Raw genomic sequence first — 57,671 nt, 5'->3', positions numbered from 1 at the left:
CCGAAGGAAACGAAGGACACATCCGCATGAGACGTCTCCCCGCCCTGCTCGCCACGGTCCTGGCAGCGGTGCTCGCGACCCTCCTGAGCGCCCCCGCCGCCCAGGCCGCGAGCTGGCCCGTGGTGGGCAGCGGCAGCACCGGCGCCAATGTCACCACCATCCAGCACCTCCTCACCGCCCGGAACCACGCCACCGCGGCCGACGGGGTCTTCGGCAGCGGCACCGCCGACAAGGTGAAGAGCTTCCAGCGCTCCCAGAGCCTCACCGCCGACGGGATCGTCGGCCCCGACACCTGGTCCAAGCTGGTCGTCACGGTCTCCTCCGGCTCGAACGGCAGCGCGGTGAAGGCGGCGCAGGTGCAGCTCAACCGGTACGGTCACGGCCTGACCGTGGACGGCGCCTTCGGTTCGGGCACGGCCTCCGCCGTAAGGAAGTTCCAGCAGAGCAAGGGGCTGAGCGCGGACGGGATCGTGGGCCCCGACACCTGGCGGGCGCTGGTCTCCGGCTCGGGCTCCGGCGGTGGGGGCGGCGATTCCACCAAGCTGACACACGCCCAGGTCGCCTCGATGTTCAACGGCGCGGGCATCACCTGGACCTCCTCCGGCAACTGCTCGGACCGCAACGTCCGTACGTGCACGTCCTTCGAGCAGATGCGCAGGACCACCGCCGAGGGCACCGTCACGCTGAAGCGCGCCAGCGGCTGCCCGATCGTGGTCACCGGCGGCACGGAGACGGGCCACGCGCAGGGCACGTACAGCCACTGGAACGGCTACAAGATCGACTTCTCCCCGCAGACCTGCATCAGCAACTACATCACCCGCACCTTCACCCGCATCGCCGACCGGGGTGACGGCGCCGCCCAGTACAAGTCCGCCTCGGGCAACATCTACGCGCGCGAGGGCAGCCACTGGGACGCCACGTTCCACAACTGAGTCCGCCGAGGACACCGGCGACACAGAGCGACAGAGAGCCTGCCGAGGGCACTACGGCGGGTCCCGGTGGCTGCTGCCCGCGGCCCCCGGGGCCCGCCCCCGTCTCCGTGGGATCAGCCCCGCTCGCTCTCGTCGGTGACGGATTCGCGCAGGGGCTTCCCGCCGCCGGGGCCGGTGCAGAAGCTCGCCCCGTCGCGCAGTTCCGCGCACGCCTTCACCGCGGCCGGGTAGGGCGCCTCGACCATCATGGAGTACGTGTCCCCGTCATAGCTGATCGACCGCTCCTGGGCCACGCCCTGCTCGGTCATGACCCGCGCGGTGTCCCCCACCCCCGCCTCGGTGAGCCGCGCCCAGGCCGCCCGGCAGCCGGGGCTGTACCGCAACTCCAGGTACGCGTCCCCGCGTTGGGCGACGGCCGCCGTCCAGACGCCGATGTGGCAGTTCAGCCGCTGCGGGTCCTTCTCCCGGCACTCGGTCCCGATGCAGCCGGGGCCGCCCGCCGCCCGCTCCTCGCCCACCAGGGCGCCCGACGCGGCCCCGGCCCGCCCCCTCTCCCCCTGGTCCGTACCGAGCGGGATCCCCACCGCCAGGCCGACGGCCGCCCCCACGCTCGCGACACCCGCGAGGACGAGCCCCTTGCGCCACAGCCCGGCGAACGTCTTCCGGGGGCTCGGCGGCCCCCCGCCGTCAGCGGCTCCACCGGCCCCGGCGGCGAGGTCCGGCGCGGGGGCCGCCGCCGTGCCCGACGCGGCGGCGGGCACGGCTGCCGGGGGCGGGACCGGCGCGGGCGCGGCAGCCGAAGCGGCGAGGGACGTTCCGGTGGTGTGGCCGACGACCTCCGCATCGCCCGGTCCCCCTGCCTCCAGGACCGCCTCACCTCCCGCCGCGCGGCCCGGTCCGGTGGCCGCCCGCCCCCCGGACCCGGCCGCCGCGGGGCCTGCGACCGGCGCGTCCCCCGCCTGCTCACGCTCGGCACGCTCGGCCCGGTTCCTGAGTATCAACAGCTCGTCGGGGCGTACACCCACGGTCTGCGCGAAGGCCAGTACGGCGGATTCGGGCGGTATCACCTTGCCGTTGAGATACCGCTCCCAGGACGACTTGCTGTAGTTGGTGCGCTTCGCCAGCGCGGCGAGAGTCAGCCTGTTGAGTTCACGCAGCCTGCGGAGTTCCTCCGACAGTTCCGGGGCCGCCGCTTCGGCTCTTCGACGCTCCGACGTCATGCTGTGCCTTCCTGCCACGCACTCACGGTCCAAGTAAAGGCACCTTAAAGCGTGAAGGTGTCCGAGACCGTCGGCACCAACGAAACCTGGCCGAGACTGTACGACCGAAAGCCTCAGCAGCCTTTGTGGGGACGGTGGTTGCGGCGGGGGGTCCCTGGGTGCGGGTCCCACCGGGGGCCTCGCCCGCCACCGCCTCCACGCCGCAGCCGCGATCGTGTACATGCCCAACGCCGGGAAGGCGTCGATCCGCGGCAGCCGGGGGCGCACTGGATGCCGCCCCCTCACTTCACGACGCGGTCCGGGCGGGGCCGCACCCGTACGGCGGGAGCGGGAGCGCGTGCTCAGCATCACCCTGGACAGCTCCGTGACCGACCGGTAACTTCGATGGAGAATGAGCAAGCGCTTAGCCATGTCCGGTGAGCGTGCGCGAGCGACCGACACACCAGCCGACCAGGGAGGCACCCCGTGCGCCGTACGGTATTCAACGAGGACCACGAGGCGTTCCGGGAGACCATCCGCGCCTTCATCGCCGCCGAGGTCGTGCCGGTCTACGACGAGTGGTTCGCCGCCGGCCAGGCACCGCGCGACTTCTACCTCAAGCTGGGCGAGCTGGGCATCTTCGGCATCGAGGTGGACGAGGAGTACGGCGGCGCGGGCATCGACTCGCACAAGTACGAGGCCGTGATCTACGAGGAGACCGCCCGTGCGGGTGTCACCTTCGGCGGCTCCGGCGTGCACACGCTGCTCGGCCTCCCGTACATCAAGATGCTCGCCACCGACGAGCAGAAGAAGCGCTGGCTGCCGAAGTTCGCGACCGGTGAGGAGATGTGGGCCCTCGCGATGACCGAGCCGGGCACCGGCTCCGACGTCGCGGGCATGAAGACCACCGCCAAGCTCTCCGAGGACGGCACGCACTACGTCCTCAACGGCGCGAAGACCTTCATCACCGGTGGCGTGCACGCCGACCGCGTCATCGTCTGCGCCCGTACCGCCGCCCCGCGCGAGGACGACCGCCGCTTCGGCATCTCCCTCTTCGCCGTCGACACCACGTCCGAGGGGTATTCGGTCGGCCGCAAGCTCGACAAGCTGGGCCTGCGCACCTCCGACACCGCCGAGCTGGCGTTCGTCGACGTCAAGGTCCCGGTCGAGGACCTGATGGGCGAGGAGAACAAGGGCTTCGGCTACCTCGGCACCAACCTGGCCTCCGAGCGCTGGGGCATCGCCTTCGGCGCGTACGCCCAGGCCGCGGCGGCCGTCCGGTTCGCCAAGGAGTACGTGCAGGACCGCACGGTCTTCGGCAAGCCCGTCGCCTCCTTCCAGAACACCAAGTTCGAGCTGGCCGCCTGCCAGGCCGAGGTGGACGCGGCCCAGGCCGTCGCGGACCGCGCACTGGAGGCGCTGGACGCCGGTGAGCTGACGGCGGCCGAGGCCGCCTCCGCCAAGCTGTTCTGCACCGAGGTCGCGCACCGCGTGATCGACCGCTGCCTCCAGCTGCACGGCGGCTACGGCTTCATGAACGAGTACCCGATCGCCCGCCTGTACGCGGACAACCGCGTCAACCGCATCTACGGCGGCACCAGCGAGGTCATGAAGTCGATCATCGCCAAGTCGATGGGGCTGTGATCGCTTCGGAAACCGGATCGGCAAGGACGGCGTTCCCTCCATGAGCGCAGCACTCGATTCCCTGCTCGACCTGCTCGACCTGGAGCGGATCGAGCGGGACATCTTCCGGGGCACGAGCCGCAGCGCGGTCGTGCCCCGGGTGTTCGGCGGGCAGGTCGCGGCCCAGGCGCTGGTCGCCGCCGGCCGTACGGTCCCGGCCGACCCGCCCCGAGCCCTCGGCTCCGCCGGAGCAGGGGGGACCCCGTCCGCCCACTCCCTGCACGCGTACTTCCTGCGCGCGGGCGATCCGGGCGCGCCCATCGTCTACACCGTGGACCGCATCCGCGACGGGAAGTCCTTCACCACCCGCCGGGTGGTCGCCGTCCAGCACGGGCAGCCGATCTTCCACCTCTCCGCGTCCTTCCAGAGTCACGAGGAAGGGCTGGAGCACCAGGCGGAGATGCCCGCGGCCCCCGATCCGGAGACCCTGCCCACGGCCGCCGAGACGCTGCCCCGGTACGCGCACCTCTTCGCCGACCCGGGGATGGCGGACCGGCTGAGCGAGGCGCGGGCCGCCGTCGATCTGCGGTATGTGGACGAGCCGCCGTTCGGGACCGTGGGCAAGGCGCGCGAGCCCCGGTCGCAGGTGTGGTTCCGGACCAACGGCAAGCTGGCGGACGACCCGCTGCTGCATGTCTGCATGGCCACGTACGTCTCCGACATGACCCTGCTGGACTCGGTGCTCCTGGCCCACGGGCGGGGCGGCTGGGCGGTCGGGGACGTGGTCGGGGCGAGCCTGGACCACGCGATGTGGTTCCACCGGCCGTTCCGGGCGGACGAGTGGCTGCTGTACGACCAGGAGTCCCCCTCGGCCTCCGGCGGGCGGGGTCTGGGCCAGGCCCGGATCTACACCGCCGACGGGCGTCTGGCGATCACCGTCATCCAGGAGGGTGTCGTCCGCGTGCCCCGGGGATGAGCGCCGCCCGAGGTCGCCATTCGGACACACTCCGCGCCGCGAGAGCCACGAGCGCCGCGAAGGCCGACGTCCGGCACACGGCCGGGGCGGCCATGGGCGAGTGGGCCCGGGAGGAGGCGGAGCCGCGGAAGCGGTTCCCCTCGGGGCGGTGGGCGTGCCCAAGGGCCGCCCCGCCGCCGGGGCGCGGACGGCGAGGGCCTGCCGCACCTGGCAGTCCGGCCCCGGACGGTCCGTAGCCCCGGGCCCTCGGCACCGGCCCCTACGCGGCCGGCTCGGCCTCCTCCACCGGCGCCTCGTCCTCCAGCAGCCCCGCCGCGTGCAGCAGGTACTCCGTCATCGGGTCGTAGAAGCGCGGGTCGGTGACGTGGTCGTCCAGGGGGACGGTGACCTGGAGGGTGCCCTCCGACTCGCCCAGGAAGAGGGCCGGGTCGTTGCAGTCCGCGTAGCCGACCGCGTCCAGTCCGCGCTGGCCCGCGCATCCCGCCCAGCCGTGGTCCGCGACGACGAGGTCGGGCAGCGGGCGGCCCAGGTGCGCCATGGCGTCCAGGATGGCCGCCATGGGGGCCGGGGAGTGGGTGTGCCAGAGGGTCGCCCCGCGCTCCAGCATCGCGACATCCGCGAACTGGACGACCAGCCCCTCGTCCGCGATCAGTCCGGACGGGATGCGGACGATCTCGCAGCCCGCGCGGCGCAGGGCGTCCGCCGTCCGCCGGTGCACGTCCAGCAGGCCGCCGGGGTGGCCGGTGGCGAAGAGGACCCGCTCCCGGCCGTCGGCGGCCTTGCGCAGACGGGCCGCCGTCCGCTCCAGGGCGTCGACGGTCAGCTCGGGGTCGATGGTGTCCTGGCCCGTCCGGTGCGCGGGGTCGTCGTCGACCCCGCACCGCTCGGCCATCACCGCGAGCACGTCCTGTTCGTCGGTCCAGCGGTCGCCCAGCTCCAGGCCCAGCCAGTAGTGGCGGTCACCGTTGGCGAGCTTGCGGTAGTGGGAGAGGTTGTTGTCGCGAGGCGTGGCCACGTCCCCCGCGATACGCGTACGGACGAGGTGGTCGACGAGGGCGGCGCGGCTGGGTATCGGCATGCACCCATTGTGCCGCCCGGGGTGCGGTCAGTGCCCGGTGTCCCGTACGGCGGACACCTCGGCCGGGGCCCCGGCCCCTCGGTGCCCGCCCCCCTTCCCAGGCCCTTCCGGAGGCTCGTCCGGGGGTGCCCGAAAACTCTTCCGGGACTGTTCACCCGCGTGTGACCTGGCCCTTCCCCGGTCGGACGGCGGAGCGGCTCGAATGGGAACACCCAGAGGTCTGGACCAATCGAGATACGCCAATCCGCTGTCTCATTCCCGTCCGTCACCTCGATTTCGCGCAAGTGGTCTATACCTTTGGCAGTAGGGTGGGCCACCTGAAACGGGTACATACGCAGCCGTGGGGGGCTATATGACCGTGCATCACCTTCCGCAACCTCCGTCCGACGACGAGCTGTACTGGTACTTCGGACCGCAGCGCCGCTGGGTGCTGGTGAGCAGCTCGCTGGCCTTCGTCTTCACGGCCGCCACGATGTTCGCCTTCGCCCTGCGGACCCCGGCCCTCTGGGCGTTCCTCGCGGTCCTCGCCCTCAACGTCGTGGCGCTGGTGCTCTCCTCCGTCAACAGCCTCCGTCAGCGGCGGCTGACCCGGGCCTCGCACGAGGTCCTCGTCCGGGCCTGGCAGCCCGCCGAACTGCCCACCGTGGACCTGTATCTGCCGACCTGCGGCGAACCGCTGCCCGTACTCGACAACGCCTACCGCGCGGTCTCCGCCCTGGACTGGCCGGGCTCGCTGACCGTCTGGGTGCTGGACGACGGCGACCGGCCCGAGGTCGCGGAACTTGCCGCCGCGTACGGCTACACCTACGTCGTCCGCCCCGACCGGGGGCACCTGAAGAAGGCAGGCAACCTCAACCACGCTCTGAAACTGAGCAGTTCGGAGTTCATCGCGATCCTGGACGCGGACTTCGCGCCCCGCCCGGACTTCCTGCGCCACCTCGTCCCGTATCTCGCGGACCCCGCCGTCGGCATCGTGCAGAGCCCCCAGTGCTTCGACACCGACGGGACGATGGGGTGGATCCAGCGCGCCGCCGGCTCGGCCCAGGAGTGGTTCTTCCGCTGGATCCAGCCGTCCCGGGACGCCAGTGACGCCGCCATCTGCTGCGGCTCCAACGCCGTCTACCGGCGCTCCGCGATCGACCTGGCGGGCGGCTTCGCCCGGCTCGACCACAGCGAGGACCTGTACACCGGACTCGCCCTGCACGAGCGGGGGTTCCGCACCCAGTACGTCCCCGTCCTGGTCGCCAAGGGCACCTCGCCCGACGAGCTGACCTCGTACGTCAACCAGCAGTACCGGTGGGCGATGGGCAACCTGCACCTCCTCGGGACGCCGGTCCTGAAGCGGATGCGGGCCCCCTGGCGGATGCGGCTCTGCTTCTACGAGGGTGTCGTCGGCTACCTCACCACGGCCGTGAACACCTTCGCCGCCCCGCTGCCGCCGCTGGTGATGATGTTCTGGTACCCGGACCACATCCGGCCCTGGCACGTGCTGCCGCTGCTCGCCCCGCTCTGGCTCTGGCATGTGCTGCTGCCCCGGATCAGCCGCACCCGCTGGCGGGTCGAGGTGATCCGGGCCAACGTCCTGACCAGCGTGGCCGCCGCCACCGCGTTCTGGCACACCCTGCGGGGCCGCAGCGCCGCCTGGGTGCCCACGGGGGTGCGGTCCAGGGGGAGTTCGGGGTCGATGGCCCGCCGGGTGGTGGGCGTCTCGCTGGTCTGGCTCGCCCTCTCCAACGGGGCCGCCACGGTCGGCCTCGCGCTGGCCGTGGCCCGGAACGGCTGGGAGCCCAACTGGGGACTGCTGCTCTACCTGTTGGTGCAGCTCCAGATCAACGTGCCGCTGATCCGGGACCTGTGGGCCGAGTTGCGCCCGGGGGCGGCCGGGGAGGCAGGGGTCTCGAAGGGGGCGGTGGCGGCACCGGTGGCAGGGGCCGGCGCGGGGGCGGGCGGCCCGCTCGGCCGGCTCCGCTCCTCCCCCGCCGGCGTGCTGCCCCGCCGCTGGCCCGAGACCCTCGCCGCCTCCGCCCTCCTCCTGCTCACCGGCCTGCTCGCCTCGGGGTGGGTCAACCCGATGCTCCCCTGGTCGAGCTGAGCCGGGCCGCGCCCCGCCGTGTCGAAAGGCCTCACCACCATGCCCTTCCTCCTCGCTCCCGGCCCCCGCCGGAAGCGCCCCACCGCACCACCGCCGCCCGCACCGCCCGCCGCCCGCTCGGGCGGTGAGTCCGGGCCGAGCCCGCACCGCTCCACGTTCCGGCCCGACATCGAAGGGCTGCGCGCGGTCGCGGTCCTCGCCGTCCTCGCCTTCCACGCCGACATACCGGGCCTGGCGGGCGGCTTCATCGGGGTGGACGTCTTCTTCGTCATCTCCGGCTACCTGATCACCGGGCTGCTGGTCCGTGAGGCCATCAGCACCGGCCGCGTCCGGCTCGGTGACTTCTTCTCCCGCCGGGCCCGGCGGCTGCTGCCCTCGGCCGCCGTGGTGCTCGCGGCGGTCGCGGTGGCCGGGGCCTGGCTGACCGTACCGCTGCGCCGCGCCGACCTGGAGTACGACGTCCTCGCGGCGGCGCTCTCCGTCGCCAACTGGCGGTTCGTCTCCCAGCAGACCGACTATCTGGCGGCCGGGCACGACCAGAGTCCGCTGCTGCACTTCTGGTCGCTCGCCGTGGAGGAGCAGTTCTACCTGTTCTGGGCCCCGCTGCTCGCGGTGGTCGCCGTGCTCGCCGCCCGTTCGGTGCGGCGGGGGCGGGCCGTGCGGTCCGTCGTGGCGGTGGTCACCGGCGCTCTGGTCCTCGGCTCGTTCGTGCTGTCGCTGCACTGGACCAAGGACTCGGTCTCGCTCGCCTACCTCGGCACGCCCTCGCGCGTCTGGCAGTTCGGGGTGGGGGCGCTGCTCGCGCTGCTGCCCTGGCATCTGCTGCGCGGGCCGCGTCCGCTGCGGCTGCTGTGCGGCTGGGGCGGGGCGGTGGCGATCGGCTGGTGCGTGGTGGCGTACGACGCGTCGACGCCGTACCCCGGCCACGCGGCGCTCGTCCCCACGCTGGCCACCGCCGCCGTGATCCTCGCCGCGATACCCGGACGGGGCGAGCGGGACGCCCAAGGCGCTTACGGCGTCGGCCGGTTGCTCGCCGGACGGGCCCCCCGGGCCATCGGACGGCTCTCCTACACCCTCTACCTGTGGCACTGGCCGGTGCTCGTTCTGGCGGAGGCCCGGCTCGGTACGCTGGACTGGCCCGCGAAGACGGCGTGGACGCTGGCGGCCGTCCTGCCCGCGCTCGCCACCGCGCGGTGGGTCGAGCAGCCGCTGCGCCGCAGCCGTACGGTCTCGGAACTCCCCCGGCGCGGCCTGGCGGTGGGCGTCTCCGCCATCGTGCTGCCGGTCGTGCTCGCCCTGGTCGTGGGCACCACCACGCTGCACCTGATGGGCCCCGCCACCCCGGTCGACGTCAAGGGGCTGCCGCCGGGGGCGACTTCGGGCCCCTCGCTGCTCGCGCACCCGCCCGGCGCTCTGCCGACGGAGGACGGTCCGGTGGTGCCGCACCCGGCCCAGGCCCGCAAGGACTTCCCGCCGGACCGGGACTGCCAGGTCGCCCCGGAGGTGACCCGCAGCCCTGCGTGCCTGTTCGGGGCGGTGGACAGCCCGGACCGGATCGTGCTGCTCGGTGACTCGCACGCGGGCCAGTGGTTCTCCCCGATGCTGGCACTGGCCGCCCAACGGGGTTGGGCACTCCAGGAGTTGGTCAAGCAGGGCTGCCCGCTGCCGCAGTTGGCGGTGACCAGCCCGCAGCTGGGCCGCGCCTACCGGGAGTGCGACACCTGGCGGGCCGACGCCCTGGACCGCCTGCGCACGGGGCCGAAGCCCCGGCTCATCGTGATCGCCTCGCTCAACCGGTACACCGACGACCGCGAACTACTCGCCGCCGCCTGGGAGAAGACGCTCAAGCCGCTGCGCGGGATCGGCGCCCCGATCGTCTACATCGAGGACACCCCCGTACCGGGCACGGACATCCCGGCCTGTGTCTCCGGCGCCCCGGCCGACGCGGCCGCCTGCGCGTTCGACCGGGCGGACGCGGTCCGGGACGATCCGCTGGCCCGGCGGATCGCCTCGGGCGCGGAGCCGGGCGTCCGGACCGTCAGCGTCAACCCGGTGCTCTGCCCGGCGGAGGGGCCGACCTGCCCGGCGGTCCGGGAGCGCATCCTGCTCTACCGGGACGACGCCCACCTCACCAACGTGGCGGCCGTCGTCCTCACCCCGCGCCTGGAGCGGCTGCTGACCGACGCGGGCGCACTGCCCCCCGCCGGGACAGTCCCAGACACCCCCGCGCCCGGGCCCGACGGCTGGACCGAGCTGCTGCGGGACGACTTCGAGGGCCCGGCGGGCACCCGCCCCTCCCCCGCCCACTGGCAGTACGACCTCGGCACCTGCTACCCCGGCTGCCCGGCCCCGCAGTGGGGGACGGGCGAGATCACCACCATGACCGACTCCACGGACAACGTGCGCCTGGACGGCCGGGGCGTGCTGGAGATCGTCCCCACGAGGGAGGGAGGGCAGTGGAGTTCGGGACGCATCACGACCGTGCGGTCCGACTTCGCGCCGCCGCCCGGCGGCGTGCTGCGGATCGAGGCGTCGATCGCGCTGCCGGAGGTGACCGGGGCGAAGGCGGCCGGGTACTGGCCCGCGTTCTGGACCCTGGGCGCCTCGCTGCGCGACGGGTACACCGGCTGGCCGGGCGTCGGCGAGCTGGACATCATGGAGTCCGTCAACGGCCGTGACTCCGTGTTCGGTTCGATGCACTGCGGGGTGCTGGAGGGCGGCCCGTGCCGGGAGCCCGTGGGGCTGACCTCGGGTCCGCAGGCGTGCTCGACCTGCCGTACGGAGTTCCATACGTACGCCGTGGAGGTCGACCTCGCGGCGGACGAGGTCCGCTGGTATCTGGACGAACGCGTCCACTTCCGGGTGCGCGCCGAGGAGATGGACCGTCGTACCTGGCTACAGACCGTGGACCACGGGGTGTTCCTGATCCTCAACGTGGCGATCGGCGGCATGCTCCCGCTGGCGGACGGCGCGACGGCGGGTCCCGCCACCGAGCCGGGCCACCCGATGCGGGTCGACCACGTCACCGTGAGGACCAGGGAGGGCTGAGCGCGGACCGCACGGCCACGGACTGGCGCGCGCGCTCGCGTGTCGGGCAGGCTACTGTGCCACGATCACAGGATCGGCTCCGACCGGCGGCGCGCAGGCGTCGGATGCCGGACGTCAGGTACCAGGTTTCACGGGGGAGGACCGGACATGTGGCCGCTGGAGCAGGCGGATCCCGCCCGGATAGGGCCGTACCGGCTGCTGGCGCGGCTGGGCGAGGGCGGCATGGGGACGGTGTACCTCGCGGCGGGCGGCGGGGGTGAGCGGGTCGCCCTGAAGTCCATCCGGTACGGCTACACCGAGGACCCCGACTTCCGGGTGCGTTTCGCCCGCGAGATCGAGTCCGCGAGTCTGGTACGGGCCCGGGGCATCGCCCAGGTCGTGGCCGCGGAGTCCGGGGCGGACGGTCAACGCCCTTGGGTGGCAACCGAGTTCGTCCCCGGTCTGCCGCTCCAGCGGCTGGTGGCGGCGCAGGGCCTGCTGCCCGCCCCCTCCGCCGGGGCCCTCGCGGCCGGGCTCGCCCGGGCCCTGGAGGCGGTGCACGGTGCGGGGCTGGTGCACCGCGACGTGAAGCCGTCGAACATCCTGCTCACCGTCGAGGGGCCCCGGCTCATCGACTTCGGGGTGGCCAAGCTCGTCGACGCCTCGACCGGCGGCGGGCTGACCCGCACCGGCGCGTCCGTGGGGTCGCCCGGCTACATGTCGCCCGAGCAGGTGCTCGGCCGCGCTCTCACGCCCGCCAGTGACGTCTTCGGGCTGGGCGGCGTGCTGGTGTTCGCGACCACGGGACGGCTGCCCTTCCCCGTACCGGACTCCACCAACCAGCATGCGCTGATGTACGCCGTCGTCCAGGACGCGCCCGCCCTGGACCAGGTCCCCGACGAGCTGCGTCCCCTGGTCGCGGAGTGCCTGGCCAAGGACCCCGCCGACCGCCCCGACGCCCCCGCCCTCGCCGCCCGGCTGGCCGGGTACGCCGCGCTGCTCGACGGCAGCGCCGCGGACGCCGACCCCTGGCTGCCCGCCCGCGCCCTCGCGGAGGTCGCCCGCATCTCCGGCCGGGCGGCGGCCCAGGGCGAGTGGCGACCGGGCGGGGCCGGTGACGGGGCCGGGGCCGGGGCCGGGGGGAGCGCATCGGGACCGGCCGCCCCCGACGACTCCGCCGGCAGCTTCCCGGGCTCCCCCGCCCCGGAGGGTCGAGCGTCGGTCTCCCCCGCCTCCGGTCCGCACGACGCCTCGGAGCCCGACGCCGAAAGCGCCCCCTCGGGCCCGCCCGCCCCGGGCCACCGCCTGCCCGCCTCGCCGCCACCGCCGCCGCCGTCCGCCCCGCTCGCGTACGTACCGACGATCGCCGCGCCCGCGGGCCCCGCACCGCAGGCGCTGCCGCGCCCGTCCGGGCCCGTACCACCGCCGCCCCCACCGGAGCGCCCGGCGGCGGCACCGCCCGCCCGGGCCCCGGAACGGGCCCCCGCACCGGCCCACCCCGCCCGGCCCCACTACGTACGTCAGGAGCCCTCCCCCACCGCACCGCCCCCCGCGGCCCCGACCCCGGCCTGGTCGGCGCAGCGGTCGGCTTTCCGGTCGCCGGAGAGCCTGGCCATCGCCCTGTCCTGGCTCTACGGGGTCTACATCGCCTTCAAGTGCGTGGCCGTCGTGATGCACCTCGGCTTCGCGAGTGAGATCGGTGACTGGAAGAAGGCGGACTTCGCCCTGTGGACCGACGTCGAGGCGCTGGTCGGCAAGGCGGACACGCTGGTCCTCGTGGAAGGCCTGCTGGCGGTCGCGGCGGGCGTCACCACCCTGGTCTGGTTCTGGCGCGTACGGATCAACGCGGAGGCGTTCGCACCGGGCGAGCACCGGTACTCCCCCGGCATGGCGATCGGCAGCTGGTTCATCCCGGTCGCCAGCTGGATCATCCCGGGGAAGATCACCTTCGACATCTGGTACGCATCGCTCCAGGACCGGCACCGGGGCAGGCCCGACGAGTGGGGCTGGCAGACGACCCGGCGGTGGCCGGGGCGGCGGCTGCTCGGCCTGTGGTGGGGGTGGGTGATCGTCTTCACGCTCAGCGCCACCGTCGTGTACCTGCTCCCCGATGTGATGCGGGGCGCGGTCGACTATCCGAACGCCATCCACTTCGACCGGATGCTCTCGGCCGTCCACTGGGGCACGTTCCTGAACCTGCTCTGCGTTCCGGGCATTGCCCTGTCCATCGCCGTCGTGCGCCGGCTGACCGAACTCCAGGACATCCGGTCCGCCGGCCCCCGCTGAGGAGGCCGCCCTCGCCTGTCCGATCGCTACCGGCCTGCCCCCTGTCGTCGCCGTCGGCTTTCGGCCCCACGGGCGTCGTCGCACGGCGCCTCCGCCGGTCGGCGCACCGCGGCACCGATGTACCAGGCGGCTGAGTACAGCAGCAGGGCGACCGCGAGCGAGGCGCCGGCTCTCCTGGCGGCCCCGGTCAGCATCCCCTCGGCGAGGGTGCCCCAGGGCGCGGGGACCGTTTCGGTGGGGTAGCTGGTTTCGATCTCGCCGTTGCCCAGGTCGACGGTGATCGGGCGGCTGTAGTCCGCTTCGACCTCGTAGCGATAGGCGTGGAAGTCGTCGACGGAGTTCGCGAGGCCGCCCAGCAGGGGAGCGGCGACCAGCAGGATCACCGCGCCCCACCGCATGCGGGGGGCCAGGCGGGCGGCGGTGCCGGTGTCGGCGCCGGTACGGGACCGGAGGCGGGACCGTCGCCGCCAGAGGTACAGGGCGATGGCCGCCAGGCCGAGAACGGTGCTCACGTGCTGCAACAGGCGGGAGACCGCCAACCCGCCGACGGCCGGGGCACGCAGGAGTTCCACGTGCGTGACCAGGAGACCGTCGACGTGGGTGAAGGAGTCCCACGCCACGTGGGAGGCGATGCCGGTCACCGCGGAGACCAGCAGCCATACGAGGTGCCGGAGCCTCGCCGGGAGGCCGGTCGTCGGTGCGGGTCCGGGCAGGCGGAGGCCGGGCGGGAGCAGGGCCGCGACCGGCGCGCGCAGTATGCGGCAGACGGCGACCAGGGCGAGGGCGAAAGGCAGGCTGACCAGCAGGCCGCTGACGGGAGAGTGGGTCTGTGTGGGGTTGAGGAACGGCTCGTACCAGTCCTGGGCGCTGCGGGAGGCCACGCCGAGGGCGGACAGGAAGTACGGAGCGTCGGGCGCGACGGCGCCCGCGACCAGGGCCGCCGGAACGAACGGCTTGCGCAGCAGCGGGAGCACCACGGCGGGGTGGGACAGGGTGAACGGCAACTCGACGGTCTTCTCTGCTCGGGGGAGCCGGGGCCTCCGCGCACCACGCCGCGGACCCTCACGGATAGAACGTCAGAGAGACTATTCATTTCAACGGACTATGGCAACCGAGGGGTGACGCGGGGCCCGCGCCGTCGCACCGGTCGCGCGGCCCCGGGCGAAGACGTCGGGTCAGCCCCGCCGGGTCAGCTCCGTCGCCGCACGGCCTGGACGAGCGCGGTGAGCACGGCCACGGCCGGCAGGCAGAGGAATATGACGAGGACGGGCACCGGCTCCTGCCAGGCGCCCGTATAGGTATGGGCGATCAGGGGCGGCGAGGCCAGAGCCATCGCCCCCGTCTCCCGCAGCCCCGAGGAACGGGAGCGCAGGGCGAGGGCGGCCCCGGTGCAGGCGAGGACCAGGACGGGCCAGGCGCCGTAGTCCGTGGTCACCCCGAGGGCCCTGGTCTCCACGACGACGACGGGAAACCACGCCACGGCGGCCATGGTTCCGGCGACCGCGCCCAGCCGCCTGTCGCCGCGCCGGTCCGGCGGGCAGGCCAGGACGACCGCGACGCTCAGCAGCGCCGCCGCCGGAGCGACGCCCCCGTACCCGTACAGGTGCGGAGTGGCGAGCCCCTGTGCCGCCGCCCCCAGCAGCCCGCAGACGGCCATGCCCGCGCCCAGTGCCCAGCGGCCGGTCAGGGCGACGACCGCGCCGACGCACACCAGCAGGGAGAGCAGCAGGTACAGGGCCCACGGGCCGTCCGTGGCGGACAGCTGGACCCACACCGGGGACGGCGAGAGGACGAGCCCGGCGTACCAGCGGGTCAGCCCGAGCCCGCTGGCCACGGCCGCGCCGGCCAGCACGAACGGGGCGGCCAGGGCGAACAGCCGCCCCGAGGCCGACGCGGAGTCCAGCCGCAGCCGGACCCTCAGGGCGTGCGCCGCCAGGTCGGCGTCCGCGCGCAGCCTCGCCGCACGCGGCAGGTCCGCCGTCATCTCCCGGTGCACATCGACGATTTCCCGCCCGTGGGCAGCTCGGTAGGCGGCCGGATACAGGCGGACCAGGACGCCGGTCACGCCGTGGCCGTCGCGCCGCCGGCCAGCCGCCGCCTGACCTCGCGGGCGGTGGCGGCCAGGCGCTCCGCCTCCTCCTCCAGCCGCTCCCGTCCGGCTGGGGCCAGGGCGAAGACCCGCCGCGCCCGGCCGCCCACCACCTCTTCCCGTTCCACCTGGATCAGCCCCTCGGCCAGGAGCCTGTCCAGCGCCCCGTACAGCGCCCCGGTCCGCGGCACGACACGGCTGTCCGTCATGGCTTTGACTTCCTGGGCAATGGCGTATCCGTGACGCGGCTCGTTGGCCAACGCCGTCAGCAGCAGCAGCGCCAGCTCCTGCATCCCTCGCTCACTCATGTGAACAGAGTATTCCGTCCGACAGACGGACCGCTCGGACCGTCCTCCGGCTCGGGCAGCCCGCTCGGGCAGCCCGCTCAAGCGCCGCCGAGGCGGGCGCCCCGCTCAGGGCACCACCGAGAGCACCGTCACCACGGTCACCGTGGAGATCGCGGCCTGGAGGTTGCGGATGGCCTCCCGCACGCCCACGCCCACCCAGTGGCCGCCGGAGATCTCCGCCATCCGCGGGGCCACCTGCTTCTTCGGCAGCCCGGGGAAGGCCTGCGGGTGCATCCCCGTGGCGTGCACCAGGGCGACGAGGGCGCTCGTACGGGCGTCCGGCGCGGCCCCGGACAGCACCACCGCGGCGAGCCGTGCCCGCAGCTCCCGCTCGACGGACCCGTCGACCTCCGGATAGCGGCGTACGGGGAAGAGGCCGAGGGCCCGGTGCCGCTCCTCGGTCACCAGTCCGCGGGCGCAGAGGCTGTCCACGACGTCCCTGGAGCCCTTCACATGCTCCCGGGTCAGCCAGTCGACCACCTTGCGGCTGCTGGAGGCGCCGTGGACCCAGCGGGCCAGCCGGTCGAGCCGCCCGTCCAGCAGGGGGTCACCGGTCGGCGACGGGTCGAAGACCTCGACGCGGCCGCCCCGCACCGTGACGCGGCCCGCCATCACCAGCTCCAGGAGCATCCCGGCCGCCACTCCCCAGCGGGCCGCCGACTCCCCCTTCGCCGCACCGGTCGTGTCGTCCAGCGACAGCAGCATGATCTCTTCACCCAGCGAGACGGCCATGGTGGAACTCCCCCGTACTCTCCTCGTTCTGGTCGAACAGACGGGAAGAAGCCGCCCGGGGTTGCCCAGGGGCCGGATCTCCCGCTCAGGCGGGGTCCGCGGCCGCCGCGGCGAAGGCCCCGCGGGCCAGCCGGTGCAGCAGCGCGGCGGTGGCCACACGGCCGGGGCGGGCCTCCGGGCGGGCCAGGTGCGGGGTGGAGTTCAGCAGGCCGAAGACGGCGTGCACGGTGACGCGGGCCTCGCTCTCGGCGAGGGCGGGGTACAGCGCCCGGACGACACCCACCCAGACCTCCACGTACTCCCGCTGGAGCCGACGCACCCGCTTGCGGTCCGTGTCGCGCAGCCGGTCCAGCTCGCGGTCGTGGAGGGTGATGAGGGGGCGGTCGTCGAGGGCGAAGTCGATGTGGCCCTCGATGAGCGCGTCCAGGAGCGCCCCCGGGGAGCCGCCACCCCGGGCCGCGTCCTCCGACACCCGCAGACGGCCGCCTTCGAGGAGCCGCTCGCTGATCCCGACCAGCAGCTCGGCGAGCATCGCGTCCTTGCCGGGGAAGTGGCGGTAGAGGCCGGGGCCGCTGATGCCGACCGCCGCGCCTATCTCGTCGACGCCGACACCGTGGAAGCCGCGCTCGGCGAAGAGGCGCGCCGCCTCCCGCAGGATCTGCTCGCGGCGGGTGGGGGCCGCGACGCGGGCGGCGGCATGGGTGCTCATGAGGATTCATTCTAGACAGGGTCGTTAGCGCTCGTTAACCTGAGGGAAACGCGTTAACGGTCATTAACACCACGGGAAGACCACTCACGTGATCGCGGTACGGGCAAGGGGGCTCGACACGATGCAGCAGGCACCGGTCCTGGCGAGCGCGGCCGATCCCGCCTCGGAGGCCTGGCAGGCCAACGAGGCGGCGCATCAGGCGCTCTCCGACGAGCTGGCGGGGCGCCTCGCCACGGCGCGGCTGGGCGGGGGTGAGAAGGCCAGGGCCCGCCACGAGGCGCGCGGCAAGCTGCTCCCCCGGGACCGGGTGGACACCCTCCTGGACCCGGGTTCGCCGTTCCTGGAGCTGGCCCCCCTGGCGGCGAACGGGCTGTACGGGGACCAGGCCCCGGCCGCCGGTGTGATCGCGGGGATCGGGCGGGTCTCGGGCCGGGAGTGCGTGGTCGTCGCCAACGACGCGACCGTCAAGGGCGGCACGTACTACCCGATGACCGTGAAGAAGCACCTGCGCGCCCAGGAAGTGGCCCTGGAGAACCGTCTCCCCTGCCTGTACCTGGTCGACTCGGGCGGCGCGTTCCTGCCGATGCAGGACGAGGTCTTCCCCGACCGGGACCACTTCGGGCGGATCTTCTACAACCAGGCCCGGATGTCGGCGGCCGGGATCCCGCAGATCGCGGCGGTGCTGGGCTCCTGCACGGCGGGCGGGGCATACGTCCCGGCGATGAGCGACGAGGCCGTGATCGTGCGCGGCCAGGGCACGATCTTCCTCGGCGGCCCGCCCCTGGTGAAGGCCGCGACCGGTGAGGTCGTGACGGCGGAGGAGCTGGGCGGCGGCGAGGTCCACTCCCGGATCTCCGGCGTAACCGACCACCTGGCGGAGGACGACGCGCACGCCCTCCGTATCGTCCGCAACATCGTGTCCACCCTCCCGGCCCGAGCCCCGCTCCCCTGGTCGGTCGAGCCGGCCGAGGAGCCGAAGGTCGACCCGGCGGGTCTGTACGGGGCGGTGCCCGTGGACTCCCGCACCCCCTACGACGTACGCGAGGTGATCGCCCGGGTCGTGGACGGCTCCCGCTTCCAGGAGTTCAAGGCGGAGTACGGCCAGACGCTGATCACCGGCTTCGCCCGCGTCCACGGCCACCCGGTGGGGATCGTCGCGAACAACGGCATCCTGTTCGCCGAGTCGGCCCAGAAGGGCGCGCACTTCATCGAGCTGTGCGACCAGCGCGGCATCCCGCTCGTCTTCCTCCAGAACATCTCCGGCTTCATGGTCGGCAAGGACTACGAGCACGGCGGCATCGCCAAGCACGGCGCCAAGATGGTCACCGCGGTCGCCACCACGCGCGTCCCGAAGCTGACGGTCGTGGTCGGCGGTTCGTACGGGGCGGGCAACTACTCGATGTGCGGCCGGGCCTACGGCCCCCGCTTCCTGTGGATGTGGCCCAACGCCAAGATCTCCGTCATGGGCGGCGAGCAGGCCGCCTCCGTCCTCGCCACCGTCAAGCGCGACCAGCTCGGCGACGAGTGGAGCGCCGAGGACGAAGAAACGTTCAAGGCCCCGATCCGCGCCCAGTACGAGACCCAGGGCAACGCGTACTACGCCACCGCCCGGCTCTGGGACGACGGCGTGATCGACCCCGTGGACACCCGGCAGGTCCTCGGCCTCGCCCTGACCGCCTGCGCCAACGCCCCGCTGCCCGAGAAGGACCCGGCCGGGCCCGGCTTCGGCGTCTTCCGGATGTGAGGAACAGATGACGACGATGTTCGACACCGTGCTGGTCGCCAACCGCGGCGAGATCGCCGTCCGGGTGATCCGGACCCTGCGCGAGCTGGGGGTGCGCTCGGTCGCGGTCTTCAGCGACGCGGACGCCGACGCCCGGCACGTGCGGGAGGCGGACACGGCGGTGCGGATCGGCCCGCCGCCCGCCGCGGAGAGCTATCTGAACGTATCCGCGCTCCTGGAAGCGGCCCGCCGCACGGGCGCGCAGGCGGTCCACCCGGGCTACGGATTCCTGGCGGAGAACGCCGAGTTCGCTGCCGCCTGTACGGACGCGGGCCTGACGTTCATCGGCCCCCCGGCCTCCGCGATCTCCCTCATGGGCGACAAGATCCGGGCGAAGGAGACGGTCTCGGCGGCCGGGGTCCCGGTGGTCCCCGGCTCCTCGGGCAGCGGCCTCACGGACACCCAACTGGAGTCGGCGGCCCGGGAGATCGGCACCCCGGTCCTGCTCAAGCCCTCGGCGGGCGGCGGCGGCAAGGGCATGCGCCTGGTCCGGGACGCGGCGGCGCTGGCGGAGGAGATCGCGGCGGCCCGACGGGAGGCCCGCGCCTCCTTCGGCGACGACACCCTCCTCGTCGAGCGGTGGATCGACCGCCCGCGCCACATCGAGATCCAGGTGCTGGCCGACGCCCACGGCAACGTGGTGCACCTGGGCGAGCGCGAGTGCTCGCTCCAGCGCCGCCACCAGAAGATCATCGAGGAGGCGCCGAGCGTCCTGCTGGACGAGGCGACCCGGGCGGCGATGGGCGAGGCAGCGGTCCAGGCGGCGCGGAGCTGCGGCTACGTCGGGGCGGGGACGGTGGAGTTCATCGTCCCGGGCAGCGACCCGTCCTCGTACTACTTCATGGAGATGAACACCCGCCTCCAGGTCGAACACCCGGTCACCGAGCTGATCACCGGCCTGGACCTGGTGGAGTGGCAGCTGCGGGTGGCGTCGGGCGAGCAACTCCCCTACACCCAGAAGGACATCACCCTGACCGGCTGGGCGATCGAGGCGAGGGTCTGCGCCGAGGACCCGTCCCGCGGCTTCCTGCCCTCCGGCGGTACGGTGCTGGCGCTGAACGAGCCGCAGGGCGGCGGTGTGCGGACGGACTCGGGGCTCAGCGAGGGCGTGCCGGTGGGCAGCCTGTACGACCCGATGCTGTCGAAGGTCATCGCGTACGGACCCGACCGCCCGACGGCCCTGCGCAAGCTGCGGGCGGCCCTGGCGGACACGGTGATCCTGGGCGTCCCGACCAACGCGGGCTTCCTGCGCCGCCTGTTGGCCCACCCGGACGTGGTCTCCGGCGACCTGGACACGGGGCTGGTGGCGCGCGAGGCGGCGGGCCTGGTGCCGGACCGGGTCCCGGACGAGGTGTACGCGGCGGCGGCCGCCGTCCGCCTCGACGCCCTGGCGCCCCGGCCGGACGCCGGGGGCTGGACGGACCCGTTCTCGGTGCCGAGCGGATGGCGTACGGGGGGTGTCCGGGCGCCGCTGAGGTTCCCGCTGCGGGTGTCGGGCGCGGACCCGGTGACGTACGGGGCTCCGCGCGAGGCGACCGTCACACCCACCCGGGTCACGGTCGAACTCGACGGTGTGACGCACCACTTCCACCGCTCGGACGACTGGCTCGGCCGCGACGGCGACACCTGGCACGTCCAGGACCACGACCCGGTGGAGGCGTCCCTGAGCGGAGCCGGCCGGGCCGGGGCGGACACGCTGGCGGCCCCGATGCCGGGCACGGTCACGGTGGTGAAGGTGGCCGTCGGTGACGAGGTCGAGGCAGGTCAGAGCCTGCTCGTCGTGGAGGCGATGAAGATGGAGCACGTGATCTCGGCCCCGCACGCGGGGACCGTGACGGAGCTGGACGTCACGGCGGGGGCGACGGTCGCGATGGACCAGGTCCTGGCCGTCGTGGCCCCGTCGACCGACAGGGAGGACGCATGAGCGCACAGGGGCTCCCCATGGAGGTCCAGGCACCCGGGCTGCCGCCCCGGGTCCGCATCCACGAGGTAGGAGCGCGGGACGGCCTCCAGAACGAGAAGGAGACGGTCCCGACGGAGGTGAAGGCGGAGTTCATCCACCGCCTGGCGTCCGCGGGACTGTCGACGATCGAGGCGACGAGCTTCGTCCACCCGAAGTGGGTGCCGCAACTGGCCGACGCGGAGGCGCTGTTCCCCCTTCTCAGCGATATCGCGGAGAAGGGGGAGGTCTCCCTCCCGGTTCTCGTGCCGAACGAACGGGGCCTGGACCGGGCGCTGGCGCTCGGGGCCCGGTCGATCGCGGTGTTCGGCTCGGCCACGGAGACGTTCGCGGCCCGCAATCTGAACCGCACGGTCGACCAGTCGCTGGCGATGTTCGAGCCGGTGGTGGCGCGGGCCAAGGCGGAGCAGGTCCGGGTGCGCGGGTACTTGTCGATGTGCTTCGGGGACCCGTGGGAAGGCGCGGTGCCGGTCGCCCAGGTGGTGAAGGTGGCCAAGGCGCTGATGGACCTGGGCTGCGACGAGCTGTCGCTGGGCGACACGATCGGAGTGGCGACGCCGGGCCACGTGACGGCGCTGCTGACGGCCCTGAACGCCTCCGCCGTCCCCACGGAGGCGATCGGCGTCCACTTCCACGACACCTACGGCCAGGCGCTGTCCAACACCCTGGCGGCGCTCCAGCACGGGGTGAGCACGGTGGACGCCTCGGCGGGCGGCCTGGGCGGCTGCCCGTACGCGAAGAGCGCCACGGGCAACCTGGCCACCGAGGACCTGGTGTGGATGCTCGACGGCCTCGGCATCGAGACGGGCGTCGACCTGGCCGCCCTCACCGCCACCAGCGTCTGGCTGGCCGGACACCTGGGCCGACCGAGCCCGTCCCGCACGGTCCGCGCCCTGACACCTCCCCCTTCTTCCCCCTCCCACAAGGAGTGAGTGATCCCATGTCCCTGGACCACCGGCTGACCGCCGAGCACGAGGAACTGCGCCGCACGGTCGAGGAGTTCGCGCACGACGTGGTCGCGCCGAAGATCGGCGAATTCTACGAGCGCCATGAGTTCCCGTACGAGATCGTGCGCGAGATGGGGCGGATGGGCCTGTTCGGGCTGCCGTTCCCGGAGGAGTACGGCGGCATGGGCGGCGACTACCTCGCGCTCGGGATCGCCCTGGAGGAGCTGGCCCGGGTCGACTCCTCGGTGGCGATCACCCTGGAGGCCGGGGTCTCGCTGGGCGCGATGCCGCTGCACCTCTTCGGCACGGAGGAGCAGAAGCGCCAGTGGCTGCCGAAGCTGTGCGCGGGCGAGGCGCTGGGCGCCTTCGGCCTCACCGAGCCGGACGGCGGCTCGGACGCGGGCGGCACCCGGACGACCGCGGTGCTGGACGAGGCGACGAACGAGTGGGTGATCAACGGCTCGAAGTGCTTCATCACCAATTCGGGCACGGACATCACGGAGTTGGTCACGGTCACGGCCGTGACGGGCCGCAAGGAGGACGGCCGCCCCCGGATCTCCGCGATCATCGTCCCCTCCGGCACCCCCGGCTTCACGGTCGCGGCCCCCTACTCCAAGGTCGGCTGGAACGCCTCGGACACCCGCGAACTGTCCTTCACCGACGTCCGCGTCCCCGCCGCCAACCTCCTGGGCGAGGAGGGCCGGGGCTACGCCCAGTTCCTGCGCATCCTGGACGAGGGCCGCATCGCGATCTCGGCCCTGGCCACGGGCCTGGCACAGGGTTGCGTGGACGAGTCCGTGAAGTACGCGGCCGAACGCCACGCCTTCGGCAAGCCGATCGGTGCCAACCAGGCCATCCAGTTCAAGATCGCCGACATGGAGACGCGCGCCCACATGTCCCGCATCGGCTGGCGCGACGCGGCCTCCCGCCTGGTGGCGGGCGAACCGTTCAAGAAGGAGGCGGCGATCGCGAAGCTGTACTCCTCCACGGTCGCGGTGGACAACGCCCGCGACGCCACGCAGATCCACGGCGGCTACGGCTTCATGAACGAGTACCCGGTGGCCCGGATGTGGCGCGACTCGAAGATCCTGGAGATCGGCGAGGGCACGAGCGAGGTCCAGCGGATGCTGATCGCCCGGGAGTTGGGGCTGCCGGCCTGAGCTTGCCGCTGCTGTTCCGACATGACCGCCCGTGCCGCCGTGGGATATTCCATGGCGGCAGGGGTGGTCGCGTCAGCGGGTCATCGCTCCTCCCCATCCGCCTCCGACGGCCCAAGGTCGAGGCAGAGCGAATGCCCGCACCGGCAAGGCGGCCACCGGAGCGCGGCTCCGGGAACGAGGTCGAGGTCTGCCTGCTCGTGGCCACCGGCTGGGACGACAAGAACACCGTCCAACTGGCCGAGCGCATCAGGACTGGCGAGTACGCGCCGGGTCAGCGGCTGCCGCGCATCAGAGATCTCGTGGCGGCGGGCGAGGGCTCCAAGTCCACGGTCCATGCGGCGTACAAGGCGTTGGAGGCAGAGGGCCTGGTCACTTCTTCGCGCGGACATGGCACTGTCGTACGGCCGCCGGCAGCTCTCAAGCGGCTGGGCATCGACCGCTACGACAAAGCGAAACGGCGCGACGGCGACGAAGTCGCCTTCATCGCGAACCGAGTCGCCCCGGGACGCCCCCACAGCAGGGGCGACCAGACTCGACCTTGCAGCGGCTGCTGCTCTACCCCGCGCAGGGCTTCGTGATCGAGCAGCCGGTGCCGGACCAGGCCGTGGCGGCGTACGAGCGGCTGGTCGGCGCCGGGTTCACGCGTCGGCTGATCGCGTAGGCCGCTGTAGCACCTTGTTCTGCTGTGCATCACGCCGACGCCCCTGTGTTGAGATCGGGAATACAGGCGACCGCCTGACCTGACCAGCCACGGCTCTCTATCGCGGTCACCATGGCGGTCAACGCCTTCGGACCGCGCCGCCGGGGCGGGCTCCGGGCGGACTCCGCCGCACGTACAACCTTCCGCCCCCGGCGGCGGTCTTGCGTGTGTCGTCGGCAGCCCTGCCCCTCGCCGGGGCACGGCCCTGAACCCCAGGAGCAGCAGCCCTCCATGAACCAGCACCCCAGACCCTCCCGCCCCGCCCGTGCGCGTCGGTTCCGTCTCCGTACGACGTCGATCGCCGTGGGGGTGGCGCTCGCCGCCGGGCCGGTGCCGCTGCTGGCCGCCGCGCCCGCCTCGGCCGCCCCCGCCAAGCACGCCGACGACTTCGACGGGGACGGCTACCGGGACCTTGCCGTCCCGTACGCGCACGACGGTCTGGGCGCCATCACCGGTGGCGCCGTCCTCATCACCTACGGCGGCCCCAAGGGGCTGACGTCGAGGAAGCAGGTCATCCACCAGGACTCGCCCGGCATCCCCGGAGTCGGGGAGCAGAACGACCAGTTCGGGGCGGTGCTGGACAGCGCCGATCTGAACGGGGACGGGTACGCGGACCTCATCGTCGGCAACCCGAGCGAGGAGGTCGGGCCCACCCCCGTCGGCTCGGTCACCCTCGTATGGGGTTCGGCCAAGGGTCTCAAGGGCGGAACGTCCCTGCCCCGCAAGGGCGGTGGCGCGTACGGCGGGTTCGGCGCCGACATCGCCACCGGGGACTTCAACGGGGACGGCCGCCCCGACATCGCGGTCGTGAACGCCGGTGACGTCTACCTCTACCGGGGCGGCTTCACCAAGGCCGGCGGCCTGGGCAAGGTCAGCACGTACGACCGGGTGGGCCAGGGCTGGCACAGCGACACCATCGCGGCCGGCCAGGTCACCGGCGACAAGAAGACCGACCTGGTCGTCCTCGGGGCGCGCGGCGTCGGCAGCGCGTTCCGCACCGAGGCCTGGTTCCTCAAGGGCGCGGCCGGTGGTCTGACCTCCGGCCCGGTCAAGGTGATCGACGGCAAGAAGGCCCGCCGGGGGCTGGACGCGGCCATCGGTGACTTCGACCGGAACGGGTACGGGGACATCGCCATCGGCAACCCGCACGCGAGCGACCGGCGGGGCGCGGTCGCCGTCTGGTACGGCACCTCCTCCGGGCCAGGCAGCAAGAGCGCCACGTTCACCCAGGACACGGCCGGTGTGCCGGGCGTCGCGGAGCGGGGCGACGCGTTCGGCGCGTCGGTGGCCGCGGGGGACGCGAACGGCGACGGGTACGCGGACCTCGCCGTCGGCGTACCGACCGAGAAGATCGGCACCCGGACCGATTCCGGCGCGGCCCATCTCTTCCTGGGCGGGAAGGGCGGGCTCGCCGGATCGCGCTCGGCCGAGATCGGCAAGTCGCTCCCCGGGGTGGCCGGGGACATCAAGGCGTACGACAGCTTCGGTTACGACGTCCGGCTGCGGGACCTCAACCGGGACGGCCGCGCCGATCTTGCCGTCTCGGTGCCGGGCGAGAACACGGTCCGCATCCTGCCGGGGGCCAAGGGCGGGGTGACGGGGGCGGGTTCGTCCGTCCTCAAGAACGCCGGACCCGGCCTGCCCGAGTAGGGCTCGCGGCCGGGCGGGGTGCGCCGGGCGGGGAGGAGGGGGCGGGTGCCGTGGGCGCTCGCCCCCTTCGGCATCGATCGCAGCAGGTGGGGCGGCGGCGGGCGGCTCCCGCGCGGCTGGGCGCCGTGGCACCCGGCACCGGAACCCGCACGACACCGTGACCATCCAGCAAGGTTAGGCTAACCTTCCCTCGGATCGCCCTCGCCGGAGCCGGGCCCGTCCGCCCGCCGCTCCCGCCCGTTCCGGAGGAGCCCTCGTTGACGACGACTGCCGCCGTTCCCCATGTCGCCCCCTTCCGGTTCTTCGACCTGACCGTCCTGCGGACCAGGCGACTCGGCCCCTCCATGCTGCGGGTCACCCTGGGCGGGCCCGGGGCCGACGGGTTCAGAGCCGGGGGTCGGGACCAGAGCCTGTCGATCTTCCTGCCGCACCCGGGACAGAGCGAGGCCGTGGTAGCGGAGGGCGCGGACGGGGCCTGGCACCCGGAGTGGCGGGCGCTGCCCGAGGACGTACGGGCGGTGGTGCGCACGTACACCGTGCGGGCCCAGCGCGTGAGGGCCGACGGCTCCACCGAGGTGGACATCGACTTCGCGCTCCGCGGTGACGGCGGGCCCGCCTCCCGCTGGGCGCTCATGGCGACGACGGGCGACCGGCTCAAGGTGCTGGGACCGGCCGTCGAGGACAACACCTCCGTACGCTTCCGGCCGCCGAAGGACACCGACTGGGTGCTGATCCGGGCCGACGAGACGGCCCTCGCCGCCGCATCCGCCGCCCTGGAGTGGCTGCCCGCCGGGATGCCCGCCCGGGTCTGGCTGGAGGTGCCGAAGACGGAGGACCGACAGGCCCTCAACACCGCCGCCAAGGCCCGGATCAGCTGGCTCGTCCGGAGCGAGGGCGCCCTGCCAGCCGTGGAGGCCGTGCGCGCCGCCGAGCTGCCGGAGGGCACCCCGTACGCCTGGATCGCGGGCGAGTCGTCCGAGGTGCGCGCCCTGCGCCGCCACCTGGTCCAGGAGCGCGGCTTCGACGGCGAGCGGGTCGCCTTCGCCGAGTACTGGCGGCGGGGGCTCAGCGAGGAGCAGCTGCGGGCGGAGACCATCGCGCACGCCGGAGCGGTGGAGCAGGCCCCGCCCCAGGCTCCCTGACCCGGAGGGCGCCCCCACGCGGGCTCGCCCCCGCCCCGAAAGCCCACCCAAGCACACAATCACCCCGCCCAAAGGGGTGCAGGACAAACCACGATCACCCTTAGGTTAGGCTTACCTCACTTCGACATCGCGTCTCTCGTCCCCCTTCTTCCCCTGCCCGGAGGGGCGCGATGAAGTTCCCCTCACCCGGGAGGACCCCTTCATGCGTTCGCACCTGCTCAACAACACGACTGCGGAGCACTACCGGCGTACCGTCACCGCAGGAGTGGAACGGGTCGCGGCCAAACTCGCCGCCACCGAACGCCCCTTCAGCGGCATCGGTGTCGACGAACTCTCTCCCGTCCTCGACACGATCGACCTCGACCGCCCGCTGGGCGACGCCACCGCCGCCCTCGACGAGCTGGGCGAGGTCTACCTCCGCGACGCCGTCTACTTCCACCACCCCCGCTACCTGGGCCACCTCAACTGCCCGGTCGTCATCCCCGCCGTGCTCGGCGAGGCCGTGCTCTCCGCGGTCAACTCCTCCCTGGACACCTGGGACCAGAGCGCGGGCGGCACCCTCATCGAGCGCCGGCTGATCGACTGGACCACCGAGCGCATCGGCTTCGGACCGGCCGCCGACGGGATCTTCACCAGCGGCGGTACGCAGTCCAACCTCCAGGCCCTCCTGCTGGCCCGCGAGGAGGCGAAGGTCCGCCCCGAGCACTGCACCCGGCTGCGGATCTTCACCTCGGAGTGCAGCCACTTCAGCGTGCAGAAGTCCGCCAAGCTGCTCGGCCTCGGGCCGGACGCGGTGGTCTCCGTCCCCGTCGACGGCAACAAGCGCATGCAGACCGTGGCCCTCGCCCGCGCGCTGGAGAGCTGCGTGGCCGAGGGTGCCGTGCCCATGGCCGTCGTCGCGACCGCCGGGACCACGGACTTCGGCTCCATCGACCCGCTGCCCGAGATCGCCGCCCTGTGCGAGCGGTACGCCACATGGATGCACGTGGACGCGGCCTACGGCTGCGGGCTGCTGGTCTCCCGGCAGCGGCGCGGGATGCTCGAAGGCATCGAGCGCGCCGACTCGGTGACCGTCGACTACCACAAGTCCTTCTTCCAGCCCGTGAGTTCGTCGGCCGTGCTGGTCCGCGACCGGGCCACCCTGCGCCACGCCACGTACCACGCGGAGTATCTGAACCCGCGCCGGATGGCCGAGGAGCGGATACCCAACCAGGTCGACAAGTCCCTCCAGACGACCCGCCGGTTCGACGCGCTCAAGCTGTGGATGACGCTGCGCGTCATGGGCGCCGACGGCATCGGCGAGCTCTTCGACGAGGTCTGCGACCTGGCCGCCGAGGGATGGGACCTGCTCGTCGCCGACCCGCGCTTCGACGTGGTGGTCCAGCCGCAGCTCTCCACACTCGTCTTCCGCTACATCCCCTCCGGGGTCACCTCCCCGGACCAGATCGACCGTGCCAACCTCCACGCCCGCAAGGCGCTGTTCGCCTCCGGCGAGGCGGTCGTCGCCGGTACCAAGGTCGGCGCCCGCCAGTTCCTGAAGTTCACGCTCCTCAACCCCGAAACGACCGTGGAAGACATCGCCGCGGTCCTCGACCTGATCTCCGGCCACGCCGAGCAGTACCTGGGAGACTCCCTTGACCGCGCTTCCTGACCCCCACGACTTCATCGGGATCGGCCTCGGCCCGTTCAACCTCGGACTCGCCTGCCTCACCGAGCCGATCGACGAACTGAACGGCGTCTTCCTGGAGTCCAAGCCGGACTTCGAGTGGCACTCCGGGATGTTCCTCGAAGGGGCCCATCTCCAGACGCCGTTCATGTCGGACCTGGTCACCATGGCCGACCCGACCTCGCCGTACTCGTTCCTCAACTATCTGAAGGAGCGCGGCAGACTCTACTCGTTCTACATCCGGGAGAACTTCTACCCGCTGCGGACCGAGTACAACGACTACTGCCGGTGGGCCGCCGCCCAGCTGGACAGCATCCGGTTCGACGAGACCGTGGAGGCGGTGACCTACGACGAGGGTGACGGGCTCTACACCGTGACCACCGCCGCCGGGACCGTTCTGCGCTCGCGCCATCTCGTCCTCGGGACCGGCACCCCGCCGTACATCCCCGAGGCCTGCCACGGTCTCGGCGGGGACTTCCTGCACAACTCCCGCTATCTGGAAGGGAAAGCCGAACTCCAGAAGAAGAAGTCGATCACTTTGGTCGGCAGCGGGCAGAGCGCGGCGGAGATCTACTACGACCTGCTCTCCGAGATCGACGTCCACGGCTACCGGCTCAACTGGGTCACCCGCTCGCCGCGGTTCTTCCCGCTGGAGTACACCAAACTCACGCTGGAGATGACCTCCCCGGAGTACATCGACTACTTCCACGCGCTGCCCGAGGAGACCCGCTACCGACTGGAGACCGGGCAGAAGGGTCTGTTCAAGGGCATCGACGGGGAGCTGATCGACGCGATCTTCGACCTGCTCTACCAGAAGAACCTGCCGGGCCCCGTGCCGACCCGGCTGCTCACCAACTCCGCCCTTGTCAGCGCGCGTTACGACGAGGAGGGCGGCGCCTACCGCCTGGGGCTGCGTCAGGAGGAGCAGGGCAAGGAGTACGAGCTGACCACCGAGGGGCTCATCCTCGCCACCGGCTACCGCTACGAGGCCCCCGCCTTCCTGGACCCGGTCCAGCACCGGCTGCGCCACGACAGCCGGGGCCGCTTCGACGTGGCCCGCAACTACAGCATCGACACCACCGGCCGCGGGATCTTCCTGCAGAACGCCGGGGTGCACACCCACTCGATCACCTCGCCCGACCTGGGCATGGGTGCCTACCGCAACGCGTACATCATCGGCGAACTGCTCGGCCGTGAGTACTACCCGGTCGAGAAGTCCATCGCCTTCCAGGAGTTCGCGATATGAACCGCCCCCGCACCAGCAGCGACGAAGATCCCGGGAAAGGCGACTCTCCGGGAGAGATCGGTACGTTCACCGTCCGCCCGCTCGACCCGCTCGCGGACGCCGAGATGGTGCACGGCTGGGTGACGCACCCCAAGGCCGCCTTCTGGCTGATGGGCGGCGCTGGACTCCACGACGTGGAGCGGGAGTACATGGCGATCGCCGCCCACCCGCACCACGACGCGTTCATCGGCCTGCACGACGGGGAGCCCGCCTTCCTGATCGAGCGGTACGACCCCACCGAGGTCGAGCTGAAGGGGCTGTACGAGGCGGAGCCCGGCGACGTCGGGATGCACTTCCTGGTCGCACCGACCGACACCCCGGTGCACGGCTTCACCCGGGCCGTGATCACCGCCGTGATGGATTTCCTCTTCGCCGACCCGTCGGTACGCCGGGTCGTCGTCGAGCCCGATGTCACCAACAGCGCCGTACAGGCCCTCAACAAGGCCGTCGGCTTCGAGGTGCTGCGGGAGATCGCCAAACCGGAGAAGGACGCGCTGCTCAGCGCCTGCACCCGCGAGCAGTTCGAAGCAGCAACCGGAGGAACCGACCGATGACGACCGCCCTCACCGACAGCGTCGCCCACCTCTCCCCGGACCGCTGGGCCACCGCAAACCGACTGCTGGTCCGCAAAGCACTGGCGGAATTCAGCCATGAGCGGCTACTGACGCCCGTTCCGGTCGGCGAGGACCGCTACACCCTCCGTAGCGACGACGCGGGGACGGAGTACCGTTTCACCGCACGGCTGTTCGCCCTGGACCACTGGCAGATCGAGGCCGAGTCGATCACACGCCACCGGCACGGCAGCGAAGTACCCCTGGACGCGCTGGAGTTCTTCATCGAGCTGCGGGGCGCGCTCGGACTGAGCGACGACGTCCTGCCGGTCTATCTGGAGGAGGTCTCCTCCACTCTGGCCGGAACCGCCTACAAACTCACCAAGGAACCGGCCACCTCCCGCCAGCTCGTCGCGGCCGGATTCCAGGCCATCGAGACCGGGATGACCGAGGGCCACCCGTGCTTCGTGGCCAACAACGGCCGGATCGGTTTCGGGGTCGACGAGTACCGTGCGTACGCCCCCGAGGCCGCCTCTCCGATCCGGCTGGTGTGGCTGGCCGCCCTGCGCGACCGGGCCACCTTCACGGCCGGAGCCGGTCTCGACTACGACAGGCTGATCGCGAACGAGCTGAGCGAGGAGACCCGGGAGCGGTTCGCCGCCACCCTGCGCTCGCTCGGCCTGGACCCGGAGGCGTACTTCCTGCTGCCCGTCCACCCCTGGCAGTGGTGGAACAAACTCGCGGTCACCTTCGCCGGCGAACTGGCCGAACGCCGCCTCGTGGTGCTCGGGGAGGGTGAGGACGCCTATCTGGCCCAGCAGTCGATCCGCACGTTCTTCAACACCGACCACCCCACGAAGCACTACGTCAAGACGGCGCTGTCCGTCCTGAACATGGGCTTCATGCGCGGGCTCTCCGCCGCCTACATGGAGGCCACGCCCGCCATCAACGACTGGCTGGCCTCGCTCATCGAGCACGACAGCCTGCTGACCGGCGCCCGGTTCTCGATCATCCGGGAGCGGGCCGCGATCGGCTACCACCACCGGGCGTACGAGGCGGCCACCGCCAAGGGCTCCCCGTATCTGAAGATGCTGGCCGCGCTCTGGCGCGAGAGCCCCGTACCGGCCCTGGAGCCGGGCGAGCGGGTCGCCACCATGGCCTCCCTGCTCCACACCGACCACGAGGGCCGCTCGGTGGCCGGGGCCCTGATCGAGGAGTCGGGGCTCGACGCGCGGGTGTGGCTGCGGCACTACCTGGACGCCTACCTGGTGCCGGTGCTGCACAGCTTCTACGCCTACGACCTGGTCTACATGCCGCACGGCGAGAACGTGATCCTGGTCGTGGAGGACGGGATCGTCACCCGCACGGTCTTCAAGGACATCGCCGAGGAGATCGCGGTCATGGACCCGGACGCGGTCCTGCCGCCGAAGGTCGACCGGATCCGGGCCGAGGTCCCCGAGGACATGAAGCTGCTGTCGGTCTTCACCGATGTCTTCGACTGCTTCTTCCGCTTCCTGGGCGCCGGGCTGGCCACCGAAGGGATCCTGGACGAGGACACGTTCTGGCGCACGGTCGCCGAGTGCGCCCGCGACTACCAGGAGTCGGTGCCCCATCTCGCGGAGAAGTTCGAGCGGTACGACCTGTTCGCCCCGGATTTCGCGCTCTCCTGCCTCAACCGCCTCCAGCTGCGTAACAACCAGCAGATGGTCGACCTCAACGACCCTGCCGGAGCGCTCCAGTTGGTGGGTCGGCTGAAGAACCCGATCGCCACGTACTGAGCGGTCCGCACCGAGCCGGTGAGCGCCCGGGGACGGTCCCCCGGGCGCTCACCTCTTCCCGACCGCTCCCGGCACCCGCCGGGAGTCCGGCCGGTCGCGGACAGGGCCCGCCCTCCGGGACCGGCTGGCAGAATCGCGGGCATGGCAGAAATCATCCAGCGCGACGGCACGTGGACGTTCGACGGGGAGACGGTGCGCATCGTGCCGGGGGGCAAGGCCCATCCGGTCCGGCTGGCCCTGGGTGAACTGGCCGTGCCCGTACAGGCCTTGGCGGGTATCTCGTTCGAGCCGGAGCGCAAGGGCGGCCGCCTGCGGCTCCGGCTGCGCGGTGGCGCCTGCCCGGTGCTGCGGGCCGCCGACGGGCGGTTGAAGGACGGCGCCGATCCGTACGTCCTGGCGGTGGAGAAGGACCGTACGGGGGTGGCGGAGTACTTCGTGGACGAGGTCCGCAACGCGCTGCTGATCGAGCAGGTCCCCGAAGGGCCGGTGGACCGCTTCCTGCTGCCGGGGCCCGCGCTGCCGGTCTCGGGCGGGGGCGGCGACGGTACGGCCTCCTTCGACGGGGAGACCGTGCGGCTGACCTGGAACTGGAAGGCCGAGGAGTCCAAGACCGCGAGCGGCCCGGCGGCCCTGCCGCTGTCACGGATCGCGACGGTGCGCTGGCTGCCCTCGATAGGCCTGGAGAACGGCTTCCTGCGGTTCGAGCCGGTGGACGGCCCGGTCTCGGCCCCTCCGAAGTACGACATGTACTCCCTGGAGCTGTGGGGGATGTCCAAGAAGGAGTACACGGCGGTCGTGGTCGCGGCAGCAGTGCTGGCCCGGCTGCCGCAGGCCCGTACGGCGGTGGACGCGCCCGCCGGGACCCCGGTCCTCACCAAGGCGCCGGAACCCGCCGCCGTACCGCCCGGCGACGACCACGACGTGCTGCTGAGACGACTGCGGGAGCTGGGCGAGCTGCACCGGGCCGGGGTCCTGACCGAGGAGGAGTTCAGCACGGCGAAGCAGGCGATCCTGAGCCGGATGTGACCGGCGCGCGACCCGCCCGCCTCGCTTTCTCGACCTCTCCTGCCTGATATCGGGCAGATTTCTTGCATAACCGCGTCCTGCCGCGCAATATCGACGGGTGCTTGAACGCCGCTCGTCGCACGACGACCTCATCGACCACCTCGTCCGCTCCACCGCGCTCCAGCGCGGTGAGGCGGCCCGGGTGGTCCTCGACGTGCTGGCGTACTTCGACGAGAGCACCGACGACTTCGTCCGGCGCCGCCACCGCGAACTGCAGTCCGGCGGCCTGGTCAACACGGAGATCTTCGAGCGGATCGCGGCCGAGCTGCCGCACCGCGCCGTGGCGCCGCCGGAGCTCTCGCTCCGCCAGCTGCGCCGCATCGTCTACGGCTGAGCGGGCCGGGCGCCCGGGTGCGGGGCGCGGCAGGTTCAAGGAATGTGTACGTCGATGGAGGGGCAGAGAATCCATGTGCGGAATCGTCGGATATATCGGGAAGCGTGACGTCGCACCGCTGCTGCTGGAGGGGCTGCAGCGGCTGGAGTACCGGGGGTACGACTCGGCGGGCATCGTGATCACCGGCAAGGCCGCGGCGGGCAAGCCGGGCACGCTGAAGACGGTCAAGGCCAAGGGCCGGGTCCGTGAGCTGGAGGCCAAGGTCCCCAAGCGGTTCGCCGGCACCACCGGCATCGCGCACACCCGCTGGGCCACCCACGGCGCCCCGAGCGACGAGAACGCCCACCCGCACCTGGACGCGGAGAACAGGGTCGCCGTCGTCCACAACGGGATCATCGACAACGCCTCCGAGCTGCGCGCCAAGCTCACCGCCGACGGCGTCGTCTTCCTCTCCGAGACCGACACCGAGGTGCTGGTCCACCTGATCGCCCGCGCCCAGGCCGACACCCTGGAGGAGAAGGTCCGCCAGGCGCTGCGCTCGGTCGAGGGCACGTACGGCATCGCCGTGCTGCACGCGGACTTCAACGACCGCATCGTGGTGGCCCGCAACGGATCGCCGGTCGTCCTCGGCATCGGCGAGAAGGAGATGTTCGTCGCCTCCGACGTCGCCGCCCTGGTCGCCCACACCCGCCAGGTCGTCACGCTGGACGACGGCGAGATGGCCACGCTGAAGGCCGACGACTTCCGTACGTACACGACGGAGGGGTCGACCACCACGGCCACGCCGACCACGGTGGAGTGGGAGGCCGAGTCGTACGACATGGGCGGCCACGACACGTACATGCACAAGGAGATCTCCGAGCAGGCCGACGCGGTGGACCGGGTGCTGCGCGGCCGGATCGACGACCGGTTCTCCACCGTGCACCTGGGCGGCCTCAACCTGGACGCCCGCGAGGCGCGCGGGGTGCGCCGGATCAAGATCCTCGGCTGCGGCACCTCGTACCACGCGGGCCAGATCGGCGCCCAGCTGATCGAGGAGCTGGCCCGCATCCCCGCCGACGCCGAGCCCGCCTCCGAGTTCCGCTACCGCAACCCCGTCGTGGACCCCGACACCCTGTACGTGGCGGTCTCGCAGTCGGGTGAGACGTACGACGTGCTCGCCGCCGTCCAGGAGCTGAAGCGCAAGGGCGCCCGCGTCCTGGGCGTGGTGAACGTGGTCGGCTCCGCCATCGCCCGGGAGGCCGACGGCGGTATGTACGTCCACGCGGGCCCGGAGGTCTGCGTGGTCTCCACGAAGTGCTTCACCAACACCGTGGTCGCCTTCGCGCTGCTCGCCCTGCACCTGGGCCGCATCCGTGACCTCTCGGTCGCGGACGGCAAGCGGATCATCGACGGGCTGCGGCGGCTGCCGGAGCAGATCAGCGAGATCCTGGCGGGCGAGGACGAGATCAAGCGGCTGGCGGCGGAGTACGCGGACGCCAAGTCGATGATGTTCATCGGCCGGGTGCGGGGCTACCCGGTGGCCCGCGAGGCCTCGCTGAAGCTGAAGGAGGTCTCCTACATCCACGCCGAGGCCTACCCGGCCTCCGAGCTGAAGCACGGCCCTCTCGCGCTGATCGAGCCCGCGATGCCGACCGTGGCGATCGTGCCGCACGACGACCTGCTGGAGAAGAACCGGGCCGCCATGGAGGAGATCAAGGCGCGCAGCGGCCGCATCCTCGCCGTGGCGCACCAGGTGCAGGAGAAGGCCGACCACACCATCGTCGTACCGAAGAACGAGAACGAGCTGGACCCGATCCTGATGGGTATCCCGCTCCAGCTCTTCGCGTACCACACGGCCCTGGCGATGGGCCGGGACATCGACAAGCCGCGCAACCTGGCGAAGTCGGTGACGGTCGAGTAGGCGGCCGTACGGGAACGGGGCCGGGGGGCGGGGGGGGGGGGGGGGGGGGGGGGGGGGGGGGGGGGGGGGGGGGGGGGGGGGGGGGGGGGGGGGGGGGGGGGGGGTGGGGGGGGGGGGGGGGGGGGGGGGGGGGGGGGTGGGTGGGTCAAGGAAAACCCCGCGCGGGGGGGGATGGGGGGGGGGGGGGGGGCAAACGAAACCCCCCCCCGCACCGGCTCAGCTCTGCCCCGCCCACCATTCCTTGAGCGCCGACACCGCCGCGTCCCGTTCCTGCGGGCCGTGCTCCAGCCGCAGTTCCAGCAGGAACGCGTACGCCTTGCCGATCACCGGACCGGGGCCGACCCCGAGGATCTGCATGATCTCGTTGCCGTCCAGGTCCGGGCGGATGGAGTCCAGCTCCTCCTGCTCCTGGAGCAGGGCGATCCGCTCCTCCAGGCCGTCGTAGGTCCGGGAGAGGGCGTTCGCCTTGCGCTTGTTCCGGGTGGTGCAGTCCGACCGGGTCAGCTTGTGGAGGCGTTCGAGGAGCGGCCCGGCGTCCCGGACATACCGGCGGACGGCGGAATCGGTCCACTCGCCGTCCCCGTACCCGTGGAAGCGCAGGTGGAGCTCGACCAGCCTCGACACGTCCTTGACCAGGTCGTTGGAGTACTTCAGTGCGGTCATGCGCTTCTTGGTCATCTTGGCACCCACCACCTCGTGGTGGTGGAAGGAGACCCGGCCGTCCTTCTCGAAGCGCCGCGTCCTCGGCTTGCCGATGTCGTGGAGCAGCGCGGCCAGCCGCAGGACGAGGTCGGGGCCGTCCTCCTCCAGGCCGATGGCCTGCTCCAGCACGGTCAGCGAATGCTCGTAGACGTCCTTGTGCCGGTGATGCTCGTCACTTTCCAGCCGCAGAGCGGGAAGTTCGGGCAGCACGTGGTCGGCGAGCCCGGTGTCGACGAGGAGGCCCAGGCCCTTGCGTGGGTGGGCCGAGAGAAGGAGCTTGTTGAGTTCCTCGCGGACCCGCTCGGCGGAGACGATCTCGATCCGGCCGGCCATCTCCGTCATCGCGGTGACGACATCGGGGGCCACCTCGAAGTCCAGCTGCGCCGCGAACCGGGCGGCCCGCAGCATGCGCAGCGGGTCGTCCGAGAAGGACGCCTCGGCCGTACCGGGGGTGCGCAGCACGCGGTCGGCAAGGTCCTTCAGGCCGCCGTGCGGATCGATGAACTCCTTCTCCGGCAGGGCGACGGCCATCGCGTTGACCGTGAAGTCACGGCGTACGAGATCCTCCTCGATGGAGTCACCGTAGGAGACCTCCGGCTTGCGTGAGGTCCTGTCGTACGCCTCCGACCGGTAGGTCGTGATCTCGATCTGGTAGCCGTCCTTCTGGGAGCCGACGGTGCCGAAGGCGATCCCGACCTCCCACACCGCGTCGGCCCATGGGCGGACGATGGTGAGTACGTCCTCAGGGCGGGCGTCGGTGGTGAAGTCCAGGTCGTTCCCGAGCCTGCCGAGCAGCGCGTCGCGGACCGAGCCGCCGACCAGCGCGAGGCCGAATCCGGCCTCCCGGAAGCGGCGGGCGAGGTCGTCGGCGACCGGGGACACACGCAGCAGCTCACTCACCGCCCGATGCTGCACCTGGTTCAGGGCACTGGCGTTCTCTTCGTTGGCGTTCGGCACAACAGAAAAGGGTACGTGCACGGACCGGCCGCGGCGTCACCGTTTATCCGGACCCTGCGGGCCTCCCGCGATCATGTGAGCCGGACCCCAGCACTTCGGCCCTCCGCGCCTCGTTACCATGCGGGGACGCAGGACCGACAACGACCGACGGACTCCGATGACGACGAGGAACGGGTAGACGCGTGGCCCAGGCGGCAGACATCCAGGGAATGCGTCCCTCTCCTGCCCGCCGGTGGCTGCGGCGCACAGCCTCCGGCCTCATCGGTGCACCTCTGCTGGCCGGTCTGCTGGCCGTTCCGGCCGCCGGGAGTGCGGCGGCCGGCGAGCCGGTGAAGGCCGTGAAGGCCCCCACGGGCTCCCGCACGGTCGATGTGTCCCTCGACACGCTCTCTCCCGCCGCCCCCGTGAAGGGGGACACCCTGACGGTCTCCGGGACGCTCACCAACCAGGGCAACCAGACGATCGACGACGCGGAGGTCGACCTGCGGGTGGGCCCCCGGCTCTCCGGGCGGGGCGAGGTCGACGACGCCGCCAAGCGCGAGGGGTACCTCCCCGGTGCCGACCCGGCCCCGATCGACGACAAGTTCGCGGTGAAGCTCCCCGCGCTGCGCAAGGGGGTCAGCCAGAACTTCACGCTCACCGTCCCCGTCGACAAGCTGGACCTCGACGCGTCGGGCGTCTACCAGCTGGGCGTGTCGGTCTCCGGCCGTACCTCTTCCTCCTCCTACGAGCAGGTGCTGGGCATCCAGCGCTCGTACCTCCCCTGGCAGCCCGAGAAGAGCGACAAGCGGACGAAGCTCACCTTCCTCTGGCCGCTGATCGCCTCCCCTCACGTCACCGCGCAGACCCGCTCCGACGAACAGCAGACGCCGGTCTTCACCGACGACTCCCTGGCGAAGGAGCTGGCGCCCGGCGGCCGACTGGAGCGGATGGTCGCCCTCGGCAGCCGCCTCCCCGTCACCTGGGTCATCGACCCGGACCTGCTGGCGAGCGCAGCCGCGATGGCCGGCCCCTACCACGTGAAGTCCGGCGAGGGCACCGTCCCGGGCAGGAACCAGGCAGTGGCCAGGCAGTGGCTCACCGCCCTGGAGAAGGTGGTGGAGGACGGCAAGGTGATCGCGCTGCCGTTCGGCGACCCGGACCTGGCCTCGATCGCCCACCGCGGCAAGGGCGTCTCCGGGACGCTCAGCCATCTGCAGAACGCCTCCACGGTGGGTGCCGCCACAGTCGAGACCATCCTCCACGTGAAGCCGTCCGCCGACTTCGCCTGGCCCGTGAACGGCGCGGTCGACCCGGGCATCGTGGACGTGGCGACCTCCGCTGGCGCCCACCATGTGATCGCCCGCAGCGACAGCTTCCGGGAGACCGGGAACCTGCCGTACACCCCGACGGCGGCCCGGCCGATCGGCGGGGGGACCACCGCTGTCGTCGCCGACGCCCGGCTGTCCACCGCGTTCGAAGGCAGCATGCTCCGGGCGGGCGCCTCGACCCTCGCGGTCCAGAAGTTCCTCGCCCAGACCCTCGCCCTCAACGAGCAGGCACCGGACAACGAGCGCTCCATCGTCGTGGCACCCCAGCGGATGCCCACGGCCGCCCAGGCACAGTCGATGGCCCGTGCCCTCCAGGCCCTTTCGGGCGACCGCTGGACGCAGCCGCAGGAGCTGGTGGCCGCTGCCGAGGTGAAGCCGGACCCCCTGGCGACCACCAAGGTGCCGCGGGCCTCCGCCTACCCGAAGAAGCTCCGCAGCCAGGAGCTGCCCACTCAGGCGTTCCAGGACATCCGGACCACCCAGGGCTCCATCGACAGTTTCGAGACCATCCTCACCCAGCCCGAGCGCGTGGTGACGCCCTTCGGCAACGCGGTCAACCGCTCGATGTCGACGTCCTGGCGGGGCCGCGCCCCGGAGGCACGGGAGTACCGGGACGCCGTGCTCACCTACCTCAAGGACCTCACCGGCGAGGTCCAGCTGATCGACAAGTCGGACGTCACCCTCTCCGGCCGCAGCGCGACGATCCCGGTGACCGTGCAGAACAAACTGGTGCAGGGCGTCGACCGGCTCGTCCTGCGACTGTCCTCGGACAACATCCGGCTGAAGTTCAACGACGACGGTACGAAAGCCGAGCTGCCGGTCAGGATCGCGGGCGGGCACAGCCAGTCGGTGAAGTTCGACACGGCGACCAGTGCCAACGGGCGGGCCCAGGTGACCGCCCGGCTCTTCACCGAGGACGGCACACCGTACGGCGAGGAGATGACCTTCACCGTGAAGGTCTCCGAGGTCACCCCCACCGTCCTGCTCGTCATCGCCGGTGGCCTGCTGCTCCTGGTGCTGGCCGGTGTCCGGATGTACACAGCCCGCAAACGCGCCGTGGCAAGCGACACGGCCGACGGCGACGGCGGCGAACCCGAGCAGCCGAGTGACCCGACCCCGGACACCGGACCGGAAAGCGGGGACCCGTCGGGAACGGGTGAGAAAGTGGACCGTTGAGCGATGTCTGTCGTGGCCGGTCGGCCGGGGACGATGAGGTAGGGGTTTTCGATGAACGCGCCGTACGACGGTGACCGCGGCCAGGGTGCCGGCGGAGCAGGGTCTCCGTCCGGCCCCCCGGTCCCCCCGGGCGCGGGCCAGGACGGCCAGGTGCCGCCCGACCCGTACCTCCAGCACGCCTACGAGGACGACCCCTACCGGGCCCAGGATCTCGCGGCCCAGGACCCGGTGGGCGAGGCGCTCTACGACCGGGCGTCGCACCCACCGCCGCCCCCCGGTACCTACCAGGAGCCGCAGGCGCTGTACCAGCAGCCCCCCGCGGCCCCGCACGCCCCCGACCCGCGCATCTGGGCCCAGACGCCGCCTCCCGAGCCCTCGGGGCCCTCACGCCACCTCCCGTACGGGGACCGTCCGGCGACCACGCAGTTCGTCGGCGTCGACGCCCTCGTCACCCAGGCATCGGACGACCGGCAGGAGCCGGACGCCTTCGCCCACCTCTTCCGGGACCAGGAAGGGGCCGGGAAGCCGCCGGGCCCGCCCGAGCCGGAGCCGGCCCCCGCCCCCGCCCCCGTCCCGCCGAAGTCCGGCGGCCGGGTCTCCGGAGTGCTGAAGTCCAGCGCCCTGATGGCGGCCGGCACCCTCGTCTCCCGGCTCACCGGCTTCATCAGGTCGCTGGTGATCACCGCGGCCCTGGGCGCCGCGCTGCTCGGTGACAGCTACACCATCGCGTACACCCTGCCGACCATGATCTACATCCTCACCGTCGGCGGTGGTCTCAACTCGGTCTTCGTCCCGCAGCTCGTCCGTGCCATGAAGGACGACGAGGACGGCGGCGAAGCCTTCGCCAACCGGCTGCTGACCCTGGTCATGGTCGCGCTCGGCCTGATCGTGGCCGCTGCGGTCCTCGTCGCGCCGGTGTTGATCCAGCTGATGTCGAGCACCATCGCCGACGACGTGGCCGCCAACAGCGTCGCCGTCACCTTCGCCCGGTACTGCCTGCCCACCATCTTCTTCATGGGCGTGCATGTGGTGATGGGTCAGATCCTCAACGCCCGGGGCAAGTTCGGCGCGATGATGTGGACCCCGGTCCTCAACAACGTCGTCATGATCATCACGTTCGGCCTCTTCATCTGGGTCTACGGCACCTCCGCCGAATCCCGGATGGGCGTGGACACGATCCCGCCGGAGGGCGTCCGGCTGCTGGGCATCGGCACCCTGCTCGGGCTGGTCGTCCAGGCTCTGGCGATGATTCCGTACCTGCGCGAAGCGGGCTTCCGTTTCCGCCCCCGGTTCGACTGGAAGGGCCACGGGCTCGGCAAGACGGTCAAGCTGGCCAAGTGGACCGTGCTGTTCGTCCTCGCCAACCAGGCCGGCGTCCTGGTCGTCACCCAGCTCGCCACCGCGGCGGGCAAGCTGTCCGACAAGGACGGCACCGGGTTCCTCGCCTACTCCAACGCCCAGCTGATCTGGGGCATGCCGCAGGCCATCATCACCGTCTCCGTCATGGCCGCGCTGCTGCCCCGCATCTCCCGCGCCGCCCACGACAACGACCCCGGCGCGGTCCGCGACGACATCTCGCAGGGGCTGCGCAACTCCGCCGTCGCCATCGTCCCGGTCGCCTTCACCTTCCTCGCGCTCGGCCTGCCGATGTGCACCCTGCTGTACGCCTCCAGCGGCGCCGAGGCCGCCCGGTCCATGGGCTTCATCCTGATGGCGTTCGCCCTCGGCCTGATCCCGTACTCCGTGCAGTACGTCGTGCTCCGCGGCTTCTACGCGTACGAGGACACCCGGACCCCCTTCTACAACACGGTCATCGTGGCCGCCGTCAACGCCGCGGCCTCGGCCCTCTGCTACGTCGTCCTCCCGGCGCGCTGGGCCGTCGTCGGCATGGCCTTCTCCTACGGTCTGGCCTACGCGGTCGGCGTCGGCGTCGCCTGGCGCCGACTGCGCACCCGGCTCGGCGGCGACCTGGACGGGGCGCACGTCGTACGGACCTACGCCCGGCTCTGCATGGCGGCCGTCCCGGCAGCCCTGATCGGGGGCGGAGTCGGCTACGCGATCCTCGAACTGCTCGGCTCAGGCGCCGCCGGATCGCTGGCCGCACTGATCTGCGGCGGCATCACCCTCCTGGGCATCTTCTTCGTCGCGGCGAAGAAAATGCGCATCGAAGAGGTCAACGGCCTGGTCGGCATGGTCCGTGGACGGCTCGGTCGCTGAATGAGCGCACGATCGCACAACCATCCCCGGACTGCGCGTGTCGTGCATAGCGCCGGAGTGTGGGCACAATTGGCGTGACTGTGGCGAGCTGGCCGGCTTCGCGCAACGGATGGGGAGGCAGGAACGACGGTGGCGGAACGTAGCACGGCTGCCGTCGACGTGGCCCACAACGGCGGCGACGAGCCGTCGGCCGCCAAGGCGGACGAGACCACGAACGACGGAACGGCGCAGGCCGAGAAGACCGAGGGCGCGAGCCCCGAGAAGCCTGAGAACCCCAAGGGCCAGGACGGCGGGCGGGCACGTTCCGAGGCCGTTCCGGCCTCCCCCGACGTCCACAGCGGCCACAAACTCGCCGGGCGCTACCGCCTGGAGGAGTGCGTCACCCGGCTGGACGGCTTCAGCAGCTGGCGGGCCGTCGACGAGAAACTGCGCCGCGCGGTCGGCGTCCACCTGTTGCCCGCCAACCACCCCCGAGCCCGCTCCGTACTGGCGGCGGCCCGCTCGTCCGCCCTGCTCGGCGACCCCCGCTTCGTCCAGGTGCTGGACGCCGTCGAGGAGGACGACCTCGTCTACGTCGTCCACGAATGGCTCCCCGACGCCACCGAGCTGACCGCGCTACTGGCCGCCGGGCCGATGGAGGCCCACGACGCCTACCAGCTCGTCAGCCAGCTCTCCCACGCCATGGCCGCCGCCCACCGCGAAGGCCTCACCCATCTGCGCCTCACCCCCGGCGCGGTACTGCGCAGTTCGACCGGCCAGTACCGGATCCGCGGCCTCGCCGTGAACGCCGCCCTGCGCGGTGTCGTCTCCGACCGCCCCCTGGCCCAGGACACCGAGGCGATCGGCGCGCTCCTGTACGCCGCACTGACCAAGCGCTGGCCGTACGAGAACGATGCCTACGGCCTCTCCGGGCTGCCCAAGGGCATGGGGCTGATCGCCCCGGACCAGGTCCGCGCCGGCGTCCACCGAGGCCTCTCCGAACTCGCCATGCGCGCGCTCGCCAACGACGGGGCCACCGCCTCCCGGCAGGAGCCGCCCTGCACAACGCCCGAGGAACTGGCCAAGGCCGTCGCGGCCATGCCGCGCGTCCGGCCGCCGGAACCCACGTTCGCCGCCCAACCCGTCTACCAGCAGCCCGCCTACCAGCGGACGACCTATCAACAGGGCACCTACGGGCGGCCCTCCACCGTTCCGTCGTCCGTGGCCCAGCCGGTGCTGGCAGCCCCTCCGGCCCCGCTGCAGAGCCGGACCGGACGGGTCCTCAAGTGGGGCGTCTCGGCGCTCCTCATCGCCGCTCTCGGCCTCGGCAGCTGGCAGCTCGCGGAGATCCTGCTCGACCAGCGCAAGGGCTCCGTCGACCCCGGCGTCACGCAGCCCACCGACGACGAGAAGCCGCCGCCCGCCCCACCCAAGCCGCTGACCATCGCCGGGGCCACTGAGTTCATGCCCGACGGCTCGGGGATCCAGCCGCAGGGCGTACGGCACGCCGTCGACAACAACTCCAGCACCGCGTGGATCACCAACCGCTACCTGGGCTTCGCGAACTTCGGCAACCTCCCCCAGCGCAGGCAGGGCAGCGGAATCATCGTCGACCTGGGCAAGGTCCAGGACGTGCGCTCCATCGACATCGACATGTACCGCTCCGGTCAGACGACCGCGGTGTTCGCGGCGGCCCCGGACACCACGTCACCGTCCTCGTCGGCCGACTTCCCCCAGCGGATCGCCGAAAAGCAGGTCGTCGGCAAGACGCTCAAGCAGGAGCTGGAGAAGCCCGTACGGACGCGCTACGTCCTGATCCACATCACGGAACTGCCCGCGGACGGTACCGGCGGCTACCGCGGTGGCATCACCGACATCTCCGTCCTCGGCTGACCGGGAGCCGGTGTGGAGGCTCCGCACCGGCCCTGATCACCGGGCGCGCCGGCCGGTTAATGTGGCACACGACATCGGATCCGGTTCGGAGGGGGAGCACGGTGGATTCCGTTCCACCCGAGGCACCGAGCGACTCGGACCTGCTCGCCCGCCATGTGGCGGGCGACCCCGACGCCTTCGGTGAACTCGTACGCCGCCACCGCGACCGGCTGTGGGCCGTGGCGCTGCGCACTCTCGGAGACCGGGAGGAGGCTGCCGACGCCGTCCAGGACGCGTTGGTCTCGGCCTTCCGGGCCGCCCACACCTTCCGCGGCCAGTCCGCCGTCACCACCTGGCTGCACCGCATCACCGTCAACGCCTGCCTCGACCGGGTCCGCAAGGCCGCCTCCCGCAAGACGTCACCGGTGGACGACGCGGAGCGGCTCGACCAGCTTCTGGAACCGCACGAGTCGGCCGAGGCTCCTGCCGAGCGGCAGGATCTGCACCGCCAGCTCTTCGCCGCCCTGGCCACCCTCCCCGCCGAGCAGCGCGCGGCCCTCGTCCTGGTCGACATGCAGGGCTACCCCGTGGCCGAGGCCGCCAGCATTCTGGACGTGCCGACCGGGACCGTGAAGAGCCGGTGCGCACGGGGGCGGGCGAGACTGGCCCCCCTGGTCCGGCACCTGCGCGGCGGGAACGGGAGCGAGAAGCCCGACGGAGAGACCCGCGTCACCGAAAGGAACCGGACGTCCGGCCCATCCGTCCCACCTGCGCCAGGACCGAAGGGCTCAGAAGCGAACGGCCCGGCCGCTGCGAAGGGAGGAGGTGGACGCCCGTGACATCCACGACCGACACGGCTCAGCACCCGGAGGTCTCCGAGATCTCCGATCTCACCGAGGGGCTGCTCCCGCCATCCCGCGCGCACGAGATCCGCGACCACCTCGCCGAGTGTGAGCTGTGCGCGGAAGTATGGGAATCGCTGGAGGAGATCCGCGGGCTGCTCACCGGCCTGCCCGAGCCGGAGCCGATGCCCGAGGACATCGCCGCCCGCATCGCCGCGGCGCTCGCCGCAGAGGCCCGTACGGACGCTCCCGCCGATGAGAAGACCGATGCCTCCCGTGTCGGAGCCGTCTCCCGCGACGCCGATGTTTCACGTGAAACAGAGAGCACCGACACCGGCAGCGCCTCACCCTCGACACGCCGCACCGGATCCTCCCCGGACCGGCCCCCGGGCGGCCCCCAGGGGGCCACGGGACCCGGTCGCCGTACCGCCCGGCGCCGCCGCCGTGCGGTGTTCCTGGGCACCGCGTGCGGAGCGGCCGTCATCGGTCTGAGCGTGCTCTTCCTCCAGAACCTCTCGTCGTCCCCGGGCTCGTCGGAGACATCGGCCGACCGGGCGATCAGCGCCTCCGAGGATGCCTCCCACAGCTACTCCCGGGACACGCTGGAGACCAAGGTCCGGGACCTGCTGGCCGGTGGGGCGAGCACCGAGGACTTCAACGGGCAGAAACAGTCGCCGCGCATCGACGAACCCGCGGTGCCCGAAGGAGGAACTCCTGACGCGACCGCCTCCAGAAACCCGTTCAACACCCCCGCAGTCGCCGTACCTCCGTGCGTACAGCAGGCGACCGGCCGCACCACGTCGGCGCTCGCCATCGACGAGGGGACCTATCAGGGGACGGATGCCTTCCTCGTCGTCCTCCCGCACCCGAGCGACGCCACCCGCGTACAGGCCTATGTCGTGGCCGCCTCCTGCGTGGACACCGCTCCCGGGTCGACCGGCCGCCTACTGCTCACGGAGGCGTACGACCGCCCCTGAGGACCGCTACGGCGTATCGGGAATGCTTCACCCGTAGGATCCGTTGGGTGGGGTGAGAGTCGTTGTACAGCCCCCCGTAGGCAGTAGGCAGTCTGCAGAGACGAGGAAGAAACCCGTGAGCGACGTCCGTAATGTGATCATCATCGGCTCCGGACCGGCCGGGTACACCGCCGCGCTCTACACCGCTCGTGCCTCACTCAACCCTCTGGTCTTCGAGGGCGCGGTCACGGCCGGCGGTGCCCTGATGAACACCACCGACGTGGAGAACTTCCCCGGCTTCCAGGACGGCATCATGGGTCCCGAGCTGATGGACAACATGCGGGCCCAGGCCGAGCGCTTCGGCGCCGAGCTGATCCCGGACGACGTCGTGGCCGTCGACCTCACCGGTGACATCAAGACCGTCACCGATACGGCGGGCACCGTGCACCGTGCCAAGGCCGTCATCGTCACCACCGGCTCCCAGCACCGCAAGCTCGGCCTGCCCAACGAGGACGCCCTCTCCGGTCGCGGTGTCTCCTGGTGCGCCACCTGTGACGGCTTCTTCTTCAAGGACCACGACATCGCCGTGGTCGGCGGTGGCGATACGGCCATGGAGGAGGCGACCTTCCTCTCCCGCTTCGCCAAGTCCGTCACGATCGTCCACCGCCGTGACACCCTGCGCGCCTCCAAGGCGATGCAGGACCGGGCCTTCGCCGACCCGAAGATCAAGTTCGCCTGGGACAGCGAGGTCGCCGAGGTCAAGGGCGACCAGAAGCTCTCGGGTCTGGTCCTTCGGAACACCAAGACCGGCGAGACCTCCGAGCTTCCCGTGACCGGCCTCTTCATCGCCGTCGGACACGACCCTCGCACCGAGCTGTTCAAGGGTCAGCTGGAGCTCGACGACGAGGGGTACCTCAAGGTCGAGGCGCCCTCCACCCGCACCAACCTGACCGGTGTCTTCGGCGCCGGTGACGTGGTCGACCACACCTACCGGCAGGCCATCACCGCTGCGGGCACCGGCTGCTCCGCCGCGCTGGACGCCGAGCGGTACCTCGCCGCGCTGGCCGACGCCGAGCCCGCCGAACCGGAGAAGACCCCGGCCGTCTGAACGTCCCACCGCACGCCCACCCCCCAGAGACTAAGGAGGCCGCCGTGGCCGGCGACCTGAAGCACGTTACCGACGACACGTTCGACGACGTCGTCCTCAAGAGCGAGAAGCCCGTTCTGGTCGACTTCTGGGCTGCCTGGTGCGGCCCCTGCCGTCAGATCGCCCCCTCGCTGGAGGCCATCGCGGCCGAGCACGGCGACCAGATCGAGATCGTCAAGCTCAACATCGACGAGAACCCGGCAACCGCCGCCAAGTACGGCGTGATGTCGATCCCGACGCTGAACGTCTACCAGGGCGGCGAGGTCGCCAAGACCATCGTCGGCGCCAAGCCGAAGGCCGCGATCCTCCGCGACCTCGAAGGCTTCATCGCCGCCAAGTAACCGCACGCCCCGGCGCGATGTTTCACGTGAAACGGGCCCACCCCCATGCAGGGGTGGGCCCGTTCCCGTATCCGCCGGTTCGTTCAGAGCGGCCGCAGCGCCGGTTCCTTCTGCACCGCTCCCAGAAGTCGATCGAGAGCCATCTCGACATCCTCCTTCCAGGAGAGCGTCGCCCGTAGTTCCAGCCTGAGCCGCGGATACCGATGGTGGGGGCGCACGGTCTTGAAACCGACCGCCAGCAGATGATCCGCCGGAAGCACACAGCCGAACTCCTCCGCTCGGCCGTCCCCGAACGCCTCGATCGCCTTGAAGCCCCGGCGCAGTACGTCCTTGGCCACCGTCTGCACCACGACGCGGCCGAGCCCCTGGCCCTGGTACCCCGGAACGATCAGACCGGTGATGAGCTGAACGGCGTCGGGGGAGACCGGGCTGGTGGGAAAGGCCGTCGAGCGCGGGACATAGGCAGGCGGCGCATAGAGTACGAACCCCACCGGGACATCGTCCACGTAGACCACCCGGCCACAGGAGCCCCACTCCAGGAGCACCGCGGAGATCCAGGCCTCCTTCTCCAGCTCAGGCTTGCCCGCCTTTACCGCGGCTTCCCCGCTGACCGGGTCAAGCTCCCAGAAGACGCACGCTCGGCAGCGTTCGGGGAGATCCTGAAGGTTGTCCAAGGTGAGCGGTACAAGCCGACGCCCCATGGCGGCGATCCCTCACTTCCCTCGCCTGCCGCATCGCGTGCGGCCGCCAGCGCGTTCCGTTCATGGAACAGGCTGCCGACGAATCCCCCGACGGCTCCCAGGCCCAGTCCGACCGTCACCAGTCGACTGCGGCTCACTGTTCGCAAGGTCCCCGCCCTCCTTCGAGGTCGATCACCGTGGATGGGCCATCCCAGATCGCATCGTATCCACCCAGAGGTGATGCGGACACCGAGAGAGGGCAAAGGGCGGGCCGTTTTCCGGCATGCACCGGTGACACGGCCCGCCCTTCATCTGCTTCCCGCAGGAACAAGACTCCTGGAGGTCAGCTCTTGTCGTCGTCGGCCCCCTCGGCGAGCCCACGCTCCAGCACCTTCCCCTCGCCCGGGGCAAGGGAGCCCAGAATCCGCTCCAGATCCTCCATCGAGGCGAACTCGACGGTGATCTTTCCCTTCTTCTGGCCCAGGTCGACCTTCACCCGGGTCTCGAAGCGGTCGGAGAGCCGGGTCGCCAGGTCGGAGAGCGCGGGCGACAGCCGCCCACCGGCCCGGGGTCCCTTCGGCTTCGGTGAGCTGGTGGGCCGCGACCCCATGAGCGTCACGATCTCCTCGACCGCGCGGACCGAGAGCCCCTCCGCCACGATGCGGTGAGCCAGCCGGTCCTGCTCCTCGGAGTCGTCCACCGACAGCAGTGCCCGGGCGTGACCGGCCGAGAGAACGCCCGCAGCCACCCGCCGCTGCACCGGCGGCGAGAGCCGCAGAAGCCGCAGCGTGTTGGAGACCTGAGGCCGGGACCGCCCGATCCGGTCGGCCAGCTGGTCATGGGTGCACTTGAAGTCCTTGAGCAGCTGGTCGTACGCGGCAGCCTCCTCCAGCGGGTTCAGCTGAGCCCGGTGGAGGTTCTCCAGCAGTGCGTCCAGGAGGAGCTTCTCGTCGTCCGTGTCCCGGACGATGGTCGGAATCCGCTCCAGCCCCGCCTCGCGGGAGGCCCGCAGACGACGCTCACCCATGATGAGCTCGTAGCGGTCCGCCCCCACCTTGCGGACGACGACCGGCTGGAGCAGGCCCACCTCCTTGATGGAGGTGACCAGCTCGGCCAGAGCGTCCTCGTCGAACACCTCACGGGGCTGACGGGGGTTCGGCGTGATCGAACCGACGGGTAGCTCGGCGAAGTACGCGCCGGACGTCCCGGTCTCCTGGTCCGGCGCGGAGGCCGGCTCCGGCACCACCGGGGAGGACGGGAGCCCGGTCACCTTCGCGGCCGCCACTCCCCGCTCCGCCGTCAGCACCGGCCCGCCGCCGGAGCCGGTACCGCCACCGGGGCCCGATACCTGCTTCTCCTGGGGAGCGGCGGGGATCAGCGCACCGAGCCCACGCCCCAGCCCTCTACGTCGCTCACTCACTGAATGCCTCCGAAACGTTCTGCTGGCTGTTCTGCAGGCCCGTGTGGGCGTGCTGGGCCTCGTAGTGCACCCCCACGCCCCGCAGGGCGATCTCGCGGGCAGCTTCGAGGTAGGAGAGCGCGCCGCTGGACCCGGGATCGTAGGTCAGCACGGTCTGCCCGTAACTCGGCGCCTCGGAGATGCGCACGGACCGCGGAATACTCGTCCGCAGCACCTCCTTGCCGAAGTGGGTGCGGACCTCCTCGGCGACCTGGGAGGCGAGCCTGGTCCTGCCGTCGTACATGGTCAGCAGGATCGTCGAGACATGGAGCTCAGGGTTCAGGTGGCCCCGCACCAGGTCGACGTTGCGCAGCAGCTGGCCCAGGCCCTCCAGCGCGTAGTACTCGCACTGGATGGGGATCAGCACCTCCGCCCCAGCCACCATCGCGTTCACGGTGAGAAGGCCGAGGGAGGGAGGGCAGTCGATAAGGATGTAGTCCAGCGGCTGCTCGTACGCCTGGATGGCCCGCTGAAGGCGACTCTCGCGCGCCACCAGCGACACCAGCTCGATCTCCGCACCGGCGAGATCGATCGTGGCGGGGGCGCAGAAGAGACCCTCGACGTCCGGGACAGGCTGGACCACTTCGGAGAGCGGACGGCTCTCCACCAGGACGTCGTAGATCGAGGGGACCTCGGAGTGGTGGTCGATCCCCAGGGCCGTGGAGGCATTGCCCTGAGGGTCGAGATCGACCACCAGGACGCGCGCGCCGTGCAGGGCAAGCGAGGCAGCGAGATTGACCGTCGTGGTCGTCTTTCCGACCCCGCCCTTCTGGTTGGCCACCACGATGACGCGGGTCCGGTCAGGGCGAGGCAGACCCTCACCGGCGCGGCCGAGGGCCTCGACCGCCAGCTGAGCGGCACGACCGATGGGCGTGTCGTCCATCGGCGGCGGTGTTTCACGTGAAACACCGTCCCCCAGGGACTCGGTTCGGGGACCGGGGACCGGATCGGTCATCGGTCCCGCGATGTTGGCGTCGGACCGCAACGGTTCACTCTCCTCGACTTCAGGCTCGCAATGAGCAGAGCCTGCCATGCTTTCGGGGTCGTGAACCAGCGAGGCCCGCTGATCTGTGGATGAATCGGCGTGTGTGGACAACTCGGTGACCCGTACGGGTTTCCGGTCGCGCGGTGTGGCAGCCGCACGACCGCGGCCGATGATTCCCTGCAGCAGAGAGCGACGTTTCACGTGAAACACGATGCCCCTGCGGCGCAACTACCGGGTCACGACACTCCGCAGCGGTACGTCCGACCGCCCTCAGCGACGGCGACGGGCGCGCCCCACGCGCGCGGCCTTGGCCCTCTTTGCGGCGAACCTCACACCGCCCGGGCTCTCGCCCACCACCACACGCACCACCGTGGACAGCGGATCGACCACGCCCTCACCTACGTGGAGCACCTCGGCCTCCACCACCCCGAGCTTGCTCAGAGCGGCCTTCGCACCGTTGATCTCCTCCTCGGCCGTGTCGCCCTTCAGCGCGAGCATCTCTCCATACGGCCGCAGCAGGGGCACACCCCAGCCGGCCAGCCGGTCCAGCGGCGCCACGGCACGGGCGGTCACCACATGGACCGGCTGGAGCGTCCCGAGGACCTCCTCGGCCCTCCCGCGCACCACCGTCACATGGTCCAGGCCCAGCAGCTCGACAACCTCCTGGAGGAAGTTCGTCCGGCGGAGCAGCGGCTCCAGCAGGGTGATCTTGAGGTCGGGGCGAACCAGGGCCAGCGGAATACCGGGCAGACCGGCGCCCGAGCCCACATCGCAGACCGTGACGCCTTCGGGCACCACCTCGGAGAGCACCGCGCAGTTCAGCAGATGGCGCTCCCAGAGCCGCGGCACCTCACGCGGTCCGATCAGACCACGCGTCACCCCGGCATCAGCGAGAAGCTCCGCGTACCGGACAGCCTCCGGGAAGAGCGCTCCAAATACCGCCTGCGCCTCTTCAGGTGCCTGGGGAAGCTCTGCAGCATCCGTCACGGGGACCGTCCTTCCGTACCGCACTAGCGCACTGTGGGTGGCTGACTATCAGGCTGACAAAGATCGGCCCCGCCTGCGAACAGACGGGGCCGACAGTACAAGGATCCGGTCAGGCCGGGAGAACGACGACGAAGCGCTGCGGCTCCTCGCCCTCCGACTCGCTCCGGAGGCCGGCTGCGGCGATCGCGTCGTGCACGACCTTGCGCTCGAACGGCGTCATCGGGTCCAGCTTGACCGGCTGGCCCGAGCTCTTGACGTCGTTGGCGGCCTTGGCGCCCAGCTCGGCAAGGATCTCCCGCTTCTTGGCGCGGAAGCCACTGATGTCCAGCATCAGACGACTGCGGTCGCCGGTCTCCCGGTGGACCGCGAGCCGGGTCAGCTCCTGGAGCGCCTCCAGCACCTCACCGTCGCGGCCCACGAGCTTCTGCAGCTCACGCGGGGAGTCGCTGATGATCGATACCGCGGCCCGGTCCGCCTCGACATCCATGTCGATATCGCCGTCGAGGTCGGCGATGTCGAGCAGGCCTTCGAGGTAGTCGGCTGCGATCTCCCCCTCCTGTTCCAGGCGGGTCAGAGTGTCGCTTCCCTCGGCGGCGGCCTTGGAGGTGGTGCCTTCCGTCACGGGTGGACTCCTTCTTACTTCTTGGACGGGTGCTTGGGCCGCTGCGGACCCTTGCGCTGTCCGGACTTGGCTTGGCGTGAGGAGCCGGAGGCGGACTTGCCCGCCGAGGTCGGCTTGTCGTCCTGCGATGCGTCCTGCTTCTCCAGCGAGGTCTTCGAGTCGGCCGCGGACTCGTCCTTGGCACTGCTGGAGGCAGGGGTGTGGCCAGTCGTCTGGCGCTTCGCCTTGGTCTGGCGCTTGGGCTGCTGACGCTTGTGAGCCGAGCCCTCGCCCTCGGGAAGGGCCTCGCCCTTCTTGACGGTGCCGTCCTCCTGGGCCACCAGGCCCAGCTTGCTCAGTCCGGTGATGAACTTGCGCTCGATGTCGTTGCGGTCGGGGCCCTTGGCGACGATCGCCTTGACGGTCCTGCGCTGGGTCCGGCCACGGACCTGGCCGCTGGAATCCACCCGCTTGAGGACCCGCTGGAGGTAGGCGTCCTGGGCCTTGCTGCCCGGCGTCGGGTTCTGGTTGATCACGTACATCTGCTGACCCATGGTCCAGACGTTGGTGGTCAGCCAGTAGACGAGAACACCGACGGGGAAGTTCACACCCATCACGGCGAAGATGACCGGGAAGATGTACATCAGCATCTTCTGCTGCTGCATGTACGGGGTCTTCACCGTCAGGTCGACGTTCTTCGTCATCAGCTGGCGCTGGGTGAAGAACTGCGACGCGGACATCAGCACGATCATCAGCGCGGTGACGATGCGGACATCGGTCAGGGAGGCGTTGAGCGACTCGACCTTGGCGGCACTGTCCATGAACTTGGCGGCCAGCGGGGCGCCGAAGATGTGCGCCTCACGCGCGCTGTCGAGCAGCTGCTGGTCGATCGCGCCGATCTTCTTGCCCGAGGCGATGGACGAGAGCACGTGGTACAGGGCGAAGAAGAACGGGGACTGCGCCAGGATGGGAAGGCACGAGGAGAGCGGGTTGGTGCCCGTCTCCTTGTACAGCTTCATCATCTCTTCGGACTGACGCTGCTTGTCGTTCTTGTAGCGCTCCTGGATCGCCTTCATCTTCGGCTGGAGCACCTGCATGTTGCGGGTCGACTTGATCTGCTTCACGAAGAGCGGGATCAGGCAGATCCGGATCAGCACCACCAGGGACACGATGGACAGGCCCCAGGCCCACCCCGAGTCATCGCCGAAGATCGCTCCGTAGACCTTGTGGAACTGGACGATGATCCATGAGACAGGCGTGGTGATAAAGCTGAACAGACTGGCAATCGTGTCCACTAATCAGGCTCCTTGAGCATTGGGCGAGGTCTCTGCGGCCGGGCTCGGAGGTTCGGAGACCGACCCCCCGGACGGCACACCAGTGGCGGGCTCCCCGCCCTTGCCGCCGCGCAGACCGTTGCGCAGCAGCTGGTGCCACCGCGGACGCTTGCGTGGCGGGACATGGTCCACACCGCCGGGTGACCACGGATTGCACCTCAGGATGCGCCAGGCGGTCAGCGCTGTTCCCTTGATCGCACCGTGCCGGTCGACAGCCGTATATCCGTAGTGGGAGCACGACGGGTAGTAACGGCATACGGGCCCGAGGAGTGGGCTGATCGTCCACTGGTACAGCTTGATGAGGGCAAGCAGCGGGTACTTCATCTCGCGCCCCCTCCCAGCAACCGCCGAAGGGCGGCATCCAGGTCTCGGGCCAGCTGTGCATGATCGGCGTCGCCCGCACCGGGCAGCGCTCGTACGACAACAAGGCTACCGGGGGGCAGCTGTGCCAGCCGGTCGCGGACCAGGTGGCGAAGCCTCCGCTTCACCGCGGTGCGGACGACCGCACCTCCCACCGCTTTGCTGACAACGAAACCCGCACGCGGCGCGGGGAGAGTCTCCCCCGTCACGTGCGGGTCCGTTTCACCGCTGCGTAGATGGACGACGAGCAGGGGACGCCCGGCTCGGCGTCCTCGTCGTACCGCGGTCGCGAAGTCCTCGCGCCGCCTCAGCCGATTCTCGGTAGGCAGCACAGCATGGACCTGTGAGCGATCAGGCGGACAGGCTGCTGCGGCCCTTGGCACGGCGGTTGGCGAGGATCGCACGGCCGGCACGGGTACGCATGCGCAGACGGAAGCCGTGGGTCTTGGCGCGACGGCGGTTGTTCGGCTGGAAGGTGCGCTTGCTCACTCGGGGGCTCCAGAAATGATTCGTGTCTTGGCGGGACATCGCCTGGCTGTCACCGTGCGCCCACGAGGAACTCGCGTAAACGCCTTAGTGCACCGCTTCACAATCACAGGATCGTGATCTTTGCCCATCGGAGGCAGGCGGCAGCAGCCATCGACAACTCGACCTGGTCACGGTACGCGCGGCTACGCCATCCGGTCAAACCAGCTCCACGCGGCCCTCCATTGTGCACAGGCTGTGGACAACAACTTGAACCACGCGCCCCGGCCTGACTACCGTGGCTGAACTCCGGATTCTTTTCCTTCCCGACTGCCGGGCCTCACCCGTCCCGACCCATCCCGTCCCGAGAACCACACATTCGTGGGACATGCGAGAGAGCGTGCCTTGTGGCTGACGTACCTGCCGATCTTGCCGCAGTGTGGCCACGAGTGCTGGAACAACTCCTCGGAGAGGGCCAGCAGGGTATCGAGCCGAAGGACAAGCAGTGGATCGAGCGCTGCCAGCCGCTGGCGCTCGTCGCCGACACCGCACTCCTGGCCGTCCCCAACGAATGGGGCAAGCGCGTGCTGGAGGGCCGCCTCGCGCCGCTCATCAGCGAGACGCTGACCCGCGAGTGCGGCCGCCCCATCCGGATCGCGATCACCGTCGACGACTCCGCCGGTGAAGCGCCGACGCCCCCGCCGCACCAGAACCAGCGGGGCCACCGCTACCCGGGGCAGCAGCGCGAGGACGCGCACACCGACACGTACGACGGCTACGGCCACCGGCCCTCCGACGACGGCATGCCGACGGCCCGCCCGGCCTACCCCGAATACCAGCAGCAGCGCCCAGAGCCGGGCGCCTGGCCGCGTACCCAGGAGGACCTCTCCTGGCAGCAGCCGCAGCACGGGGGGTACCGGGACCGCGAGCAGCCCGCGTCCGACAGCTACCGCGAGCCCGAGCCCTACCGCGACCAGCCCGCCGAGCAGTGGCGGGAGCCCTACGGCACCGGCCGCCCGCAGCAGTCGCAGCACGACTACCGGCCGCAGCCGCCCGAGCGCCAGGGGTACGAGCAGCAGCGCGACCCGCACGACCAGCAGCACCGCCCCGGTTCGCCGGGCCCCGGCCCCGGGCGCGCCGGCGGTTCGGTGCCCGGCCCGATGGGCGCCCAGCCGGCCCCCGCGCCGGGGCCCGGCGAGCCGCACGCCCGGCTGAACCCGAAGTACCTCTTCGACACCTTCGTCATCGGCGCGTCCAACCGGTTCGCCCACGCCGCCGCCGTCGCGGTGGCCGAGGCACCGGCCAAGGCGTACAACCCCCTCTTCATCTACGGGGAGTCGGGGCTCGGCAAGACCCACCTGCTGCACGCGATCGGGCACTACGCGCGCAGCCTCTACCCGGGCACCCGGGTGCGGTACGTGAGCTCGGAGGAGTTCACCAACGAGTTCATCAACTCGATCCGCGACGGCAAGGGCGACACCTTCCGCAAGCGGTACCGCGATGTCGACATCCTGCTCGTCGACGACATCCAGTTCCTGGCGAGCAAGGAGTCGACGCAGGAGGAGTTCTTCCACACCTTCAACACGCTGCACAACGCGAACAAGCAGATCGTGCTCTCCTCTGACCGGCCGCCCAAGCAGCTGGTGACGCTGGAGGACCGGTTGCGCAACCGCTTCGAGTGGGGACTGACCACCGACGTCCAGCCGCCCGAGCTGGAGACCCGGATCGCCATCCTCCGTAAGAAGGCGGTGCAGGAGCAGCTGAACGCGCCGCCGGAGGTGCTGGAGTTCATCGCCTCGCGCATCTCGCGCAACATCCGTGAACTGGAGGGCGCCCTGATCCGGGTGACGGCCTTCGCCTCGCTCAACCGGCAGCCGGTGGACCTCGGGCTGACCGAGATCGTGCTCAAGGACCTGATCCCGGGCGGCGAGGAGTCGGCCCCGGAGATCACCGCACCGGCGATCATGGCGGCCACCGCGGACTACTTCGGCCTCACCGTGGAGGATCTCTGCGGATCCTCGCGCAGCCGGGTCCTGGTGACGGCCCGCCAGATCGCCATGTACCTCTGCCGGGAACTCACCGATCTCTCGCTGCCGAAGATCGGCGCGCAGTTCGGCGGACGCGACCATACGACGGTGATGCACGCGGACCGGAAGATCCGGGCTCTGATGGCGGAGCGCCGCTCCATCTACAACCAGGTCACCGAACTCACCAACCGCATCAAGAACGGCTGACACCGGCCCGCGGCACCGCTCAACGCCTGCTGCCGCCCGCCCGTCAGAACTCCCCGTGCGCTCGAAGGGCGTCTCGCCAGGACCTCGAACGGTCCGTGCGAGGCGCCCTTCGCCGCTTCCGAAGCCTTCCCGGGGCCTCCCGGGGCTTCCCGAACCCTTCCCGAGGTCTTCCGGCGACCTCCCGAAGCCTCCCCGGGGCCTCCCGGGGCTCTCTCCGATGCCTGCCGGGGCCCTCCCGGAGTCCTGCCACCGCCCCCGCCCGGACCGGCACTGTTCGAATACGGCCTGCTCAGCGGCCCTTCTCCACAGATGTGTGAACTTTCTTCCGTCCACAACCTGGGGACCGAGGAGTTGTCCATATTGCGTCCACAGGCAGGGGAGCCAATACTCCATCGGGCCAGGTCACATGGTTGGGGATTTGTGGTCAACCGTGATCCACAGCCTGTGGACAGAATCTTCGTCCACAGGAGGTCGTCCCAGTTGTCCACCGGCGGCCCACAGGGCGGATGATGTTGTCCCCAGCTTCCCCGGGCTTCTCCACACCTGTGTCCACTGTTCGGCAACGCAACACCCGCTCTCACCGCCCGGAGTGAAAGGCGTCACACCAAGCTGCCTGATTGGGCTGTGGGGAACGTGGGTAAAGCTGGGGACAGGCCTGGGGAGAAGCAGCCCCCTCCTGTGCATCAGGTGTGCACAACTTCCGCCTGTCCACAGAAGCACCCGGTTGTCCACTGCTGCCGCCCACAGGGCCGGTGGACAAAAAACCGGTACTGACCTGCGCAAACACCGTTATCCACGGTTTCCACAAGGCCTACTACTACTACCACTCAGAGTTAGCCAGGAATCCGCTTCGAAGTGGGGCCTGTGTACAACTCGAGGAGCGAGCGCTTCACCTCGTTCGGCTCGACTTGACCCCGAGCAGCAACGACTGTCGGTGCCGTGCGTCAGACTGGACCCCGGAGCCCGGCCCCGCCGTCGGCAGGGAGGCTCCGGTCCAGACGACGAAGGCCAGCAGGGCGAGCGAGCAAAGCAGGAGGCGGTTCCGGTGAAGATCCGGGTGGAGCGCGATGTACTCGCGGAGGCGGTGGCCTGGGTGGCCCGCAGCCTCCCGGCCCGTCCGCCGGCGCCCGTTCTCGCGGGCCTTCTGCTGAAGGCCGAGGACGGCGCCCTCTCCTTCTCCAGCTTCGACTACGAGGTCTCGGCCAAGGTCTCCGTGGACGCGGAGGTCGACGAGGACGGCACGGTGCTGGTCTCCGGCCGGCTGCTCGCCGACATCTGCCGCGCCCTGCCCAACCGCCCGGTGGAGATCTCCACCGACGGTGTCCGGGCCACGGTGGTCTGCGGCTCCTCGCGCTTCACCCTCCACACACTGCCTGTGGAGGAGTACCCGGCGCTGCCGCAGATGCCGACCGCCACGGGCACCGTCCCCGGTGAGGTCTTCGCCTCGGCCGCCGCCCAGGTCGCCATCGCCGCGGGCCGCGACGACACGCTGCCGGTGCTGACCGGTGTGCGCATCGAGATCGAGGGCGACACCGTCACCCTCGCCTCCACCGACCGCTACCGCTTCGCGGTCCGCGAGTTCCTCTGGAAGCCCGAAGACCCGGAGGCCTCCGCGGTCGCCCTGGTGCCCGCCAAGACGCTCCTGGACACCGCCAAGGCGCTCACCAGCGGTGACACGGTCACCCTGGCGCTCTCCGGCTCCGGTGCCGGAGAGGGCCTGATCGGTTTCGAGGGCGCGGGGCGCACGACCACCACCCGGCTGCTCGAGGGCGACCTGCCGAAGTACCGCACGCTCTTCCCCACCGAGTTCAACTCGGTCGCGGTCATCGAGACGGCCCCCTTCGTCGAGGCCGTCAAGCGTGTGGCCCTGGTCGCCGAGCGCAACACCCCCGTCCGGCTCAGCTTCGAGCAGGGCGTGCTCATCCTGGAGGCCGGCTCCAGCGACGACGCACAGGCTGTGGAACGCGTCGACGCGGTGCTGGAGGGCGACGACATCTCGATCGCCTTCAACCCGACGTTCCTGCTGGACGGGCTGAGCGCGATCGACTCCCCG

The 57,671-nt window shown here is 71.2% G+C and carries 46 protein-coding genes and 2 pseudogenes (2 of these 48 only partly in view); 31 read left to right on the top strand and 17 right to left on the bottom strand.

The features are described 5' to 3' along the window. Positions 1-293: pseudogene (locus AC0682_RS08060) on the top strand (peptidoglycan-binding domain-containing protein); its annotated part reaches 448 nt to the left of the window's first position; the annotation flags it as partial. 48 nt (positions 294-341) lie between these two features. Beyond that, the gene (locus AC0682_RS08055; protein ID WP_478531750.1) at positions 342-932 is read left to right on the top strand and encodes a peptidoglycan-binding domain-containing protein; all 591 of its coding nucleotides are present in this window, start codon (positions 342-344) and stop codon (positions 930-932) included. A 113-nt stretch (positions 933-1,045) separates the two neighbouring features. Here AC0682_RS08055 and AC0682_RS08050 read toward each other — a convergent pair whose 3' ends face one another. After that, positions 1,046-2,152 carry a helix-turn-helix domain-containing protein gene (locus tag AC0682_RS08050; protein ID WP_478531609.1) on the bottom strand — a complete coding sequence of 369 codons (1,107 nt, stop codon included), beginning with the start codon at positions 2,150-2,152 and terminating at the stop codon, positions 1,046-1,048. A 465-nt stretch (positions 2,153-2,617) separates the two neighbouring features. Here AC0682_RS08050 and AC0682_RS08045 point away from each other — a divergent pair, with 465 nt between their 5' ends. Both AC0682_RS08045 and AC0682_RS08040 read left to right on the top strand, forming a co-directional pair. Continuing rightward, the gene (locus AC0682_RS08045; RefSeq protein ID WP_254812510.1) at positions 2,618-3,775 is read left to right on the top strand and encodes an acyl-CoA dehydrogenase family protein; all 1,158 of its coding nucleotides are present in this window, start codon (positions 2,618-2,620) and stop codon (positions 3,773-3,775) included. 40 nt (positions 3,776-3,815) lie between these two features. Beyond that, positions 3,816-4,730, top strand: coding sequence for an acyl-CoA thioesterase (locus AC0682_RS08040; RefSeq protein WP_478531608.1), 915 nt, complete (start codon positions 3,816-3,818; stop codon positions 4,728-4,730). 259 nt (positions 4,731-4,989) lie between these two features. Here AC0682_RS08040 and AC0682_RS08035 read toward each other — a convergent pair whose 3' ends face one another. Continuing rightward, entirely contained in the window at positions 4,990-5,808 is an 819-nt protein-coding gene (locus tag AC0682_RS08035) for a phosphatase (protein ID WP_478531606.1), read from the bottom strand. A 352-nt stretch (positions 5,809-6,160) separates the two neighbouring features. On the opposite strand from AC0682_RS08035, the gene AC0682_RS08030 reads away from it, so the two are divergent. The 3 genes from AC0682_RS08030 (at position 6,161) to AC0682_RS08020 (ending at position 13,213) form a co-directional block, all read left to right on the top strand. After that, positions 6,161-7,900 carry a glycosyltransferase family 2 protein gene (locus AC0682_RS08030; protein ID WP_478531605.1) on the top strand — a complete coding sequence of 580 codons (1,740 nt, stop codon included), beginning with the start codon at positions 6,161-6,163 and terminating at the stop codon, positions 7,898-7,900. Positions 7,901-7,939: 39 nt separating this feature from the next. Next, entirely contained in the window at positions 7,940-10,948 is a 3,009-nt protein-coding gene (locus AC0682_RS08025) for an SGNH hydrolase domain-containing protein (protein ID WP_478531604.1), read from the top strand. A 147-nt stretch (positions 10,949-11,095) separates the two neighbouring features. After that, the gene (locus AC0682_RS08020; RefSeq protein WP_478531602.1) at positions 11,096-13,213 is read left to right on the top strand and encodes a protein kinase domain-containing protein; all 2,118 of its coding nucleotides are present in this window, start codon (positions 11,096-11,098) and stop codon (positions 13,211-13,213) included. A gap of 26 nt (positions 13,214-13,239) precedes the next feature. On the opposite strand, the gene AC0682_RS08015 is transcribed toward AC0682_RS08020, so the two are convergent. The 5 genes from AC0682_RS08015 to AC0682_RS07995 form a co-directional block, all read right to left on the bottom strand. Next, entirely contained in the window at positions 13,240-14,217 is a 978-nt protein-coding gene (locus AC0682_RS08015; RefSeq protein WP_478531600.1) for a DUF4184 family protein, read from the bottom strand. Positions 14,218-14,402: 185 nt separating this feature from the next. Further along, a complete protein-coding gene (locus AC0682_RS08010; protein WP_478531599.1) occupies positions 14,403-15,278 on the bottom strand; it encodes a hypothetical protein in 876 nt (291 codons plus the stop codon). Next, positions 15,275-15,610, bottom strand: a complete 336-nt coding sequence (locus AC0682_RS08005) for a PadR family transcriptional regulator (protein ID WP_478531598.1) — start codon at positions 15,608-15,610, stop codon at positions 15,275-15,277. Before AC0682_RS08005 ends, AC0682_RS08010 begins: the two co-directional genes overlap by 4 nt. Positions 15,611-15,715: 105 nt before the next feature. Then, complete coding sequence (locus AC0682_RS08000) at positions 15,716-16,381, bottom strand: GOLPH3/VPS74 family protein (protein WP_478531597.1); 666 nt, start codon at positions 16,379-16,381, stop codon at positions 15,716-15,718. 85 nt (positions 16,382-16,466) lie between these two features. After that, positions 16,467-17,090: an SACE_7040 family transcriptional regulator gene (locus tag AC0682_RS07995; RefSeq protein ID WP_478531596.1), complete on the bottom strand. Its 624-nt coding sequence runs from the start codon at positions 17,088-17,090 to the stop codon at positions 16,467-16,469. Between the two features lie 121 nt (positions 17,091-17,211). On the opposite strand from AC0682_RS07995, the gene AC0682_RS07990 reads away from it, so the two are divergent. The 15 genes and pseudogenes from AC0682_RS07990 (at position 17,212) to glmS (ending at position 35,014) form a co-directional block, all read left to right on the top strand. Further along, complete coding sequence (locus tag AC0682_RS07990; RefSeq protein WP_254812508.1) at positions 17,212-18,834, top strand: carboxyl transferase domain-containing protein; 1,623 nt, start codon at positions 17,212-17,214, stop codon at positions 18,832-18,834. A 7-nt stretch (positions 18,835-18,841) separates the two neighbouring features. Beyond that, entirely contained in the window at positions 18,842-20,797 is a 1,956-nt protein-coding gene (locus AC0682_RS07985; protein ID WP_478531595.1) for an acetyl/propionyl/methylcrotonyl-CoA carboxylase subunit alpha, read from the top strand. Continuing rightward, a complete protein-coding gene (locus AC0682_RS07980; protein WP_478531594.1) occupies positions 20,794-21,765 on the top strand; it encodes a hydroxymethylglutaryl-CoA lyase in 972 nt (323 codons plus the stop codon). The genes AC0682_RS07985 and AC0682_RS07980 overlap by 4 nt, the downstream gene beginning before the upstream one ends. A gap of 8 nt (positions 21,766-21,773) precedes the next feature. Beyond that, positions 21,774-22,940 (top strand): acyl-CoA dehydrogenase family protein, encoded by a 1,167-nt coding sequence (locus tag AC0682_RS07975; RefSeq protein WP_254812506.1) that lies wholly within the window; start codon positions 21,774-21,776, stop codon positions 22,938-22,940. A 197-nt stretch (positions 22,941-23,137) separates the two neighbouring features. Then, a pseudogene (locus AC0682_RS07970) lies at positions 23,138-23,485 on the top strand (winged helix-turn-helix domain-containing protein); the annotation flags it as partial. Continuing rightward, on the top strand, positions 23,479-23,601 hold the full coding sequence (locus AC0682_RS07965) for a hypothetical protein (protein WP_478531592.1): 123 nt from the start codon (positions 23,479-23,481) through the stop codon (positions 23,599-23,601). The pseudogene AC0682_RS07970 and the gene AC0682_RS07965, both read left to right, overlap by 7 nt. A 270-nt stretch (positions 23,602-23,871) precedes the next feature. Then, entirely contained in the window at positions 23,872-25,290 is a 1,419-nt protein-coding gene (locus AC0682_RS07960) for an FG-GAP and VCBS repeat-containing protein (RefSeq protein WP_478531591.1), read from the top strand. Between the two features lie 257 nt (positions 25,291-25,547). Further along, positions 25,548-26,432: a siderophore-interacting protein gene (locus tag AC0682_RS07955; protein ID WP_478531590.1), complete on the top strand. Its 885-nt coding sequence runs from the start codon at positions 25,548-25,550 to the stop codon at positions 26,430-26,432. A gap of 202 nt (positions 26,433-26,634) precedes the next feature. Further along, positions 26,635-28,083 carry a pyridoxal phosphate-dependent decarboxylase family protein gene (locus AC0682_RS07950; RefSeq protein ID WP_478531589.1) on the top strand — a complete coding sequence of 483 codons (1,449 nt, stop codon included), beginning with the start codon at positions 26,635-26,637 and terminating at the stop codon, positions 28,081-28,083. After that, positions 28,067-29,344, top strand: a complete 1,278-nt coding sequence (locus AC0682_RS07945) for a lysine N(6)-hydroxylase/L-ornithine N(5)-oxygenase family protein (RefSeq protein WP_478531587.1) — start codon at positions 28,067-28,069, stop codon at positions 29,342-29,344. The genes AC0682_RS07950 and AC0682_RS07945 overlap by 17 nt, the downstream gene beginning before the upstream one ends. Continuing rightward, on the top strand, positions 29,341-29,937 hold the full coding sequence (locus tag AC0682_RS07940; protein ID WP_478531585.1) for a GNAT family N-acetyltransferase: 597 nt from the start codon (positions 29,341-29,343) through the stop codon (positions 29,935-29,937). The genes AC0682_RS07945 and AC0682_RS07940 overlap by 4 nt, the downstream gene beginning before the upstream one ends. Continuing rightward, on the top strand, positions 29,934-31,712 hold the full coding sequence (locus AC0682_RS07935; protein WP_478531584.1) for an IucA/IucC family protein: 1,779 nt from the start codon (positions 29,934-29,936) through the stop codon (positions 31,710-31,712). The genes AC0682_RS07940 and AC0682_RS07935 overlap by 4 nt, the downstream gene beginning before the upstream one ends. A gap of 141 nt (positions 31,713-31,853) precedes the next feature. After that, the gene (locus tag AC0682_RS07930; protein ID WP_478531583.1) at positions 31,854-32,738 is read left to right on the top strand and encodes a DUF4429 domain-containing protein; all 885 of its coding nucleotides are present in this window, start codon (positions 31,854-31,856) and stop codon (positions 32,736-32,738) included. Positions 32,739-32,835: 97 nt separating this feature from the next. Continuing rightward, entirely contained in the window at positions 32,836-33,111 is a 276-nt protein-coding gene (locus AC0682_RS07925; protein ID WP_018488852.1) for a hypothetical protein, read from the top strand. 73 nt (positions 33,112-33,184) lie between these two features. Beyond that, complete coding sequence (gene glmS / locus AC0682_RS07920) at positions 33,185-35,014, top strand: glutamine--fructose-6-phosphate transaminase (isomerizing) (protein ID WP_254812504.1); 1,830 nt, start codon at positions 33,185-33,187, stop codon at positions 35,012-35,014. Between the two features lie 216 nt (positions 35,015-35,230). Here the strand turns inward: glmS and AC0682_RS07915 are convergent, their stop codons facing one another. Further along, on the bottom strand, positions 35,231-36,673 hold the full coding sequence (locus tag AC0682_RS07915; protein WP_254812117.1) for a CCA tRNA nucleotidyltransferase: 1,443 nt from the start codon (positions 36,671-36,673) through the stop codon (positions 35,231-35,233). Positions 36,674-36,855: 182 nt separating this feature from the next. On the opposite strand from AC0682_RS07915, the gene AC0682_RS07910 reads away from it, so the two are divergent. The 7 genes from AC0682_RS07910 to trxA all read left to right on the top strand — a co-directional run bounded on the left by AC0682_RS07910 (position 36,856) and on the right by trxA (position 46,513). Then, on the top strand, positions 36,856-39,159 hold the full coding sequence (locus AC0682_RS07910; protein WP_254812118.1) for a DUF6049 family protein: 2,304 nt from the start codon (positions 36,856-36,858) through the stop codon (positions 39,157-39,159). Positions 39,160-39,210: 51 nt separating this feature from the next. Then, positions 39,211-41,376: a murein biosynthesis integral membrane protein MurJ gene (murJ, locus tag AC0682_RS07905; RefSeq protein WP_254812119.1), complete on the top strand. Its 2,166-nt coding sequence runs from the start codon at positions 39,211-39,213 to the stop codon at positions 41,374-41,376. Positions 41,377-41,505: 129 nt separating this feature from the next. Next, positions 41,506-43,248 (top strand): protein kinase family protein, encoded by a 1,743-nt coding sequence (locus AC0682_RS07900; protein WP_478531582.1) that lies wholly within the window; start codon positions 41,506-41,508, stop codon positions 43,246-43,248. 101 nt (positions 43,249-43,349) lie between these two features. Then, positions 43,350-44,066: an RNA polymerase sigma factor SigM gene (gene sigM / locus AC0682_RS07895; protein WP_478531580.1), complete on the top strand. Its 717-nt coding sequence runs from the start codon at positions 43,350-43,352 to the stop codon at positions 44,064-44,066. Continuing rightward, positions 44,063-45,046 (top strand): anti-sigma factor family protein, encoded by a 984-nt coding sequence (locus AC0682_RS07890; protein ID WP_478531579.1) that lies wholly within the window; start codon positions 44,063-44,065, stop codon positions 45,044-45,046. The genes sigM and AC0682_RS07890 overlap by 4 nt, the downstream gene beginning before the upstream one ends. Positions 45,047-45,161: 115 nt before the next feature. After that, positions 45,162-46,133 (top strand): thioredoxin-disulfide reductase, encoded by a 972-nt coding sequence (gene trxB / locus AC0682_RS07885; protein ID WP_254812121.1) that lies wholly within the window; start codon positions 45,162-45,164, stop codon positions 46,131-46,133. 44 nt (positions 46,134-46,177) lie between these two features. After that, complete coding sequence (gene trxA / locus AC0682_RS07880; RefSeq protein WP_254812122.1) at positions 46,178-46,513, top strand: thioredoxin; 336 nt, start codon at positions 46,178-46,180, stop codon at positions 46,511-46,513. Positions 46,514-46,596: 83 nt separating this feature from the next. On the opposite strand, the gene AC0682_RS07875 is transcribed toward trxA, so the two are convergent. The 9 genes from AC0682_RS07875 to rpmH all read right to left on the bottom strand — a co-directional run bounded on the left by AC0682_RS07875 (position 46,597) and on the right by rpmH (position 53,408). Next, positions 46,597-47,214 (bottom strand): GNAT family N-acetyltransferase, encoded by a 618-nt coding sequence (locus tag AC0682_RS07875; protein WP_254812123.1) that lies wholly within the window; start codon positions 47,212-47,214, stop codon positions 46,597-46,599. A 322-nt stretch (positions 47,215-47,536) separates the two neighbouring features. Continuing rightward, complete coding sequence (locus tag AC0682_RS07870; RefSeq protein ID WP_254812124.1) at positions 47,537-48,613, bottom strand: ParB/RepB/Spo0J family partition protein; 1,077 nt, start codon at positions 48,611-48,613, stop codon at positions 47,537-47,539. After that, complete coding sequence (locus AC0682_RS07865; protein ID WP_401685008.1) at positions 48,606-49,685, bottom strand: ParA family protein; 1,080 nt, start codon at positions 49,683-49,685, stop codon at positions 48,606-48,608. Before AC0682_RS07865 ends, AC0682_RS07870 begins: the two co-directional genes overlap by 8 nt. 222 nt (positions 49,686-49,907) lie before the next feature. Beyond that, positions 49,908-50,624, bottom strand: coding sequence for a 16S rRNA (guanine(527)-N(7))-methyltransferase RsmG (rsmG, locus tag AC0682_RS07860; protein ID WP_478531578.1), 717 nt, complete (start codon positions 50,622-50,624; stop codon positions 49,908-49,910). 109 nt (positions 50,625-50,733) lie between these two features. Further along, positions 50,734-51,246, bottom strand: coding sequence for a Jag family protein (locus AC0682_RS07855; RefSeq protein ID WP_254812125.1), 513 nt, complete (start codon positions 51,244-51,246; stop codon positions 50,734-50,736). Positions 51,247-51,260: 14 nt separating this feature from the next. Continuing rightward, entirely contained in the window at positions 51,261-52,520 is a 1,260-nt protein-coding gene (gene yidC, locus AC0682_RS07850; RefSeq protein ID WP_478531577.1) for a membrane protein insertase YidC, read from the bottom strand. Between the two features lie 3 nt (positions 52,521-52,523). Then, the gene (yidD, locus tag AC0682_RS07845) at positions 52,524-52,883 is read right to left on the bottom strand and encodes a membrane protein insertion efficiency factor YidD (protein WP_478531575.1); all 360 of its coding nucleotides are present in this window, start codon (positions 52,881-52,883) and stop codon (positions 52,524-52,526) included. Beyond that, a complete protein-coding gene (gene rnpA, locus AC0682_RS07840; protein ID WP_254812128.1) occupies positions 52,880-53,251 on the bottom strand; it encodes a ribonuclease P protein component in 372 nt (123 codons plus the stop codon). Before rnpA ends, yidD begins: the two co-directional genes overlap by 4 nt. A gap of 19 nt (positions 53,252-53,270) precedes the next feature. After that, positions 53,271-53,408 (bottom strand): 50S ribosomal protein L34, encoded by a 138-nt coding sequence (gene rpmH, locus AC0682_RS07835; RefSeq protein ID WP_018489831.1) that lies wholly within the window; start codon positions 53,406-53,408, stop codon positions 53,271-53,273. A gap of 383 nt (positions 53,409-53,791) precedes the next feature. Between rpmH and dnaA the strand changes: the two genes are divergently transcribed. Both dnaA and dnaN read left to right on the top strand, forming a co-directional pair. Beyond that, positions 53,792-55,618, top strand: a complete 1,827-nt coding sequence (gene dnaA / locus AC0682_RS07830; RefSeq protein ID WP_478531574.1) for a chromosomal replication initiator protein DnaA — start codon at positions 53,792-53,794, stop codon at positions 55,616-55,618. A 1,045-nt stretch (positions 55,619-56,663) separates the two neighbouring features. After that, positions 56,664-57,671, top strand: partial view of a DNA polymerase III subunit beta gene (gene dnaN / locus AC0682_RS07825; protein WP_254812129.1) — the 5' portion only. The gene runs 123 nt beyond the window's last position; the window shows 1,008 of its 1,131 coding nt (coding positions 1-1,008); the start codon lies at positions 56,664-56,666; its stop codon lies beyond the right edge, outside the window.

Source organism: Streptomyces sp. NPDC043746 (genome assembly GCF_056436485.1).
This window is presented reverse-complemented; position numbering and strand designations above follow the sequence as displayed.

Excerpts from the sequence above, each read along its gene's own strand:
- AC0682_RS08050 (WP_478531609.1), bottom strand. The coding sequence starts at position 2,152 with ATGACGTCGGAGCGTCGAAGAGCCGAAGCGGCGGCCCCGGAACTGTCG.
- AC0682_RS08040 (WP_478531608.1), top strand. The coding sequence starts at position 3,816 with ATGAGCGCAGCACTCGATTCCCTGCTCGACCTGCTCGACCTGGAGCGG.
- AC0682_RS08035 (WP_478531606.1), bottom strand. The coding sequence starts at position 5,808 with ATGCCGATACCCAGCCGCGCCGCCCTCGTCGACCACCTCGTCCGTACG.
- AC0682_RS08030 (WP_478531605.1), top strand. The coding sequence starts at position 6,161 with ATGACCGTGCATCACCTTCCGCAACCTCCGTCCGACGACGAGCTGTAC.
- AC0682_RS08025 (WP_478531604.1), top strand. The coding sequence starts at position 7,940 with ATGCCCTTCCTCCTCGCTCCCGGCCCCCGCCGGAAGCGCCCCACCGCA.
- AC0682_RS08020 (WP_478531602.1), top strand. The coding sequence starts at position 11,096 with ATGTGGCCGCTGGAGCAGGCGGATCCCGCCCGGATAGGGCCGTACCGG.
- AC0682_RS08005 (WP_478531598.1), bottom strand. The coding sequence starts at position 15,610 with ATGAGTGAGCGAGGGATGCAGGAGCTGGCGCTGCTGCTGCTGACGGCG.
- AC0682_RS08000 (WP_478531597.1), bottom strand. The coding sequence starts at position 16,381 with ATGGCCGTCTCGCTGGGTGAAGAGATCATGCTGCTGTCGCTGGACGAC.
- AC0682_RS07995 (WP_478531596.1), bottom strand. The coding sequence starts at position 17,090 with ATGAGCACCCATGCCGCCGCCCGCGTCGCGGCCCCCACCCGCCGCGAG.
- AC0682_RS07990 (WP_254812508.1), top strand. The coding sequence starts at position 17,212 with ATGCAGCAGGCACCGGTCCTGGCGAGCGCGGCCGATCCCGCCTCGGAG.
- AC0682_RS07985 (WP_478531595.1), top strand. The coding sequence starts at position 18,842 with ATGACGACGATGTTCGACACCGTGCTGGTCGCCAACCGCGGCGAGATC.
- AC0682_RS07980 (WP_478531594.1), top strand. The coding sequence starts at position 20,794 with ATGAGCGCACAGGGGCTCCCCATGGAGGTCCAGGCACCCGGGCTGCCG.
- AC0682_RS07975 (WP_254812506.1), top strand. The coding sequence starts at position 21,774 with ATGTCCCTGGACCACCGGCTGACCGCCGAGCACGAGGAACTGCGCCGC.
- AC0682_RS07960 (WP_478531591.1), top strand. The coding sequence starts at position 23,872 with ATGAACCAGCACCCCAGACCCTCCCGCCCCGCCCGTGCGCGTCGGTTC.
- AC0682_RS07950 (WP_478531589.1), top strand. The coding sequence starts at position 26,635 with ATGCGTTCGCACCTGCTCAACAACACGACTGCGGAGCACTACCGGCGT.
- AC0682_RS07940 (WP_478531585.1), top strand. The coding sequence starts at position 29,341 with ATGAACCGCCCCCGCACCAGCAGCGACGAAGATCCCGGGAAAGGCGAC.
- AC0682_RS07935 (WP_478531584.1), top strand. The coding sequence starts at position 29,934 with ATGACGACCGCCCTCACCGACAGCGTCGCCCACCTCTCCCCGGACCGC.
- AC0682_RS07930 (WP_478531583.1), top strand. The coding sequence starts at position 31,854 with ATGGCAGAAATCATCCAGCGCGACGGCACGTGGACGTTCGACGGGGAG.
- glmS (WP_254812504.1), top strand. The coding sequence starts at position 33,185 with ATGTGCGGAATCGTCGGATATATCGGGAAGCGTGACGTCGCACCGCTG.
- murJ (WP_254812119.1), top strand. The coding sequence starts at position 39,211 with ATGAACGCGCCGTACGACGGTGACCGCGGCCAGGGTGCCGGCGGAGCA.
- AC0682_RS07875 (WP_254812123.1), bottom strand. The coding sequence starts at position 47,214 with ATGGGGCGTCGGCTTGTACCGCTCACCTTGGACAACCTTCAGGATCTC.
- AC0682_RS07865 (WP_401685008.1), bottom strand. The coding sequence starts at position 49,685 with ATGGCAGGCTCTGCTCATTGCGAGCCTGAAGTCGAGGAGAGTGAACCG.
- yidD (WP_478531575.1), bottom strand. The coding sequence starts at position 52,883 with ATGAAGTACCCGCTGCTTGCCCTCATCAAGCTGTACCAGTGGACGATC.